Here is a 57671-nt window from a genome sequence, read left to right on the forward strand (position 1 = left end):
TCGAAGTTCTGGCCGCCCACCTTTTCCGGGGCGTAGACCGCCGCGGACTGGAGGGGTTCCAGCGTGGTGGTGATGCCAATCGCGTCCCAGCTTTCCTTAATCAGCGGGGTCACCTTGGTGACCCAGCCGGCGTCGGTGGAGGTCAGCGTAACGGTCATGTTTTCCATGCCGGCTTCCTTGAGCAGAGCCTTGGCCTTCTCCGGGTCATAACCGTAGACGGTGCCGGCTTCCGTGTAGGACGGGTGGCCCTTCTGGAAGTAGGAGGTTGCGGCGGCGGCGTTGCCCAGCAGCGCCTTGGAAATGATGTCCTCGGTGTTGGTGGCGTAATGCAGAGCCTGCCGCACCCGCTTGTCGGCGAACTTCTCCGAAGCACAGTTGAACATCATGAACAGCAGGCCGAAGGACTGCACGGACTCCACATCCAGCTTGGCCTTGAGCTGGTCCACATCCAGGTAGGGAATATCCTCGATGGCCTGGGTGCGGGACGGAACCGCCGCAACGCGAGCCGCCGGGTCCGCCAGCAGCAGCCAGGTCATGTCGGTGACCTTGGCCGGGTAGGAGCCGTTGTACTCCTCGAACTTCTTGAAGACAATCCGGTCTTCCTTGACCGCTGAGACAAACTTGTACGGTCCGCTGCCCAACGGCGCCAGGTCAAAGGCTGCCTTGTCCTGGGCCAGGGCCTTGGGAACGATCTTGACCACGGAAATGCGCGGGCCGAACTCGGCGAAGGGGTACTTCAGCTCGAACTTCACGGCGTCGCCGTCGGCGGTGACCGAGGCGATGAAGGGGATGAAACCGGCAAACAGGGAGGCGTTCGCCGGATCGAGCACGCGTTCAAAGGAGTAGACGACGTCGTCGACGGTGACGGGCTCGCCGTTGTGGAACGTTGCGCCCTCACGGAGCGTGACGCGGTACGTGGTGTCGTTGACCTTTTCGGGTTCGGCCGCGGCCAGGGCCAGGTACGGCTTCCGGGTGGCCGGGTGCAGCTCCGTCAGGCCTTCGAAGATGTGGAGGTTGGCGGCCACCGGCGTTGCGCCAGTGGCGGACATCGGGTCGAAGCCGGTGGAGAGGGAATAGGAAATTCCGGCTTCAATGGAGTCTGCTGCAGCGGCGCCGGTGCCGCTGGCGGCAGGTGCACCGCCCGGGCTGCACGCAGCCAGGGAGCCGGCAAAGGCTGACGCGGTGCCCAGGACACCGGCAATGCGCAGGAAATCGCGCCGGCTGGCGTTCCGGAGAAAGCCGGTGCTCTCGGAAGTTGTACTCATCAAGGTGCCTCACCATTCGGGTGTGATGTGGATATCGGACGTAGGACATCCCATGCGGGTTGAATAGACTGTAAGCTGAATCACAAGACGCGGTCAAGCACGTCATTACTGTGACCACGTGGAACCCCGCCCGCACCGGGTCCGGGACGACGCACAGCGGGACGTGCGCCCTGCTCTTGCCCGAGTTGGACCCCGGCCCATTGCCCGAACTGATGCCCGAACCGTGAAGATTTGCTTAACGACCTTTTCCAAGGAGTGCCGATTTTGGTGAAAAACACCACGCAGCCGCTTTCCGACGCAGACGCTCCCCCGTCTGCGTATCCGGTCCGCGCTCCGGCCCGGCCGCCCCGCTTCAGCGCCCAGGCCAGACTGGCCGCCCTGCAAAGCGACATCATGGACCTGATCCTCGACAGCAAGCTGCAGGCCGGAAGTCCGCTGCCCACCGAGGCCGAACTGTGCTCGGCGCTGGGCGTGGGCCGCAACACCCTGCGGGAATCCCTCAAGGTGCTGCAGGCGCTGGGCGTGGTGGAGATCCGGCACGGCTACGGCATGTTTGTTGCGCCCACCAATTTTGATGCCCTGACCGCCGGGCTCAGCTTCCGGGGCCGGCTGTCGCTGCGGCAGCAGGGCAAGGAGGCACTGGAGCTGGTGGATGTTCGGCAGACCCTGGAATCAGGACTGATTGGCCAGGCCATGACCCTGATGACGCCGGAACATCTGGCCCGCATCGAGGCCACTGTCCAGGAGATGGAATCCCTGGCCGATCAGGGGCAGGCGCTGGCCGCCGTGGACTCGGAGTTTCACCGGCAGCTTTTTGAGCCGCTGGGCAATGAACTGCTGACCCACCTGATGTCGGTCTTTTGGGACGTCTACAGCCGGATCCATGCAGAAGCAGGCATGAAGACCGCCAGCCTGCATGCCACCGCGCACATGCACCGGGAGATTTTCGAAGCCGTGCGCTCCGGCGACAAAGCGCTGGCATCGGAGCGGATCAACAGTCATTTTGACGGCATCCGCGAAGCCATTGCCGAACTGGTGCGCCGATGACCGCGCTCCACGCACGAACTGACCTAAAGGAACAGCACATCATGAAGGTTTTAACCCTGGACAGCCGGGAAGCAGCCGGCGCCGCCGGGGCCGCCGTCGTCCGCGACTGCGTACAGGCCAAGCCCGACGCGGTGCTGGGTTTTGCCACCGGTTCCTCCCCCCTGCCGCTGTATGACGCGCTGGCGGATTACGGTCTGGACTTCACCGGTGTCCGTGGCTTTGCCCTGGACGAGTACATCGGGCTACCGCCCGGAGATCCCCGCAGCTACGGTGCCGTGATCGACAGCGAAGTGGTCCAGCGGCTGGGCATGCGGCCCGGATCCGTGCGCGTTCCCGACGTTGCAGCCGCGGACCTGGACGCCGCCGCTCGGGACTATGAACAGGCCATCCGTGAAGCCGGCGGCGTGGATCTGCAAATCCTCGGCATCGGTCATAACGGCCACCTTGCGTTCAACGAACCCGGTGCCGCCCTTGACTCCCGTACCCGGGTTGAGCAGCTTGCCGAACGGACCCGGCGTGCCAATTCCCGTTTTTTCGATTCCCCCGACCAGGTGCCCACCCGCTGCATGACCCAGGGCATTGGCACCATCCTTGACGCCCGCCATCTGCTCCTGATTGCGCACGGGTCCGACAAGGCCGATATCATTGCCCGGGCGCTGCAGGGACCCGTCAGTCCGGATTGCCCGGCCTCGGCACTGCAGCTGCACCCCCGTGTCACCGTCCTGCTGGACCGGCCCGCCGCCGCCCGGCTGAACCTAGGAGAAGACCGTCAATGAGCCCGGCCAACCGCCAGCCCGTCACCGTTCTCCGCGGCCGGGTGCTGCTGGGATCCCGCATTGAGGAGACCGGCGCCGTAGCTGTTGCCGGAACCGTGATCCTGTACGCGGGGCCCGAGTCCGGGCTGAATGCGGCACTGGCTGCCGCGGACATCTCGGCTGACCATGATGTAAACGAAATCCGTCTGACCCCGGGCCAGCTGGCCGTTCCCGGGCTGGTGGACCTGCACTGCCACGGCGGCTACGGCGTCGATTTCCCGTCTGCGGATGCCTCCGCCGCCCGTGCGGCGCTGCATCGGATGCACGCTGCCGGGACCACCACCGTGCTGGCCAGCCTGGTGACCGCTGCGCCCGCGGATCTGCTGTCCGGCCTGGAAATGTTTACCGGGCTTGCTGCCGCCGGCGATATTGCCGGCATCCACTTGGAAGGGCCGTTCCTTGCGGCCGCGCGCTGCGGCGCCCAGGATCCGCGCTGGCTGCGTGCCCCCGACCTGGACTTTGCCGCCGAATTGATCGCCGCCGGCGGAGGACATCTGCGCACCATGACGTATGCGCCGGAACTTCCCGGCGCGGATGCCCTGGTGGATCTGCTGGCCGAACATTCAGTGGTCCCCTCGCTGGGGCACACTGCTGCATCCGCGGACGACGCCGGTGCCTCGCTTGCGCGGGCCGCCGCTGCACTCGCGGGCCAGTCGGTCTCAGCAGGCCAGACGGTCAGCGTCCCTACCGTGACGCATCTATTCAACGGCATGGACCCCATCCACCACCGTGCTCCGGGTGCAGTGACCGCTGCGCTGCGTGCGGCACGGACCGGGGCCGCCGTCGTCGAGCTGATCGCTGACAACACCCACCTGGATCCTTTTGTGGTGGCTGCGATGTTTGAGCTTTTGGGTGCTGACAACATCGTCCTTGTCACGGATGCCATGGCTGCGGCAGGGCTCGCCGACGGCTCCTACCGTTTGGGTCCGGCCGAGGTGCAGGTCCGCAACGGCGTGGCCCGGCTGGAGTCCGGCGCCATTGCCGGCGGCACCGCCAGCATGCTGGACCTGGTGCGGAACGCGGTGGCCGCTGGGGTCCCGCTGGAATCCGCCCTGCGGTCTGCCTCCGAGATTCCCGCCCGGGTGCTGGGAAAGGCCGGACAGATCGGGTCCCTCACCGCGGGCGCACAGGCCGATATGCTGCTTCTGGACGCCAACCTCCGCCCGGCCGGCGTGATGCACCGGGGAACGTGGATTTCTGCGGCGTAGCACCCACTTCCCAAAGGAGCCTGAACGATGACCAGACCCAGCGCACTGCTGCTGACAGGAACCGGACGTTACGCCGATCCCTGGCACCCGTTCACCGAGACATCCCACGCACTCGCGGGGATCTTGGATGAGTCGGGGTTCGACGTCATTGTGGCCGCGGATGCGGAGGCAGCATTGGAATGGTTGACCAGTTCCTGGAACTGGCCCGATCTGCTGGCCGTCAATGTCGGCCTGCCCCGCGACGGGGCGCCATCCCCTGGCCGAGCTGCCGCCGCCGGCTTGAGCGCCTGGCTGGCCGGCCGCCGTCCACTGCTGGCCTGCCACTCGAGCTCCACCAGTTTTACGGATCTGCCGGAGTGGAAGCAGGCACTGGGAGGCAGCTGGACACGGGGCACCTCCATGCATCCGGACCACGGTCCTGCCGACATCCTGGTGGACCGGAACTCGGGTTCCGTGGCCGCCAGCATCCCGGACTTCCAGCTCACCGATGAACGGTACAGCTGGCTGGACACTCATCCGGACATCACGGTCCACGCCCGCCACCTCCATGAGAACGTGGCTCATCCGCTGATCTGGTCCTACGAGCGCGACGGCGGCGGCCGCACCTTCTACGATGCACTGGGCCACGACGCCGCATCCTACGAGTCTCCTGAGCACCGGGAACTCCTGCGCCGGGGAATTGAGTGGCTGGCTGAGTCGGTGCCGCTGCGTCCCGGAACACCTCCGGAGACAGCTGACCCGTCAACAGCCCAGCTGCCCAACAGCTGACACCTGCACTCCAACTCCGCGAGATGGCGGTAAGTGCTCTTCCCAGCCCCGGGAAGAGCACTTACTGCCATCTCGCGGAAAAGAAAGTGGTAGTCAAACAAACGCGGGTTAAACAAGTAAGGCCCGCACCATCACTGGTACGGGCCTTACTCTCTCAACCGAAATATTGTCCGGCGGTGACCTACTCTCCCACATCCTCCCGGATGCAGTACCATCGGCGCTGTGGGTCTTAGCTTCCGGGTTCGGAATGGGACCGGGCGTTTCCCCCACGCTATGACCGCCGTAACCCTTCCACCCACACCACCCCAACAAACAAACCTCAGGGTGAGGGGAAAACAATGGTCACAACAAAACACACAAAACCAATAACAACATTGAGTGTTTCAAAGCGAAGTTATAACTGTAATTATACGGCACACCAGAACCCGCAAGGGTGTGGTGGTGCCGGTTCCAGGAGTGACAAACCACACGGGTTTGTTATCCGGGAACCACATAGTGGACGCAAGCAGCACATGATCTAACACAACCCTTATTTGGCGGGAACGTTTGAAGTCGTTTCCTGCCCAGATTGTGGTGTGGTGTAAGTTATCGGCCTATTAGTACCGGTCAGCTTCACGGGTCTTTAGTCCCCGCTTCCACATCCGGCCTATCAACCCAGTGGTCTGGCTGGGGGCCTCTCACACACAAGGTGTATGGAAATCTCATCTCGAAGCGGGCTTCCCGCTTAGATGCTTTCAGCGGTTATCCCATCCGAACGTAGCTAATCAGCGGTGCACTTGGCAGTACAACTGACACACCAGAGGTTCGTCCGTCCCGGTCCTCTCGTACTAAGGACAGCCCTTCTCAAATTTCCTGCGCGCGCAGCGGATAGGGACCGAACTGTCTCACGACGTTCTAAACCCAGCTCGCGTACCGCTTTAATGGGCGAACAGCCCAACCCTTGGGACCTACTCCAGCCCCAGGATGCGACGAGCCGACATCGAGGTGCCAAACCATGCCGTCGATATGGACTCTTGGGCAAGATCAGCCTGTTATCCCCGAGGTACCTTTTATCCGTTGAGCGACGGCCATTCCACAATGTACCGCCGGATCACTAGTCCCGACTTTCGTCCCTGCTCGAGATGTCTCTCTCACAGTCAAGCTCCCTTGTGCACTTACACTCGCCACCTGATTGCCAACCAGGCTGAGGGAACCTTTGGGCGCCTCCGTTACTCTTTAGGAGGCAACCGCCCCAGTTAAACTACCCATCAGGCACTGTCCCTGACCCGGATTACGGGCCGAAGTTAGATATCCAGTATGACCAGAGTGGTATTTCAACGATGACTCCACCCGAACTGGCGTCCGGGTCTCACAGTCTCCCACCTATCCTACACAAGCCACACCGAATATCAATACCAAACTATAGTAAAGGTCTCGGGGTCTTTCCGTCCTGCTGCGCGTAACGAGCATCTTTACTCGTACTGCAATTTCGCCGAGTTTATGGTTGAGACAGCGGGGAAGTCGTTACTCCATTCGTGCAGGTCGGAACTTACCCGACAAGGAATTTCGCTACCTTAGGATGGTTATAGTTACCACCGCCGTTTACTGGGGCTTAAATTCCCAGCTTCGCCCCAAAGGGCTAACCGGTCCTCTTAACCTTCCAGCACCGGGCAGGAGTCAGTCCGTATACATCGTCTTGCGACTTCGCACGGACCTGTGTTTTTAGTAAACAGTCGCTTCCCCCTGGTCTCTGCGGCCCCGATCCCCTCCGGACAGCTTGTGTCCATCAAGGTTGGGGCCCCCCTTCTCCCGAAGTTACGGGGGCATTTTGCCGAGTTCCTTAACCATAATTCTCTCGATCGCCTTAGTATTCTCTACCTGATCACCTGTGTCGGTTTGGGGTACGGGCGGCTAAAACCTCGCGCCGATGCTTTTCTAGGCAGCATAGGATCACCGGATTCCCACCAAAGTGGGTCCCGTCAGATCTCAGGATCGTCATCAAAGACACAGCAACGGATTTACCTATCGCTGACCCTACATCCTTAGACCAGGACAACCATCGCCCGGCCCGGCTACCTTCCTGCGTCACACCTGTTAATACGCTTACCTCCCGGGATCAGGTCCCGCGCTCCACCAAAAACCGGGTCACCACAAGGGCGGCCGGTCAGGTATTGGGCGGTTAGTGTCCCCCGATCAGTATTGGCGGTTTTTCGCCGGTACGGGAATATCAACCCGTTGTCCATCGACTACGCCTGTCGGCCTCGCCTTAGGTCCCGACTTACCCAGGGCAGATTAGCTTGACCCTGGAACCCTTGATCATTCGGCGGACGGGTTTCTCACCCGTCTTTCGCTACTCATGCCTGCATTCTCACTCGTGTAGGCTCCACCGCTGGTTTACACCGCGACTTCACTGCCCACACGACGCTCCCCTACCCATCCAAACGCTTGAACGAAAATGGATAAACCATCCGCTTGGCTAATATTTGAATGCCACAACTTCGGCGGTGTACTTGAGCCCCGCTACATTGTCGGCGCGGAATCACTTGACCAGTGAGCTATTACGCACTCTTTCAAGGATGGCTGCTTCTAAGCCAACCTCCTGGTTGTCTTCGCAACTCCACATCCTTTCCCACTTAGCACACGCTTAGGGGCCTTAGTTGGTGGTCTGGGCTGTTTCCCTCTCGACTATGAAGCTTATCCCCCACAGTCTCACTGCTGCGCTCTCACTTACCGGCATTCGGAGTTTGGCTGACGTCAGTAACCTTGTAGGGCCCATTAGCCATCCAGTAGCTCTACCTCCGGTAAGAAACACGCAACGCTGCACCTAAATGCATTTCGGGGAGAACCAGCTATCACGGAGTTTGATTGGCCTTTCACCCCTACCCACAGCTCATCCCCTCCATTTTCAACTGAAGTGGGTTCGGTCCTCCACGCGCTCTTACACGCGCTTCAACCTGGCCATGGGTAGATCACTCCGCTTCGGGTCTAGATCACGCCACTGCATCGCCCTGTTCAGACTCGCTTTCGCTACGGCTTCCCCTCACGGGTTAACCTCGCGACGTAACACTAACTCGCAGGCTCATTCTTCAAAAGGCACGCTGTCACAAGCACAACACCACAAGTGGCATCGCCCTGCTCCAACGGATTGTAGGCACACGGTTTCAGGTACTGTTTCACTCCCCTCCCGGGGTACTTTTCACCTTTCCCTCACGGTACTTGTCCGCTATCGGTCATCAGGGAGTATTTAGGCTTACCAGGTGGTCCTGGCAGATTCGCACGGGATTTCTCGGGCCCCGTGCTACTTGGGATCCTCTCCAAGCGGCAGCATACATTCCGGTTACGGGGCTAACACCCTCTACGGCCCGGCTTTCAAACCGGTTCACCTATGCACCTGCACTCACTTCACCAATCCGGCAGAACTGGTACGGAAAGTCCCGCAACCCCAGTGATGCAACGCCCGCCGGCTATCACACACCACTGGTTTAGCCTCTTCCGCGTTCGCTCGCCACTACTAACGGAATCACTGTTGTTTTCTCTTCCTGTGGGTACTGAGATGTTTCACTTCCCCACGTTCCCTCCACGCACCCTATGTGTTCAGATGCGGGTCACCCGGTCACTCGCGCGCCGGGCGGGGTTTCCCCATTCGGACATCCTGGGATCAACGCTCGGTTATCAACTCCCCCAGGCTTATCGCAGATTCCTACGTCCTTCTTCGGCTCCTGATGCCAAGGCATCCACCGTGTGCCCTTAAAAACTTGACCACAAAGATCAATAAATATTATCGCTATCGAGAAAACCATGACAACACCGGAAACACACCCATCAAGGGCACATCCCCGGATCACCAGGTTTATCTGAAATTGCACTTAATAATTTTAAGATGCTCGCGTCCACTATGTAGTTCTCAAACAACAACCCCGTCACACCCCGCCACCACCACGTATTCACCGTGGAAGTCTTAGGTCTGCGCAGGAACAATCAGAAACAACACGGTACCCGTGCCACCTCCAACCAAACGGCTGTCAGTTCATACGGTCCTGTTGTCTCAGGACCCAACAGTGTGCCAAACGGTAAAACCCGGTACTCGAGGCACCGGCAGCTCTTTCCAACCACAACCATCCCCACAAGTGGGAACGTACACGGCGTACTCATGCTGCCAGGCTCAACGCCGGGCACCTGCTCATTGATATTCCACCCTTGAGCACCCACCGAAGAACAAATGTCTTACGATATGGGCATCTCCTGCAAAGACCGCATCCAACACTGTGGAAGGACACAAAATCCTTGAGGTGCTCCTTAGAAAGGAGGTGATCCAGCCGCACCTTCCGGTACGGCTACCTTGTTACGACTTAGTCCCAATCGCCGGTCCCACCTTCGACGGCTCCCTCCCACAAGGGGTTAGGCCACCGGCTTCGGGTGTTACCAACTTTCGTGACTTGACGGGCGGTGTGTACAAGGCCCGGGAACGTATTCACCGCAGCGTTGCTGATCTGCGATTACTAGCGACTCCAACTTCATGAGGTCGAGTTGCAGACCTCAATCCGAACTGAGACCGGCTTTTTGGGATTAGCTCCACCTCACAGTATCGCAACCCTTTGTACCGGCCATTGTAGCATGCGTGAAGCCCAAGACATAAGGGGCATGATGATTTGACGTCGTCCCCACCTTCCTCCGAGTTGACCCCGGCAGTCTCCTATGAGTCCCCGCCATCACGCGCTGGCAACATAGAACGAGGGTTGCGCTCGTTGCGGGACTTAACCCAACATCTCACGACACGAGCTGACGACAACCATGCACCACCTGTAAACCGGCCACAAGTGGGGGACCTGTTTCCAGGCCTTTCCGGTTCATGTCAAGCCTTGGTAAGGTTCTTCGCGTTGCATCGAATTAATCCGCATGCTCCGCCGCTTGTGCGGGCCCCCGTCAATTCCTTTGAGTTTTAGCCTTGCGGCCGTACTCCCCAGGCGGGGCACTTAATGCGTTAGCTACGGCGCGGAAAACGTGGAATGTCCCCCACACCTAGTGCCCAACGTTTACGGCATGGACTACCAGGGTATCTAATCCTGTTCGCTCCCCATGCTTTCGCTCCTCAGCGTCAGTTACAGCCCAGAGACCTGCCTTCGCCATCGGTGTTCCTCCTGATATCTGCGCATTTCACCGCTACACCAGGAATTCCAGTCTCCCCTACTGCACTCTAGTCTGCCCGTACCCACTGCAGACCCGGGGTTGAGCCCCGGGCTTTCACAGCAGACGCGACAAACCGCCTACGAGCTCTTTACGCCCAATAATTCCGGATAACGCTTGCGCCCTACGTATTACCGCGGCTGCTGGCACGTAGTTAGCCGGCGCTTCTTCTGCAGGTACCGTCACTTTCGCTTCTTCCCTGCTGAAAGAGGTTTACAACCCGAAGGCCTTCGTCCCTCACGCGGCGTCGCTGCATCAGGCTTTCGCCCATTGTGCAATATTCCCCACTGCTGCCTCCCGTAGGAGTCTGGGCCGTGTCTCAGTCCCAGTGTGGCCGGTCACCCTCTCAGGCCGGCTACCCGTCGTCGCCTTGGTGGGCCATTACCCCAACCAACTAGCTGATAGGCCGCGAGTCCATCCAAAACCGCATCAAGCTTTCCACGGACCGCCATGCGGTGGTCCGTCGTATCCGGTATTAGACCCGGTTTCCCAGGCTTATCCCGAAGTTAAGGGCAGGTTACTCACGTGTTACTCACCCGTTCGCCACTAATCATTTTGTGCAAGCACAAAAGTCATCGTTCGACTTGCATGTGTTAAGCACGCCGCCAGCGTTCATCCTGAGCCAGGATCAAACTCTCCGTAAATGTGTTACAGACACAAGACCGGAGCCAAGGAAAATTGGCTGCACGGTCCTGCACTAAATTCGAAACCAGCTAAAAAAGCCGTCCCATACCCACGGGGTGGGCGGTAACAGCCAGTTCAACCAATTAAAATAATTGGTATCAATAAACTTGGCACACTATTGAGTTCTCAAACAACAGATGCATCCGAAATACTCGGAAAAACAATGTAATGTTTTTCTTTTCTCTTCGCTGCAGTGTTTCTTTATTCTATTTCATCCGGCCGGTTTTAGCAATTCGGGATAACTCCCGGTTAGTGCTTGATTCCGCTGGATGCACCCGCGCAAAAGCCCTGGTTTTCCGTGTCCCGGGCGGTGAGGCGCAGGATGGATCACCAGGATGTTTTTGGTGGGGTCTGGCCGCCCTGCCGGGGATGTTTTTCAACTCCCTGCCGCGGCGACTTAGAAGACTTTACACAGGTTTGCACCCCGCCGCAAATCGGCCTCCAGGACCCGCTGGCAGGCCTCCGGAAACAGCCCTCAGCCCCAGCCCTAAGCCTTCAGCCCCAGCCCTAAGCCCTCAGCCCTCAGCCCCAAGCCCCCAGCCGCCAGCCTCCAGCCTCCAGCCTCCAGCCTCCAGCCTCAGCCCACGCAGCGGCGGCCGGCAGCTGCTGCTGCCGACCGCCGTTGTGATCCCGTAAATGTCGTGATCCCGAATATCGTGATCCCGAATATGCTCTCGGCCCGTCCTTACCAGCCGGATGAGCAGCCCCGGCTAGTTGCCGCCCTCGGCCAGGGTCACCTCGATCGGCTCGTAGTCCGCACCCTTGGTGTCCACCCCTTCTTCTTCCAGCTCTGCCAGCGCCTTCTCCACATACTCGTTGGTGTAGGCGGTCTCCGGCGGTTCCGTGGTCAGGATGGTGGTTCCCGTTTCGTTCTCTGTTCCCATGGCGATGTCCACGGTCTGCTTCCAAGCCGCCTCGTCGATCATCCCGACGCCGTTGGTGGAGGGGAAAATCAGCTTGTTGGTTTCATTGGTCATCCACAGCTGGTGGCTCTGGCCCAGGGTTGACCCGGAGTCGGTGACAATTGTGGCCGCTTCCTCCGGATTGTCCTTGGCGTAGATCCAGCCCTTGATGGCCGCCTTGACGAACGCCGTGGTGGTGTCCTGATACTCGGTGTCCTCTGCCAGCCGCGCGGCGTCCGCCCAAATGGCGTCCTGCAGCATGGCGGAGCCTTCTTCGTTCCAGTCGATAACCGTCAGGTCCTCGGGCTGGTACAGCTCCCCCGTCTCAGGGTTCACCGTCTCCAGCACCTGCGCGTACTCGTTGTAGGTCATGGCCTGGGCCGCATCGATGTCCCCGGACAGGAAACCGTTCATATCGAAGGCCTGCTGAATCAGCTCAATGTCCCCCGCTTCCACCCCTGCGTTCTTTAGGCCGGCGAAGAGCTCCCATTCATTGCCGTACCCCCAGGAACCCACCTTTTTACCCGCGAGATCCTCCGGGCCGTCGATGCCGGAATCCGCCATCGCCACCTGCAGCGTTGCGCTGCGCTCAAAGATCTGCGCCACGTTGGTGATGTTGGCGCCCTGTTCAATGGAACCCAGCACCTTCGGCACCCAGGAAATGGCGTAGTCCACATCGCCGGAGGCCAGCACGTCCTGCGGGACGATGTCCGCGCCGCCCTCAACAATTTCCACGTCCAGGCCCTCGTCCTCAAAATATCCCTGGTCCAGCGCCGCGTAGTAGCCGGCAAACTGGGCCTGCGAAAACCACTGCAGCTGGAGTTTCACCGGAGTCAGTCCCTCTGCGGATTCTGTCTCGTCCGCGCCGCTGCCCGAGGCACAGCCGGCCAAAACCAGGACTGCGGCGGTTCCTGCCGCTGCGGCGGTGCGGATGCGTTTTCCACTTGCCATTTTGTTGCCTCCATTTGGGTGAGAGCGGATAGCTGTGAGCGGGACCGTCCGGACGGGACGGGTGAAAAACCGGCGGTGTCAGTGCCGGGAGCTGTATTTCTCCAGTGCGGCGGTGGCACAGAAGAACACCAGGCCGACGACGACGGCACCCAGCACGTAGGCCCACGCCAGTGTGTAGTTGCTTCCGGCGGCTGCCGAGGTGATGGACTTGCCGAGTCCGCCCACCGGACCGCCAAAGTACTCGGCAATCAGCGCGGAAATCACGGCCAGTGATGACGCGATCCGCAGCCCGGTGAACATGTAGGGCACGGCGCTGGGCAGCGTGACGCTGCGGGTGACCTGCCAGCGGCCGGCCGCGTAGGAGCGCATGAGGTCCCGGTGCACCGGAAGGACCTGCCGGAACCCGCGCAGCGAATTCACGTACACCGGAACAAAAACGGCAATTCCCGCCACGATCTGCCGCGGTGCCTCTTCGCCGGCGCCGAACATCGTGTAGAGCACCGGGGCCACGGCCACGATTGGCACCACCGACAGTGCCGCCACCAACGGTCCGGCGAGGCGGTCAAAGACCGGCAGGAACGCGGCAACGACGGCGGCGAGGACGCCCAGCAGGCCGCCTGCCACCAGTCCCACCGCGGCATTGCCTCCGGTCACAAGTGATGCCGAGACGATGTTGCCCAGGTTCGCGAAGAACGCCGCGGCGATATCGAACGGTCCGGGGAGCACAAACGGGGGAACCGCCAGCACGCTTACCGCGGCCTGCCACAGCAGCACCACCGCAACTCCCAGCAGCAGCGGAAGCAATGCCTGCCGGCCGCCGCCAACTGCCCGCACCAGCAGCGCCGGAGACGTGGCCGCCACCGCGGCGGGGGTGGTTTTAAGCCCGGAGCTCTCCAGCGCCGTCACCGCGTTTCCACTCCACGGAGGGCGGTCACTGCGGTGCCGTGCAGGGACTCGCGGACTGCGGTGATGGCGGCGTAGAACGCCGTGTCCTCCCGCAGGTTCTCGCCGCGCTCCCCCGCCGCTCCGAGCCGCATGGACAGCACATCCTTGATCCGTCCCGGCCGGGCCGACATCACGAACACGCGGTCGGAGAGAAATACCGCTTCCGGAATGGAGTGGGTGACAAAGACGACGGCGGCACCGGTTTCCGCGCAGATGCGGACCAGTTCGTTCTGCATCCGCTCACGCGTCATCTCGTCGAGGGCACCAAACGGCTCGTCCATCAGCAGCAGCCGGGGGCTTTCCGCCAGCGACCGGGCGATGGCCACGCGCTGCTGCATGCCTCCGGACAGCTGGTCCGGAAAGGAATCGGCAAATTCGGTGAGTCCGACCATCCCCAGGAGTTCCTCGGCCCGGCTCTTCCGGGTCTTCGCCGGGACACCGTGCAGCTGCAGCGGCAGTTCGATGTTCGCGCGCACCGTGCGCCAGGGCAAAAGTCCGGCCTGCTGAAAGGCGATGCCGTATGCCTGTTCCTTCCGGGCCTGCCGTGCGGTCCGGCCGAAAACGCTGATGGTTCCACTCGTCGGTTCATCAAGATCCGCGATCAGGCGCAGCAGCGTGCTCTTGCCGCAGCCCGATGGTCCGATGAGTGACACAAATTCGCCCGGCGCCACCGTCAGGTTGGCCGCCTCGAGTGCCGTGACGGAGCCCTTGCCGGTGGTGAAAACCCGGTGGACGTCCCGGACGTCCACCGCCGGTTGCTGTGCATCCGGTGCTGCCGCTTCTGTTGATGCGTTCATGCTGCTTGCTCTCCTCGGCGGTAGCGGTGCAGGAAAAGTCCCAGGACAGTGGTGGCGGAGACTGCGGCCAGGCCCAGCAGGACAGCCCCGAAGATGGGTGCCCAGGGTTTGCCCGGGTCACCGCCGGCCGCGGCGGCGTATTCCACGATCATTCGGCCAATCCCACCCTTGAGGCCGATCGACACTTCGGCCACGACGGCGCCGATCACGGCGTTGGCGGCGGCCAGGCGAAGCGCCGGCAGCAAGTAGGGGATGCTGGCGGGCAGCCGCAGGAACAGGAAGCTGCGCCACCATCCCACCGAGTAGCTGTGCATCAGGTCCAGATGGCTGACCTGCGGAGACGCGAATCCGCGCAGGGCGCCGATCGCCACCGGGAAGAAAGCCAGATATGAGGCGATGACGGCCACCGACATCCAGTTTTCCCAGCTGAAGGAGCCGATCTCCAGCTGGGATCCCCAGCGGCGCACCAGCGGGGCGATGGCGATGAGGGGAACGGTTTGGCTCAGGATGATCCAGGGCAGCAGGGCGGACCCGGCCGCCCGGAACCGCTGCATGACCATGGCCAGGCCCAGCCCCACCAGGACTCCGATGAACCAGCCCACGGCCGCGATCCCCAGGGTAAAGGCCGCCGCCGCCAGGACAGCCAGCCACAGGGGCTGCGCCCCCGCGGCCGAGGTGACCGGTTCCGCCAGTCTTGCGAGCATGGTCCAGACGTGGGGCATGGCAAGGTCGGTGGTGCGCGGCAGGAGCGGCATGCTCCCCACGCTGACGCCGTCGTCGGGCCCGGCAAACTTGTACGCTTCCCACAGCAGAACCGGAACCAGGACGCCGGCGGCGGCCCAGCCGATCCGAGCCGCCGGCGGTGTCCTGGTTCCGGCCCGGGTCATGCCGTTGCGCTCACGGTCTCGCGCAGTGCCGGGATGACGCTCTCGCCGTAGACCCGCAGGGTTTCCTCCTTGTTGTCGTGCTGGAGATACCCGGCGAACTGGGTTACGCCCAGCGCCTTGAGCTTTTCGAGCTTTTCAATGTGCTGCTCCGCCGTGCCCATCAGGCAGAAACGGTCCACAATCTCGTCCGGCACAAAGGCGGCATGAGTGTTGCCCGCCCGGCCGTGCTCGTTGTAGTCGTAGCCTTCCCTGCCGGCGATGTAGTCGGTGAGCGCCTGGGGCACGCTGGAGTCCGCGCCGTACTTGGCCACGATGTCGGCAATGTGGTTGCCCACCATGCCGCCGAACCAGCGGCACTGCTCCCGCATGTGCTCCCAGTCATCCCCTATATACATGGGCGCCGCTACACAGAACTTGATGGCCATGGGGTCACGCCCGGCGGCTGCCGCGGCGGACCGCACGGCGGCGATCATCCATTCGGCGATGTCCACGTCCGCCAGCTGCAGGATGAAGCCGTCACCCACCTCGCCGGTCAGCTTCAGCGCGAGCGGGCCGTAGGCGGCCACCCACATTTCCAGTTCCGAGCCCTTGCTCCACGGGAACTGGATGGTTGCTCCGTTGTATTCCACCGAGCGGGAGTTTGCCAGCTCACGGATGACGTGAATTGATTCCCGCAGGGTCTTCAGGGTGGTGGGCTTGCCGTTGCTGACGCGCAGCGCCGAGTCGCCCCGGCCGATCCCGCACACGGTCCGGTTGCCGTACATCGAGTTCAGGGTGGCGTAGGTGGAGGCGGTGACGGTCCAGTCCCGGGTGGCCGGGTTGGTGACCATGGGACCCACCTTGATGTTCTGGGTCTCGGCCAGGATCTGGCTGTAGATGACGTACGGTTCCTGCCACAGGATGTGGGAGTCAAAGGTCCAGACGTAGTCGAACCCATACTCCTCGGCCCTTTTGGCGAGCGCCACCGTTCGTGCGGCGGGCGGATTGCACTGCAGTACTGCTCCGAAATCCATGCTTTCCGCTCCTAGATCAGGTACTGGCTCGGGGCACGGCGGATGTAGCGGCCGTGGCTCTTGGTCCCGAGATATTCGTTGTCATTGATGAGGATGCGGCCGCGGGACAGCACGGTGTCAACGTGCCCGTCGATCTCGTAGCCCTCCCATGCGGAGTAGTCCATGTTCATGTGGTGGGTCTTCTCCAGCCCAATCGACGTGTGCCCCGCCGGGTCATAGATCACGACGTCGGCGTCAGCTCCCGGCGCGATCACGCCCTTGGTGCCGTACATGCCGAACATGCGGGCCGGCGTCGTGCTGGTGATCTCCACCCAGCGCTCGAGCGTGATCTTGCCGTCCACCACACCCTGGTACATCAGGTCCAGGCGGTGCTCCACCGATCCGATGCCGTTGGGGATCTTGGAGAAATCCCCCACCCCCATGTCCTTCTGTCCCTTCATGCAGAACGGGCAGTGGTCGGTGGCCACCATCTGGATGTCGTTGGTGCGAAGCGACTGCCACATGTGGTCCTGGTGGTGTTCATGCTTGGACCGCAGCGGCGTGGAGCAGACGTACTTGGCGCCCTCAAAACCCTCGGCGCCGAGCTGGTCCTCCAGGCTCATGTACAGGTACTGCGGGCATGTTTCACCGAAGACGTTCTGGCCGTTGTCCCGGGCGGCGGCCAGCTGCTCAACGGCCTGTTTCGCGGAAACGTGCACCACGTACAGGGGCGCCCCGGTGAGGTTTGCCAGCATGATGGCCCGGTGGGTGGCTTCCTCCTCCATTTGCCAGGCCCGTGCCACCCCGTGGTAATAGGGATCGGTTTTGCCCTGTGCCAGCAGTTCGCTGACCATGGCGTCGATGGCCGGGCCGTTCTCGGCGTGCATCATGGTCATCAGCCCGGTTTCGGCACCGACCCGCATGGCCTTGTAGATCTGGGCGTCATCGCTGTAAAAAACGCCCGGGTAGGCCATGAACAGTTTGTAGCTGGAGACCCCTTCATCGATGAGCCCGGCCATGGCCTTCAGGGAGTCGTCATTGACGTCCCCCACAATCTGGTGGAAACCGTAATCGATGGCGCATTCCCCGGCGGCCTTCTCGTGCCATGCGGCCAGCCCGTCCATCACGCGCTCGCCGTAGCGCTGGATCGCGAAGTCGACGATCGTCGTCGTGCCTCCCCAGGCGGCGGCACGGGTTCCGGTTTCAAACGTATCGGAGGCCTCGGTGCCGCCGAACGGCATCTGCATGTGGGTATGGGCATCGATCCCGCCGGGAATTACATACTTGCCCGTGGCGTCCAGGACTGTGTCCACGGAGCGGGCGAGGTCATGTCCCAGCAGTGTTGACCCCGGTGCAAGCACCGCGGCAATCGTTTCGCCGTCAATGAGAACGTCCGCTTCGCTGCGGCCGGTGGAGGTGACAACTGTTCCTCCGGTGATCAGTGTTGTACTCAAAACGACATCCTTGTCTGTCAAAAGGCTCGGCCTGTCAAAGCGCCTCTGGCACGCGTCTGCGGGTAAGCCGCCGGAACGCTACGGAGCCGTAATCGGCGCGTAGGCGTCCGGGCGGCGGTCGCGGTAGAACTGCCAGTTGTTGCGGGCGGTGCGCACCAGGTCCATGTCCAGGTCCCGGATCATCAGTTCATCGCCGTCGCGGGAGCCGATGTCGCCCACGTAGTTGCCCTGCGGGTCCACCATGTACGACGTTCCATAGAAGTCCACGGCTTCATCGCCGAACTCGTTCGTTTCCGCGCCCACCCGGTTGGGGACCACCACGTAGTATCCGTTGGCGGCAGCAGCCGTGGGCTGTTCCAGTTCCCACAGCCGGTTGGACAGGCCCGGCTTGGACGCATTCGGGTTGAAGACAATCTGGGCGCCGTTCAGGCCCAGGACACGCCAGCCCTCGGGGAAGTGGCGGTCGTAGCATATGGTCAGGCCCACGGTTCCGACGGCGGTTTCAAACACCGGCCAGCCCATGTTTCCGGGCCGGAAGTAGAACTTCTCCCAGAACTTCTCGACGTGCGGAATGTGGTTCTTGCGGTACTTGCCCAGGTACGTTCCGTCGGAGTCGATAACCGCTGCCGTGTTGTACAGGACGCCGGGCTGGTCCTCTTCATAGATCGGCAGGATGATCACCATGTTGTGCTCGGCGGCAAGCTTGGAAAAACGTTCGGTGAGGGGTCCCGGAACCTTCTGCGCGTAGTCGTAGTACTTGTTGTCCTGCACGATCCCGAAGTACGGTCCGTGGAACAATTCCTGGAAACAAATGATCTGCGCACCCTCGGCAGCTGCCTTGCGGACAAACTCCTCGTGCTTGGCAACCATGGACTCTTCATCGCCGGTCCAGGTTGTTTGGGTCAAGGCTGTGCGGATAATCGTCATTGTGCCTCCTATTAGCGGCAAACGTGCCGCGGTCTTGATCGGCCTGTTGAAGGGCCGTTATCAGTCTTAGTGCTGAACATTTCCCCAACATTTCCGCCGCGTTAAAAAGCTGAACTGCGTGGCCGCGGCGTCTGTTCATCCTTGACGCTAGGGCCGGAACCCGCAAGGGTTTTTAAACTGTTGCGCGCAGTCCCGGCGAGGCGGATAATGGCCGCCGCGCCACACTCCCGAAACAATGGGGTGCTAGCCTCCTCAATAGATCACCGGCCGGAAATGGCCGGTAGAACTGGTCTGGATTTGGACCATAGATCCCTCCGTTTTCCATTCCACCTGCGAGGAACTATGAACCGATCCCCTTCCCCTGCCCTTTCCATGCTCCTGGCCGCCGGAGTTGCCGCACTTGTTGGCTGCGCGGGTCCATCCACGCCCTCCGGGACCACACCGGATACCAACACCGCCGCCGCAGCCTCGGACGCGCCGCATGCATCGGCGTCGTACCCGATCACCGTGACCAACTGCGGTACCGAAGTGAGCCTTGAGTCGCCGCCCGAACGAATTGTGACGATCAAATCCACAGCGCTGGAAACACTCCTGGCCCTTGGCCTGGGCAGCAAAGTGGTTGGCTCCGCTTTCTCCGACGGCCCGGTTCCCGGGCCATTGGCCACCGACGCCGCCTCGGTGCCCGTCCTCTCCGATGCTGCGCCCACCCAAGAGGCGGTGCTGGAACTCGAACCGGACTTCATTTACGCCGGCTGGGAATCGAACCTCAGCTCAGATACCGCCGGTGAACGGGATTTCCTGGCATCGCTGGGAATCGGCACCTACGTGTCGCCCGCGGCATGCCGGGAGGAAGGCGTTCCCGGAAAGCTCGGCTTTGAGGACGTGTTCGCAAACATCACCGAGGCCGGGGCCATCTTCGGCGCCCCTGACGCCGCGGCCGCACTGATCGCCGAACAGCGGAAAGTGCTCGACGGCGTGACACCGGCCGGCGGGGGCCAAAGCGCCTTTTGGTTCTCCTCGGGACGGGACACCCCGTACGCGGGAGCCGGGCTGGGTGCCCCGCAGATGATGATGGAGGAGCTCGGCCTGGAGAACATCGCCGCGGATGTCCAGGAGCCCTGGGCGTCACTGAGCTGGGAAACGGTGGTTGCCGCCAATCCGGACGTCATCGTCCTGGTGGACGCGGACCGCAACACCGCCGAGTCCAAGAAGGAACTGCTCGCTTCCATGCCGGCCACGGCCAACATGGACGCCGTGATAAACGAACGCTACCTAGTCCTGCCCTTCGCGGCGGGAGAAGCCGGAGTGCGCAACGCCGAGGCCGTGGCGGACCTCGCCGACCAGCTGTCCGCACTGTCATGACCGCCGTGCGGACCCGGTCCCGGCCCGTCGCCGCACCAGCGGCACGGGAGGTGGGCGTCCCGGCACCCCGCCGCCGGTTCCGCACCGGACCGGCAGCTGTGCTCCTTTCTGCCGTCCTGGTCTTTTCCCTCGCGGCGGCAACGGCGGTGGGCCCGGCGGACATCAGCGTTGCGGACGCCTTCCGCTCCATTGGCGCTCATCTGGGTTTCGGCGCCAGCCCGCTGTCCGTGCTGCATGACGGCATCATCTGGGAGCTGCGGCTGCCCCGGGTGCTGACGGCGGCTGCGGTGGGTGCCGGACTGGCTGTCAGCGGTGCGGTCATGCAGGCCCTGACCCGCAATGCGTTGGCCGACCCGTATCTGCTGGGCCTGTCCTCCGGAGCTTCCCTGGGCGCCGTCTGTGTGGTGTTGCTGGGCCTGCAGCTGCTGCTGCCGCTGGCGGCCTTCATCGGCGCGCTGGCGGCCTTGGCGGCAACCCTGCTGCTGGCCCGGCTGGCTGGCGGGCTGACGCCGTCGCGCACCGTCCTGGCCGGAGTTGCGGTCTCTTCGTTGGGCAGCGCACTGACCAGCCTGGTGATTTTTTGGACGGCCACCGGCGATTCGTACCGGAACATCCTGGGCTGGCTGCTCGGTTCACTCAGCGGTGCGCAGTGGTCCAGCGCCGGGATTGCCGCTGCAGCGCTGCTGGTGGTGGGGGTGCCGCTGCTGGCCGCGTCCCGGATCCTGGATGGTTTCGCGTTTGGCGACGACGCCGCCTCGGCCCTGGGTCTCAACGTTCCGGCCGTGCGGTGGACCATGCTGGCCGGCACCGCCCTGCTGACCGGCGCCATGGTTTCCGTCAGCGGTGCGATTGGGTTCATTGGGCTGGTGTTTCCCCACGTGGTGCGGCTGATCGCCGGTCCCGGGCACCGTTCGCTGCTGCCGTTGTCCGCCCTGCTCGGGGCAATCTTCCTGATTTGGGCCGACACCGCAGCGCGGTATGCGTTTGAGCCCCGGGAACTTCCCGTGGGCGTGGTGACCGCAGTGATCGGTGCGCCGGTGTTCGCATACGTGCTTGCGCGGCGAAAGGGCGGCGCATGAACAGCCCAGCTCTGGAGGCCGCAGCCCTGGACGTGTCCCTGGGCGGAAAACTCATAGTCGACGGCGTGGACTGCACGGTTCCCGCCGGCGTCCTCTCGGCGCTGGTCGGGCCCAATGGCGCCGGTAAGTCAACACTGCTGCGCGCGCTGGCGGGCGTCGTTCCCGTGCGCCGCGGGACGGTGCTGTGGCAGGGCCGTGACATGCTGCGGCTGCCGCGCCGTGAACGTGCCCGCATTGCCGCCCTGGCGGAACAGGAATCCGGCACGGACACGCCCCTGACAGTGCGGGACGTCGTGTCGCTGGGGACCATGCCGCACCGCCCGCTGCTGGGGTTCGGCGGCAGTGAAGATGATGCCGATGTGATGAGGGCCCTGCAGTCGGCAGGCGTTCCGGAGCTTGCGGACCGGCTGTTCGGCGAGCTCTCCGGCGGGCAGCGGCAGCGGGTGCAGCTGGCCCGTGCCCTGGCCCAGAAACCACAGCTGCTGCTCCTGGATGAGCCGACAAATCATCTGGACCCGCACGCCCAGCTGACCACCCTGCATTTGATGCGGCGGCTGGCCGGTGACGGCATCGCCGTCGTCGCCGCACTGCATGACCTGACGCACGCCGCTGCGCACTGTGACCACGTCATTGTGCTGTCCGCCGGCACAGTGGTGGCCGCCGGGGACCCCCGCTCCGTCCTGACCGCCGAGCTGATTCGGACTGTGTACGGAGTGGATGCCCATGTGCTGGAACACCCGGCCACCGGCCGCCCGCTGATCGCACTGTCCCTGCCAGCGGAACCCCAAATTGCCCGAAGACCCTCGGAGGCTTCCTACTCGGGTTCCTCCGCCTGAGCCTCCCCCGGGACAGGGAGTCCGTTGTCGCGGCACGCCGCCGCGTAACCCTCACGCCAGGCCTCGTCGCTGCCCAGCCGGAACATGTCCTGCTCGGCGGGCCGGATCAGTGACCGGGCGCCGTCGTGCCGGGAGCCCTCCTCATCTCCGGAGCTCTGTCCCAGCGGACGCACCAGCTCCGGCAGACCCCGCAGCACCGCAACGGGACATTGGCTGGTCTTGCCCTTGATGAGGTCCGCCGCCGCCGCGATCTCGTCCGCGACGGCGGTCATGGTCGCCTTCATCTGCTGCCCGAAGGTGTCGGTGTTTCCGCGCAGGTCGGTGATGACGTCCAAGCCGGCAGCGCCGATCGCCGCGTCGGTCTGTCCCTCACGCCAGGCCCGGCCCATCGTGTCAGTGATGACCACTCCGACGTCGAACCCCAGGGCCCGCCGCAGCCCCGTACACAGCGCCCGGGCCGAAGCGTCCGGATCCACGGGCAGCAGCAGCACGGTTCCGGCCGGTGTGTTGCTGTTGTCCACGCCTGCCGCCGCGGCCACGATACCCAGCTTGTTCTCCACAATCCGGGTGACGCCGCCGGGATGGACCCGGCTGGCGACGAGCCGAACGGTCTCGTTGGTGATGGCCTGCTCCCGGTCCTCCGCCGGGAGCTGACGCCCCTCGGCCTTGGACACGATCTTGGAAGTGACCGCCAGGATGTCGCCGGGGCGCAGCGCAGCATCCGGATTGGATCCGGCGGCAGCCAGGATGACCGCCGTCAGATCCGTTCCCGGGGTTATCTCCCCGATGCCGGGAAGCGTGAACAGCGTGATGCTGCGCATGGGATCAGCGCTTGAGCGCGGGCAGCACGGTGCGGGAGAAGACATCGATCCACTCCCGCTGGTTCCGGCCCACATTGTGCAGGTAGATGCGGTCAAAACCCAGATCCACAAACTTCTGGATATACGCCCGGTGCACGTCGGGGTCGCTGGAGATCACCATCCGCCCCTCGAAGTCTTCGGGGCGGACCAGCTTGGCCATCTGCTCCAGTTCAAACGGTGAGCGGATGTCTCCCTTGGGGAATTTCATGCCGCCGTTGGGCCATTCCACCATGGCGTTGGTCAGCGCTTCCTCATCCGTCTCAGCCCAGCTCATATGCAGCTGAAGGACCTTGGGCATGGTGTCCGGGTCCTTGCCCGCCTCGCGTGCTCCGGCGTCGAAACGGTCAAAGAGCATGCCGATTTTTTCCAGTGGTGCCCCCACCGTAATGAGGCCGTCCGCGTGCCGGCCGGCGCGCTTTGCGGTCACCGGGCCGGCGGTGGCGACCAGGATTTCGGGGGCCACCTCCGGCATGGTCCACAGCCGGGTGGATTCCATCTTGTAGAACTCACCCTTATGCCGCACATCCTTGCCGGCAAGGGAATTGGTGAAGAGTTTCGTGATGATTTCTATGGCCTCGAACATGCGGTTGATCCGCTCGGGTGCTTCGGGCCAGTACTGGGCGGTGATGTGCTCGTTCAGTGCTTCTCCGGACCCCAGCCCCAGCCAGTGCCGGCCGGGATACATGGCGGCCAGAGTTGCCGATGCCTGCGCCACCATCGCCGGATGCCACCGGAAGGTGGGAGCGGTGACTCCGGGACCGATATCGCCTTTGGTCCGCTCGCCAAGCGCCGACAAAACGTTCCACACAAATGCTGACTGTCCCTGTGCCGGCACCCACGGCTGGAAATGGTCCGCAGCCATGACTCCGGAAAAACCCCTGCTTTCGGCATATTCAGCGAGCGCCACCGCTTCGGTGGGGTGGAACTGCTCGAGCATTGCCGCGTAACCAATTGTTAAAGAAGAAGTCATAAACACATCCTGACAGCCAAAGATTTCGAAATGGAAAACACAAGTTTCCAGTGGAATAAGGCAGTAGTGCTTCGGCTTGCCGGAACACCGTAGGCCCATCCTAGGGGCGGCGGGGACGTGGGCCTAAGAATGACTCCGGGCATGAGTCCCGGGGCGTGAGTCGCCGGGCATGAGCCCAACATGAGCCGGGCAGCAGTCCACGGCATGACCGAGGGGAGTTCTACGATGGTGGGACTGAACCTGCTTCCTGGAAGGCCACGATGAGCGAGGACTCCCCCACCCAGAACTTCTCCGATGAACGCATCGACGGATACGCGGCGCTGCGTTCCTACGCGGCGATCGGAGACGGACGCACAGTGGCCCTCGTCGCCAGGGACGGTTCCGTGGACTGGTATCCAACGCCGGACCTCGATTCCGTCCCCTCCTTCGCAGCCCTGCTGGACAACGGGAACGGCGGCCGGATTGTGTTGTGCCCGGTGGAGGATTTCTCCGTGGAACGGGCTTACGTGGACGGCACCAATGTTCTGGCCACCACTTTCACCACCACTTCGGGCAGAGTGCGGGTCACGGATTCCCTGAATACCGGTGTGGCTGGGCGGCTGCCCTGGGGCGAACTGGCCCGCCGGACCGAAGGGCTGGAAGGAACAGTGGCAATGCAGTGGGCCGTGGAGCCGGGAAATTGTTTCGGCACCGCGTCCCCGTGGATGGAAAACAGTGCACACGGTCCGGTACTCCACGCACAACACGCCACCATCGGGGTGCGCGGCTTTCATCACGGCACCGAAGAGGTTTCCGACCGCAGCATTTCCGGCACCTTCACCACATCCCCGGGGTCGCGGCATTTGGTGGCTGTCGTATCCACCCATGACGAGCCGCTGGCGCTGCCGGACCCGGAAACGGTGGATGCCGGCGTCGACCGCACCATCACCAACTGGCAGAACTGGATGAAGGAATTCTCCTATGACGGGCCGTGGTCCGACGCGGTGCAGCGCAGCGCCTTGGCGTTGAAGCTGCTGATCCACAGCCCCTCCGGTGCGGTGGCTGCGGCGGCCACGACGTCGCTGCCGGAAAGCCTGGACGGCGGCAAGAACTGGGACTACCGCTATGCCTGGGTCCGTGACACCGCTTACACGCTCAACGCCCTGATCCGATTCGGGCTGCGGGAAGAGGTGCACGCCGCGGTTGCGGGCATGCTGAAGAGCATCCGCAGCCAAGGCGCCGAGCTGCAGGTCTTCACAGCGCTCAACGGGGAGAAGGCCCAGGATGCCGAGGAGTTGGATCTGCCCGGCTGGCGCGGCATCGGTCCCGTGGTGCGCGGCAACAATGCCGCCCGGCAGCTGCAAATGGGCGTTTTTGGCGATCTGTTCAACATTGTCCAGCTTTATGTGGACGCCGGGCACGTCCTGGACACCGGTACCGGGCGGCTGTTGGCTGATCTGGCCGATTTGGCGTGCGACACATGGCAGAAGCGCGACGCCGGGATGTGGGAACTGTCCGAGGAGCGGCACTACACCACATCCAAGCTCGGCTGCTGGCATGCCCTCAGCTGCGCGTCCCACCTGGCCGATCTGGGCCAAATCCCAGGTCCGGCGGACCGGTGGCGGGCTGAAAAGGAGCGGATCGCGCACTGGGTCCGGGAAAACTGCTGGTCCCAGGAGCGCGGCAGCTATGTCTGGTATCCGGGTTCGGACAAGCTGGACGCCTCCATCCTGCTGCATGCCATCAGTGGGTTCGACCGGAGCGAGCGGATGAGTTCCACCCTTGATGCGCTGCGCGGGGAGCTGGGGCGCGGTCCTCTGCTGTACCGGTACAGCGGCGCCGAGAAGGAGGAAGGAACCTTTGTTGCCTGCGCGTTTTGGCTGGTGTCCGCGCTGGTGCACGTTGGCCGCCGGGACGAGGCGGTGGAGCTGATGGATCAGCTGGTTCCGCTGGCCAATGACGTGGGCCTGTACACCGAGATGATCGCCGAGGAGGACCACGCCTTCTTGGGAAACTTTCCACAGGGGCTCTCGCACCTGGCCCTGATCACCGCGGCGCTCACGGTGCACGACGCGCAGGAGGAGTAAGGACTGTCTCGGGCCGATTCGTTCGGCACCCGGAACTCAGTGCTAGGAGGTGCAGCCCACGCCGTCGCCGTCGCCGTCGAACTTGGGGTCCCAGCCCGCGTCGCCGGGGCGGATGGGGGCAGCGCCGGCAGCCTTGACCGCCGTGCAGTTCGCGTACACCGGTGCGCTTTCCGGCTGGGCCCGGCTGACGCCGGTGTTGCCACCGTTGCCGGCACTGCCAGCGTTGCCGGCGTTACCAGATACGCTGACCGCCGGGCCCGCAGTTGGTACGGGCTGGTCCGGGCACGTGGCGAGGACACCAGCGGCGGCGTCATGTTCCGCCTGCGTCATCCACAGCCGGTAATTCGCCTTCACGGCGATCTGGCGGGCCACGTACCCGCAGCGGAAGGCCTTGTTCGCCGGCAGCCAAGTAGCGGCGTCGGCATCGGATTTAGCGCCGTTGGCGGGTCCGTCGGCGGCCATCAGGTTCAACGGGTCATTGGCAAACTGGCGCCGCTCTTCGGCTGAGAGCTGCTGCGCACCCTTCTGCCAAGCATCGGAAAGGGCCACGATGTGGTCGATCTGGACCGCGGTGCTGGTTTCATTACCGCGCACAAAACTAATGGTGGTGCCGGTGTAGGGATCGGCAAAAGTGCCCGACGCCACTACGCATTCCTTCGTTCCGTCCTTGTAGACGACGGCGGTGAGGTCGCGGGCAAGAATGTCGTTGCGGGTATCGCAGCCATTACGGTCGACGTCGGCCCACGACGGCCCGAATTGATCCCTGTCATAGCCGGTCTTCGGTGCCCTGCCCTTGATCGGAAGGGTTTCCAGCTGCTCCGCGGCCGATCCGACTGCAGTCTCCTGGACTGTGGCGGTTCCAGCTCCGGAATCCGGGCTGCTTGCCCCGACGTCGGCGGTGCCGGCCTCCGTCAAAGGAGTGCATGCGGCGGAACTGAAGAGTATTACGGGCAGGGCGATCAGGGACAGAAATTTGGAGCGCAGAGAAGTCATCGCTATTCATTATGGACGATGGTGAGGCAGTGGTTTTCCGCTGCGTGTGGGCCCCGACAATGCGGTTGGGGAATCCATGAGGGAAACTATGGAGGAAAACTGAGGGAGAAATCGCGGATAGAGTCAGCATGCGCGGCAGAAGCCGCTCCGCACCCGTATGTCCGGCCGGCAGAACGATACTCCGGCCTTTCTCCGTTGAACAGGAATACCCTTGGCGAAGATTCTTTGTCTCCGAATCCGGTTTCGCGCCGTGGCAGCAGCAGCAGCTTTTGCTGTCGGCAGCTCCGCTCTAGCAGTGCCAGCACTCGCCGTAGCCGAGCAGGCTCCGGCCCCTGTCGCTTCCCCGGCCCAGACTCCGGGGGCGCCCGCGCCCGAGCCCAATGAAACGGCGTCGCAGGCTACCGATCGTTTTATCGTGCAATTCACGGGCAGTGCGGGCACTTCAAGCGCGGACCGGATCGAGTCCTACTCCAAGGTCACCGGTGCCCTTGGCACCGGTGTGACCGAGCTGCATGAAACGGCTGCCGGAGGGATGGTGGTGGAGATGGATAAGGATCTCACCGCTGAAGAATCAGCTGCCGCTGTTGCCGCGCTTGCTGCTGATCCCGACGTTGCCTTCGTTGAGCCGGATGTCCTGCTGTATCCGGCGGCCGCCGAGCCCAACGATCCTTTTTATGCCACGCAGTGGAACCTGCGCGCGGCGGGCGGCGGAGCAAATGTGGCCGCCGCCTGGAATCTTGGCGCCGGTGAGCGCCAAGTGGTGGCCGTCGTCGACACTGGAATTACCGCCCACACGGATTTGAACTCCAAAGTCCTCCCCGGCTATGACATGATCTCCACCGCTGGAATGGCCGGTGACGGCGACGGCCGGGACGCCGACCCCAGGGATGAGGGGGACGGGTACGTCGCCGGAGCCTGCGGCCGAACCATGGGCGCCAATTCCACCTGGCATGGCACTCACGTTTCCGGCATCGTCGCCGCCAGCACGAACAACGGCGTCGGCATCAGCGGCGTAGCCCCTGGAGCCATGATCCTTCCGGTCCGCACCATGGGGACCTGCGGCGGGTACATGTCCGACATTTCCGATGGCATCATATGGGCCGCAGGCGGACAGGTGCCCGGCTTGCCGCTGAACCCCACTCCGGCACGGGTCATCAACCTGAGCTTGGGCGGAGTAAGCACCTGCTCGTCCTCGATGCAGAAAGCAGTGGACTACGCCGTCGGCAGCGGCGCCGTCGTCGTGGCGGCAGCCGGCAACGATGCCATTTCCGCCTCATCTACCCAGCCAGCTAACTGCACCAACGTCGTTGTAGTGGGTGCCGGAGACAGGGAAGGAGCGCGAGCGCCGTATTCCAACTTCGGCTCCATAGTGGACATCATGGCTCCGGGCGGCACTACCTCCCGTGATGTCACCGGAGGCATCATGTCGACGCTTAACAGCGGTACTTCCAAACCTGCGCGCGAAAGCTACGACTATTACCAGGGAACGTCGATGGCCGCTCCGCATGTAGCCGGCACGGCGGCGCTGCTGTTGGCCGCTAATCCCGCCCTGACTCCTGCCCAAGTGGAACGTATGCTCGTCAAGACTGCCCGTCCGCTGCCAGGGAACTGCTCTCCGCATTGCGGTCCTGGCCTCTTGGACGCCGGGGCTGCCATGGTCGCCGCTGCTCCCCCGTTTAGCGATGTAACGCCAAGCGTTCAGTTCCACGATGAAATGGTGTGGATGGCAGGTAAGGGTATCTCCACCGGTTGGACCGAAACCAATGGCACCAAAACCTACAGGCCGCTCTGGGCAGTGAACCGCGACGCAATGGCCGCCTTCATGTACCGGCTGGACGGAAGTCCGGACTACACGCCGCCGAAGAAATCGCCCTTTGCGGATGTGGCCACCAGCAACCCGTTCTACAAGGAAATTGCTTGGCTCAACAGCCGGGGCATCTCCACTGGTTGGAAGGAAGCCAACGGGACCAGCACGTATCGCCCCACCACACCGGTGAACCGCGATGCCATGGCCGCCTTCATGTACCGCTTTGCCGGGTCCCCGAGCTACACGGCTCCCGGAAAGTCTGCGTTCCGCGACGTGCCCGCCAGCAGCCAGTTCTATCCGGAGATTTCGTGGCTGGCGTCCACCGGCATCTCCACGGGCTGGGACAATGGGACCTTCCGGCCCCTAACTCCGGTGGCCAGGGATGCGATGGCAGCCTTCATGAAGCGATTCGACGACAAGTTCGGGCAGTAGCGGTCCTACCCGCCCGTCCCCCAGCGCAGCCTTCCGGAGAAAGCTCTTCCCACCCTCGACGCGTGGACGTAGATTCGTAACTACCGTCCGCGCAGGGAGATGCAATGGCTACGAACAAATCCACGGATACCAAAGTCGACAAAAAACCGGTTGAACAGCAGGCCGTGCCGCAGACCAACGGAAAGGTCCAGCCATCGGACGGCAAGCAGACGGTCGCCATAACAGCGGACTATACGAACGAATTGGATGAGCTCCGCGAGCTGAAAATCAAGAGCAAAAAAATCAAGGAAAACGCCGACGACGATGCCTGGCGGCATAACTACCCGTATGACACGAAGCTGTCCCGGCGCAGCTACGAAAAGCAGAAGCGTGCCCTGCAGATCGAGCTGCTCAAGATGCAGCTCTGGGTCAAGGACACGGGGCAGAAGATGCTCATCATTTTTGAAGGCCGCGATGCCGCGGGCAAGGGCGGCGCCATTAAGCGATTCAATGAGCACCTCAACCCCCGCGGCGCGCGCATTGTCGCTCTGGAGAAGCCAACGGATGGCGAGCGGACGCAGTGGTATTTCCAGCGGTACGTGGCGAAACTTCCCAGCGGCGGCGAGATCGTCATGATGGACCGGTCCTGGTACAACAGGGCGGGTGTCGAACGCGTGATGGGATACTGCACCCCGGCCCAGTATCTGGAGTTTATGCGCGAGGTGCCGGAGCTTGAACGGATGCTCGTGAACTCGGGTGTGCTGCTCAACAAGCTGTGGTTCTCGGTGGGACGTGCGGAGCAGGTGGCCCGGTTCGCTGCCCGGGAAACGGATCCGGTGAAGCAGTGGAAGCTCTCCCCCACCGATCTGGCCAGCCTGGATAAATGGGATGACTACACCGAGGCCAAGGAAGCCATGTTCTTCTACACCGATACCGGTGACGCTCCCTGGACGGTGGTGAAGTCCAACGACAAGAAGCGCGCGAGGCTTGAAGCCATGCGCCATGTCCTGCATTCCGTGGACTATCCCAACAAGGACGCCTCGGTGGCGCATGCTCCGGATCCATTAATTGTGGGTCCTGCCGCGAGCCATTTCGAAGAGGGCGAGGAGCCCAGCGGCCAGTTCCCGGTTGTGAAGCCCAAGGGTTGAGGATATGGCGCCCGGCGCCTATCCGAGGGGGCGCTCCACTGACACATACTCAAAGATGACGCTGGTGTTGGTCCCGGCGACCTCGGGATGCACGCTCAAGTTGTTCGCCACCAGTCCTCGCAGAGCCTCGGAGTCCGCCAACGCCACGTGAATCAGGAAATCCCGGTCACCGGTGACGAAAAAGATGCTTTCCACACCCGGCAGCTGCGCCAGATACTGCTTGAACGTCGCCAGGTTGGACCGTGCGTGGGCGTGCAGGCGGATGGCGACCAGAGCCTGCAGGCCGCGTCCGACGGCGGCCGGGTCAACGTCTGCATGGAAGCCGCGGATCACGCCGCGCTCCTGCAGCGCTTTGATTCTGCCGTGGCAGGTGGAGGGTGCAATGCCGACGGCGGCGGCCACCGCGTTGTTCGGTGTCCTGGCATCCGTCTGCAAAATGTTCACGATCTTCAAGTCGACCGCGTCCAGTCCGGTGGCAGGCGTCGTCGGCCGCATCCTGTCGGGTGCCGGCGTTTTGTCACTTTCCGGGTCCCGCCGTTTCTTCGATCCGGCGCCCTGTGCAGCCCTGTTTCTCGAATCCTTGCCCATGATCGGCAGTCTACGCAGAATGATCAGCGGATCCGTTGCTTTCCCTCTTAAGGATCTTCAGGATGGCACCAAAGCTGCCCTCACGTCTGAAGGAGTCCCATGTATCCCCGAGCAACAGCACCGAGGAGCGCCGTCATCGTTGGGGCGGGAATGGTGGGGCTGGCCACCGCCTGGCATTTGCAGGAGCACGGCCTTCATGTGACGGTCCTGGACCGTTCCGGTGTTGCGGCCGGAGCATCGTGGGGTAATGCCGGCTGGTTGACGCCGGGGATGGCGATGCCCCTCTCCGATCCTTCCCTGTGGTCCTACGGTGCCAAGGCGCTGCTCGATCCCACTGCTCCCCTGCACATTCCGGCGCGGCTCGATCCCCAGCTGTGGTCTTTTCTGGCCCGTTTCGCAGCCCACGCCACGCCGAGGGCCTGGTCCAAGGCCATGGCGGCGCTGACGCCCATCGACCAGATGGCCTTGGAGGCTTTCGATGAGCTAACTGCCGCGGGAGTGGACTCCGTAACCCGCAAAGGCCCTTTCATTATTGGTTTCGAATCGGCTGCGCAAAGCGTGCCGTTCACCAAGGAAATCAACCATGTCGAGGCTGCCGGACAATCCGTACCGCTGGTGGAGATGCCCGATGCCCAAGCGAAGGTCCCGCAGTTGTCGGACAAGGTTTCCACTGTCTACGCCATGGAAGGCCAGCGGTTTATCGAACCCGGACCCTTTGTGCAGGCATTGGCGGATTCCGTACTGGCCAGGGGCGGCCGGATTGTCTCCGGGGCTGAGGTCCAGTCGCTGCGGCACGGGCCGGCCGGGATCGCCGTAGAGACGTACGCGTCGGATCCGGTGACGGCCGACGTCGTCGTGCTGGCTACCGGAGCCTGGCTGCCAAAACTCGCCAAGCCACTGGGAGTGCGCACTTTGGTGCGGGCCGGCCGCGGCTATTCCTTCAGCGTCGCGACCGACGAACCGGCCGAGTTTCCCATCTATCTTCCCGCCCGGCGTGTGGCCTGCACGCCGTACCAGGGCCGTCTGCGGATTGCGGGAACCATGGAGTTCCGGGGCCCGGACGAGCCGCTGCAAACGGGCCGGATCCAAGCCATCCTCGACTCCGTACGTCCACTCTTCACCAATATGGATCTGGAGAACCTGCAGGATATCTGGGTGGGTCCGCGGCCTGTGACACCCGATGGCCTGCCGTTAATTGGGGCCACCCGCTCTCCCGGTGTCTTCGTGGCGGGTGGGCATGGAATGTGGGGCGTTGTGCTCGGCCCGGCAACCGGCAAGTTGCTGGCGGAACAAATTGTGACGGGGACGGTGCCGGAGCAGATCCGGCCGTTTGATCCGCTTCGCTGACCGGCTTTTTTGCTGGCTAACCGGCTTTTTGCTGTCCGTCGCTGTACGCCGCCGCGCGGGCGGGCACGGAATGCGGGGCACAGATGGGTGGGCATTGGGCCCGGGTAGTTGGGTGGAAAAGTAGGGTATTTGAATCACCCGGGAAGGGCCGTTTGAGGGCCGTTTTGGCCTGTTGTGGAGCCGGAAATGTCAGTGCCGGGTGAAAGCCTGAAGACATGGATCAGAACGGATCTTTTCCCGGCAAGACTGCCGGCAGTGGACAGGACGCAGTGGGCAGTGCACAGGGCGCAGCCGCCAGGCAGACGGCACTCAGCCTGTCAATTTACGCTGCCGATCCTGTTGCTGCCCGGGCCGTTCCTTCGCCCGTTCCCGTTCCTTCCGTTCCGGGTTCCGCGGTTGATCCCGCGATTGCTGTTCCGGGGCCCGATGCTCCGGTGACCGGTACCGGTCACCGGGACGGGTTGACCGGGTCCCTGGCCCTGCAAGCTGTGGAGTCCCTGACCCAGGACCAGGCCGGCGCCGTCCTGTCCCGCCTGGATCACCTGATCCGGTGGGCGCAGGCCCAGCAGGCCAAAACCCTCTCCCGCATACAGGTCCTGTTCCGGGACGAATACCTGAAGGACACCGGCCTGCTCGATCCCGGTCTGGCGTTCAGCCTCGCCGCGGAGGAAGCCGCAGCCATCCTGCACGTACCCACGAACACCGCCATGATGCTCATGAGCGAGGCCGGAACGCTCTGCACCACCCACGCCGCCACCCTGCACACCCTGGAATCCGGGCACATCAGTTACGGGCACGTCCAGACCGTGGTGGATCAGTCCCAGAACATTCCGCCCGCGGAGCTGCCTGGTTTCGAGGCCCGGCTGCTGGGCCTGGCCCCGGAGCAAACCCACACCCAGTTCCGGGTCCGGGCCAGGCGGCTGCGGGAGACCACGTATCCGGAAACCATCGTCGTGCGTCAGCGCAGTGCTTTTGACCGGCGCCGTGTCGCGTTGCAGCCCGAGTGCGACGGCATGTCCTGGCTCTCGGCACTGCTGCCGGCCCAGAAGGCGCAGGCGTTTTTCCACCAGCTCAGCCTCGCCGCCCGCGGTGAGCAGGCCGCCGGAGACCCGCGCACCGTGGATCAGCTGCGGGCGGACATCATGGACAGCCTGCTCGAGGGCCACAACGACCCGGAGGACCAAGAGGACCGCGAAGAGGCGGACCAACATGATGAGGCGGGCGGCCGCGGGAGCCACCGGACAGGCAGCCACAGCCAGGGACGGACGCGTGCGAGGGCCCGGACAGAGATCCTGGTCCTGATTAGCGCCGAGACCCTCTTCGGCGCCGACGAACAACCCGCCGAACTGCACGGCTACGGACCGATCAGCCCGGTCACGGCACGAAAGATGGCCCGGGAAGCTGCGAAATGGACACCGGTGGAGCGGGACCCGGAAACCGGGGAGTTCCTGCGGATCGGCCGCAAACGGAAAGTACCGGATCGACTCAAGCAGGTGCTGCGGGTCCGGGACGGGACCTGCCGGTTCCCGGGCTGCCGGACCAACGCGGTCATTTCCGAAATCGACCACACCACACCCTGGGCGCAGGGCGGGGCCACCGATCATGACAATTTGGAGCATTTATGCCGGCGGCACCACATGTTCAAAACCAAAGGCTTCTGGAAAGCCTGCCAACCCAGCCCGGGAATTATTGAATGGACCTCACCGGGCGGACGAAAGTACCGCACCGAACCCCACCTCACCCTTGCCGTTCGGACTCCAGAGCCAGCAAAGCCAATGGATGGTGTCAGTGCCGACGCTGGTGCCAGCGATCCGGAAGTCTACGGAGACGACCCACCACCCTTCTAGGCCTCATACGGTAAGGGGAAACCGTAACGGAACAACGCTGTGCAGCATCTGATTCCAGATCTAAAGTTCTGTACATGCCACGCACGTGCGGCGCACCAGGACGGGCGCCCGGGTTTGGCCAACGCCGGTGCAGGAATCCGCGCACCGCAGTTTGGTCCCGGGTGCGTTCCGGCCTGGCAGCGGCAGGCATTGTCGTCTCGGCAGCTGCCTGTACAGGCGAATTCGTCACGTCGGACCCAGAAGCTGTGTCACGGGGACCGGCAACTGTCGCACAGGAGCATCCGAGGCCGTCCCCGGGACGCCAACCCCAGCCACCATCACAACCAGTACCCCGGCCATCTACATCGTTTTTGTCCTCTCCCCTGCTGCCCACTTCTCATCCGCCGTCATCCCCTTCCGACTCATCGGCTCCTTCCGGTTCGTCAGCGTCCCTCTCCGCATCACCGACAACCGCCCGTGCACCGGCAGAACCCGACATCACGGTGAGTCTCGACGAGCAAAGGCTGAATATCGGCGCGGGCATCATCAGTATTCTCGTCACCAACAACACTGGCGCTCCGATATCCATCACGGCGGCTGCACTCGCGACTCCGCGTTTTGATGGACCGAGCAGCTGGACTCCGGGCCCTGCGGGAGCGAGCACCGTTCGCTCGGGCGCAACAGTAGCCCTGCCTGCGCCTCTGGCGGCTGCACTCTGCGGCGGGAGTGCAGATTCGGGTCAGCCTCCGGACTCCGGCCGGCCGGAAACGGCCACCGTGTTGCTGACGCTCAACGGACTGCAGCACGAGTTCGAAGCAGAAGATCCTCATGACGCACTGGTTAGGCTCCAAGGACAAGACTGTCTGGAACGCGCCATGCTGGCGGTCGCATCCGTGGTCCCCATGCCAACACTCTCCGTCGCCGCGGACGGAAGCACCGCCGTCGTCCACCTGTCGGTTATTCCAACGGGAGTCAGTGCGGACCTTACGCTCACAAACTTTGGCAACACCACTTTGCTGGCGGAAGACCCCCAGCAGCCCTGGCCCCGAAGCGTCTCCATTTCCGGAACAGATCCGCCAACCATTGTTGATCTGGCCGTAAAACCGGCGAGATGCGATCCGCACGCCCTGGCGGAGGATAAGGCCGGAACCAAGCTGCCCGTGAAGGTGGCAGCCGGCCAGCGGTCCGGAGAGCTGCGGCTGGAACCAAGCGGGGATTTCACCCGGTCGGTTTACGCATTTGTAGCGAAGGCCTGCGGCAATTAGCCCGGCTGCCACAACCATCAGGGCCAAGCGGAAGGTGGGCATCATTGCGCGTGGATCAGCTTGTTTTGAGCTGCCGAAAAGGAGAGACGCAGACCACGCCATTGTGATCTGCGTTGCATAAGATGCTAGCGAGAATCGCTGCGCTTTGCAGGAACGCCCCGCGGGTGCGCGCGTCAAGCTCCTTCCGGGACCCCGTCGCGGAAGTGTCAGGAGTGCGTGAGACGATAAAAACATGCCTTCCTCACCGCCCCTGATTGATGTCACCGACATCATCCGCGTTGTCGGCGGCGCCGCATTCCAGCGCGGCCAAACCTATGCCAAAGGTGGCGCCGTGGACGCCATGGAGTGGGATCCGCAGGCAGAAGTGCTCAGGGCCAAGGTTCGCGGCCACTCCTCGGTACCGTACCGAATCATGCTGCAGCTGGGGGAAAAACGGCAGGGTGACTACCGACTGCTGGACAACCATTGCAGCTGTCCGGTGGGATTCGACTGCAAGCACGTGGCCGCCGTCGCACTCCAAAGCAACACAGATCATCTGCTGGCACGGCAGGAATTCATCCGTCCAGCCGCACCGGGAAAGCCTGCCGTACCCGCATGGCAGGACTCCCTGCAAACCCTCATCGATGCCGACCTCGATGCCCTCACCGGCAGCACCCCTGCCGCGGCCACACCGTTGGCCCTGCAGTTTGAGGTGCGGACCACCGACGCAGGCATGAGCTCCCGCTGGGGCGCGCCGGCCCCCCGCAGCGCCCACCGCGCCACATCCTTCCGCTTGGGCGTCCGCCCAGTGGTGCGCAACACAAAGGGCAACTGGGTCAAGAACAATCTGGCCTGGAGCAACATCGCATATCAGACCTACGGCATGAAACTCGATCCTGAGCAGCACCGCTGGTTTTCACAGTTCCCGGCCCTGCACCGCTCCAACGGCGTGAGCTATTTCGGGCAGAACGATTCCTGGCTCTACCTCGATGACTTCGCGAATCCGCTCCTGTGGCAGCTGCTCGAAGAGGCGCGGCGGATCGGAATCGACTTTGTCGGCACCAAAAAGGACACCAGCGTCCAGCTGGGGCAGCGTGCAGCCCTTTCACTGGACGTCCGGGCCGCTGAACCCGGCGATTCCTCCCGGCTCCAGTTGTTGCCGGTGCTGGAAATCGACGGCCAGCCGCTGCCCACCGACGCCGCAGGGCTCATCTCCGGACACGGCATCTATGTGCGCAGCCCGGAAAACGTCATCACTCTGGCGCCCACCGCCCGGCCGCTCACAGATCAGGACAAGGGCCTGCTGCTCAAGGGCGCTCCGGTGATGATCCCCGAAGAGGACGCTCCGGTGTTCCTGGAAAAGTTCTACCCAAAGCTTCGCCAGGTGCTGCCAGTGACAAGTAGCGACAACTCAGTGGAGTTCCCCGAAATTTCGCCTCCGATGCTCGTTCTCACGGCATCGTTCCAGCCGGATGATTCACTGTTCCTCGACTGGGAATGGGAATACCGGCAGGGCGAAGACATCACCCGCATTCCGCTGGGCACCAGGGCTGATCCGGCTGCCGGCTACCGCGATATCGTTGCCGAAGCTGACTTGCTGACGGCTGTCGGCAAGGTCCTCGGCGGGGTGCCCCGCAGCCGCGCCTACCAAGGCATAGACACCGCGGAATTCACCGAATATGTGCTGCCGAAAATCGAAAAAGTCGACGGCGTGAGGGTGGATGTGATCGGCGAACGCCCCGATTACCGTGAGCTGACCAGCGTTCCGGAGCTTCGAATCACCACTGTGGAGACCGAGCGCCGTGACTGGTTTGATCTTGGCATCATGATCACGGTGGATGGCCGGCTTGTTCCCTTCGCCGAGGTGTTCAAGGCGCTGTCCCAGGGCAAAACCAAGCTGCTGCTGCCCGACCGCACGTATCTGTCCCTGGACCGGCCCGAATTTGCCCAGCTCCACGCCCTGCTTGAAGAGGCCGAAGGACTGCGCGAGTGGGAAACCGGCGAAATGACCATCAGCCGGTACCAGGCCGGGCTGTGGTCCGAGCTGGAGGAGCTCGCCGAAGAAACCGAGCAGGCAGCCGCTTGGCGCGCCTCGGTAACCGGGCTGCTGGAACTGGAGTCAGTGGACCCGGTGCCGTTGCCCGCCGGCCTCAAAGCTGAACTGCGTCCCTACCAAGCTGAGGGGTTCAACTGGCTCGCCTTCCTCTGGCAGCACGGGCTCGGCGGGATCCTGGCGGATGACATGGGGCTGGGTAAGACCCTGCAAACGCTGGCGCTGGTGGCGCATGCCCGGGAAAGTGCCACAGCTCAGCCTTCGGCGGCTTCCGGCGACGGTGGCTCCCCGGCGGCGCCCGACGACGGCGGGTCCCCGGCAGCGCGCAGACCGTTCCTCGTTGTTGCTCCCACCTCCGTGGTGCCCAACTGGCTGTCGGAAGCAGCCCGCTTCACTCCCGGGCTGCGCACGGTGTCCATCCCCGACACCAGCGCCAAATCCAAGGTGCCGCTGGCCGACCTCACTGCGGATGCCGACATCGTTGTCACCTCTTATGCCGTGTTCCGGCTGGACTTTGCCGCTTACCGCTCACTCGAATGGGATGGGCTGATCCTGGATGAGGCGCAGTTCGTGAAGAACCGCACCACTCGGGCGCATCAATGCGCACGCGACCTCGTGGCCCCGTTCAAGCTGGCGATCACCGGCACCCCCATGGAAAACAACCTCCTCGAGCTGTGGAGCCTGTTTGCGATCGTGGCGCCAGGCCTGTTTCCCTCAGCCCGCAAGTTCACTGAGGAATACCAGCGCCCGATTGAACGCGGTGAAGACGCCAACTTGTTGGCCCGGATGCGCCGCCGGATCCGTCCGCTCCTCATGCGCCGCACCAAGGAAGCAGTGGCCAAGGACCTCCCGGAAAAGCAGGAACAGGTCCTTGAAGTGGATTTGAGCCCGAAGCACCGCAAAATCTACGAAATGCACCTTCAGCGTGAACGCCAAAAGCTGATGGGACTTATCAAGGACCTCGACCGAAACCGGATGATCGTGTTCCGTTCCCTGACCCTGCTCAGGATGCTGAGCCTTGACGCCTCGCTCGTGGACGATGAGTATGCCGGAGTTCCGTCGGCCAAACTCGACGCCCTGTTTGAGCAGCTCGAAGATGTCACCGCTGAAGGGCACCGGGCACTGATCTTCAGCCAGTTCACCTCTTTCCTGAAGAAGGCCGCCGAGCGCCTTGATGCTGCGGGCATCCCTTACGCCTATCTGGACGGCTCCACCCGGGACCGCGGTGCCGTCATCAACTCCTTCAAGGACGGCCAGGCGCCCGTGTTCCTGATCAGCCTCAAGGCCGGCGGATTCGGCCTGAACCTGACGGAGGCCGACTACGTGTTCCTGCTGGATCCCTGGTGGAACCCGGCGGCCGAGTCGCAGGCGGTGGACCGCACGCACCGCATCGGGCAAACCCGCAATGTCATGGTGTACCGGATGGTTGCGCGGGGGACCATCGAAGAGAAGGTTATGGCGTTGAAGGAGCAAAAGGCGAAGCTCTTCAGCTCCGTGATGGACGACGACGCCGTGTTCAGTTCAGCGCTGACCGCTGACGACATCAGGGCACTGCTGGACTGAGTGGCTTCACACTCACGATCAGCTATGAATTTCCCCACGGCTGCTGCTGCCTGGACGGCATCAAAGCGCGTCATTGCAGGCGAGTGCCGGCATTCCTGTGCACCGGGTGAGCCCGGTGCAGCTATTAATCTGGAAAAGGTCAGCACCTTGCCCTCCATCAGGGGCCGCCGTCATCGGGAAAGGACTATGTACACGCAGGATTCAACCCTCGTCCGTCCGCTGGATGTCACCGCGAAGGATGAAGACGAGCTCGTGCATGTTTTTTGCACACCCTGCAAGCGCCGGGCGATGCACCATGCACAAAGACCCACTCCGTACTGCGGAAAGATCATGCCGAACCGCCCGCTGAGGGATGACAACGGCCATCTGCCCGTTTGCACGGTGTGCGTGGATTTGGCACGTTCCGGCCCCTGCCCCCGCTGCGGCATGCAGGCCCGGTTCTAGCATTCCCTCATGCCTGATGAGCCATTTCCGTGAACCTCGTTTGGCATTCCGTGAACCTCGTTTGGTTTGTACAGTGGGGTGATGGCTACTGACGAACGCCCCATCGGATTCTGGCTGAAACTCGTGGACCAATTGGTTGATGACCAGTTCGGAGCCAGTTTCGAAGAACACGGCGTCACCCGGAGGCAATGGCAGATGATGAATCTGCTGACTGACGGTCCCGCCTCCGAGAAGCAGCTCACCGACGGGCTGAGACCCTATTTCCCTGTCGTGGAATCCGGCACCTCGGTGGAACTGATCGAGGAACTGCGTGAAAGCGGCTGGGTCGCTCTGGACGAGGGCCAGTATCAGCTCACTGATCTGGGCCGCCGCAGTTTGGAGAACCTCCGCGGCGCCGTGGAACGCATCCGGGAGCAGCTCACGGAAAATGTCTCAGAAGATGAGTACAGCGCTCTCGTGGCCGTGCTCCAGCGGATGGCCACCAATCTGGGGTGGGACGACACCCGGGACAAGCCGGTGGAACCATGACGTCTTTACTCCCAGACGCTGCGGGCTCGTTGCTGCGGGCGCATTATTAAACCGAGGTCCTTGTTAGACTGGCGCCATGTTATTCCCAAGCATCATGAGCGGCCCCAGGTCCGCCGTGGAGGGGATGGTGGGCCGGCAGGCCTGCAGAGCATCTAACCTGCCGCTGCTCGCCTAGGCTTCCCGCACCTTCCCCTCCGAGTGCATCTAAGCGCACGTGCCTTTATCCGCACACGGTTTGTGGTGCCCGCAGGCATGCGAGCGGACAGTTCCATGTCCTCATTCCTGCTCACCGAAGGCAGTACTTTTTATGCAACCCCTGACAGAATCCGCTATCCGGCGTTCCTTCATCAACGCAAGCCGCTCCGAGACGGCTGCCCTGAACCTCCCGCAGGACTTTGAAACCATCGATTGGGACCAGCTTGACCAGCTCGGCTGGCGGGATCACAAGATGCCCAAGCGCGGTTATCTGCTGGCACCGTTCGAAGGGTCGATCGTTGGCGTCCTGCTGCGGGCACCCGACACGGCAGCACCAAAAAACCGCCGGGTGATGTGTGCCCTGTGCCAGGACGTGAAGTCCAAGGACGAGGTATTCCTCTACGTGGCGCGGCGCGCAGGCGCATCCGGACGCAATGGCAATTCGGTCGGCACCCTCATACACGCCGATTTCATTTGCTCACAAAGCGTCCGCGCCGAAGTGGAGCCCACACCCATCCACCCTGATCCCGAGCTGGTCATCAAGGAACGGATTGACGGCCTGCAGTTCCGGACGGAGCAGTTTATCCGCCAGGTCCTGGCCCAGTAGGCAAGAACCGGTCTGGACCTGACCAGGCAGGTACGGGTAAGGACCTGACCCGGTAGGGAACCACCCTTTGGTCCGGCGGCTCGCAGGAGCCGCCGGACCAGATTAGCCGAAGAACACCGGATCAGTAGCCCTCGTCCACATTCACGAGCCCGTCCAGAGGCTCGCCGGCAGCAAACCTGCGAACGTTCTCACGCACGCGCCCGGCCAGCAGCGGAGCCACCATTTCCGGTGTTTCGGCAGTGTGCGGAGTAATGAGCGCCCGCGGTTCGTTCCAGAGCGGATGTCCGTCCGGCAACGGCTGCGGATCGGTAACGTCCAAAGCAGCCCCGGCCAGTTGCCCGGCGGCGAGCGCCTGCACCAGGGCATCAGTATCGACGGTGGGCCCGCGGCTGATATTGATCAGGAAGGCCTCAGGCTTCAGCAGCGCCAGCCGCCGCGCATCCATGAAGTGATCTGTTCCGGCCGTTAGTGCCGCAGCCAGGATCACGACGTCGGCGTCCGCCAGGGCCTCGTCCAAGCCTGCATCGGTCACCGTCTTTTCAGCGCCGGGAACCGGCTGGTTATGCGCACGAACCACGGTGATGTGTTCGGTGAAGGCCTGCAGCAGCCGCAAAATCTCAGACCCGACACCGCCCGCGCCAACCAGAACCACGTTTCGCCCGTGCAGTGAGGTGCCCAGCGGCGGCCCCCAGCTTCGGGCCCGGGCAAATGCCGGAACTCCGCGCATGATGGCCAGCGTCAAGGTCAGGGCGAACTCCCCCACCGGCTGGCCGAAGGCACCCTTGCCGCTGGTCCATTCCCGGGTGTGGTTGGCCCGCATGAGACCGTCATACTGATCAACCCCCGCGAGGTACAGCTGAATCCAGCGTATGCCGGGGTGCTCCGCCAGAACGCTCTCCACCGCGGAGGCGCTGATGGCATCCGAGAGCACCAGGCCTGCGGTGGCATCGGACAATGGTTCGACGACGCCGCCGCCTTCCCGAACGGCGGCAGCCAGTTCATCGGTTGGCGACGGGAGAAGGGCGATGGACGGTACGGCCGGGACAAAACCCGAGCCCGCCTGCGGATAAGGATTAAAAGGGTCAGCGTGCTTGGCCATTCGACGGCTCCTGCGGGCTGTGGGGTTCCCCGTGGGCGTCAGTCACGCACGGGCGCCGTGCGGGATGATGGCACCGGCTCCTGACGATTTTAGTTCCGTGCGGAAACCAGGGATAGGGACGACAGCTCTATCCCCGGCGTGAAGGCTATCCCCGTTGGGTTTGGGCGAGCAGCTGCTCAAACGGCAGCGACACCGCGGCCCCGGCGCGGGCTGCCGGCGCCTGGTCCCCCAACAGTGCCACGAGCTCCCCGGCGGCACGGCGGACCCGTTCATCCAGCGGGGCCGTCTGGGCTTCACCGGTGCCCCAATCCTCCGGCGCGGCGTAAACAGCGGTGGGTGTCACCCGAGCGCGGAGGTAACTGAACATGGGCCGGAGGGCGAAGTCGAGGACCATCGAGTGCCGGGAGCTGCCACCGGTCGCTCCCAGGATAACCGGCTTGCCGTCCAGCGCAGTGTTGTCGATGACATCGAAAAAGGACTTGAACAATCCGCTCATGGACGCCGTGAAGACCGGGGTTACAGCCACCAGGGCATCGGCTCCGATAACTTCATTGATTAGCGCCTCCAGTTTTGGAGCGGCAAAACCCGTCACCATGTTATTGGCGATATCCACGGCGTACTCCCGCAGCTCGAAGGTACTCACCGACGCCGAGCTGCCCGCCGCTTCAAAGGCTGCGGCTGCTTCCGCTCCAAGCTGGTCAGCCAGCATGCGGCTCGATGAGGGAACCCCCAAGCCGGCTGAGACTACTACGATTCTGCGATCCGCCATCGTGGCGACCTCCTGAAGCTTTCATGTGTTTGCATCTAGTTTTGTTCAACCCCACGCTGCACACTGTTATTCCCCGGCAGCCGCAGAATTGGTGGCTGCTCCCACTGCTAGTAATCTCGAGTCAATGGCTTCCCCCCATTCCTCCCCCGTCCTTCCACCACCTGCTCCGCGGCCAACCGTCACATCGACCATCACCCACGCTGCCCGTGGAGCCCTGATAGGACTGGTCGAACTGGTACCGGGAGTCTCCGGTGGCACGGTGGCACTCGTCCTCGGAATCTTCGATCGACTCATTGCATCTGCCAATCACTTCATCAGCGGCCTCACGCACCTTGTCTTCAGAGGGAGCAGGACCAGCGCCGCACAGCGGTTTGCACCCGTCGAATGGAGTTTGGTGTTGCCGCTGGCCGCCGGCATGTTCCTGGCCCTGGCGACGTTGTCGGGACCGCTGCACTCCTTCGTTGAGAACCAAGCGACCATCGCCAGCGCGTTGTTCTTCGGCATGGTCGCAGCCAGCCTGCTTGTACCGATCAGCATGGTGAGGCAAGTCGGACCACCAACAGCCGCCGGCACGGTGAAGGGCGTTGCCGTGGTGCTCCTCGTCGCTGCCGCAGCGTTCATGCTGCTGGGGATACCGGCCCTGCAGATTCAAGATCCGCCGTGGTGGGCCCTGACCCTCAGCGGTGCAGTTGCAGTGTGCGCCCTCGCACTGCCGGGCCTCTCCGGTTCCTTCATCCTGCTGACCTTCGGCATGTACGAGCCGACGCTCGAAGCCGTCAGTACGAGAGATTACGGCTATTTGGCACTCTTTATCACCGGCGCCATCCTGGGCTTGGCCTCTTTCGTCCGCCTGCTTGGCCACCTCCTGCGCGTACGACGCCGGGCTGTCCTCTTGGTGGCCACCGGGCTGATCCTCGGCTCACTTCGTGCACTCTGGCCCTGGCAGCAGGACACCACCCTGCTCCCACCCGATGATGCTTGGCTGTGGCCACTGGCTGCATGCCTTGCCGGCGCCTGCGTAGTCCTGCTCCTCTGGTGGCGCCAGCCGCGCACGGAGATGACCGCGGCCGTAGGCCCCCACGGAAACGTGGACCAGCATCCGTGAGCTGCACGGGTCCCCACCGCTGTTGTTCCCCGTCCCACAGGCCTGAGCGAATCTGACCACAGGGCCTACAGTCCCTGCCCCCGGGCGGTCCTGCCCTCAACGAATGAGCGAGATAGATCTGTGAGTGAAACAACCCAACGGCGCGTAAACGTGGCTGCGCTGATGACGGCGTTGCTGGCTGCCTGCACCGCGTTCCAGCTGAACGCTTCCATGCTGTCCCCCGCCCTGATCACTATTGAGGAAGAGCTCAACACCACCGCGGCGGCAGTAGCCCTGACCCAAACGGCCTTTTTCACCTCCGCAGCACTTTTCTCCCTGTTCCTTCCGCGCCTGGGCGACATCGTCGGCCGCAAAAAGGTCCTCGGCGGCATGCTCGTGGTCCTGACGCTCGGCTCTGTGCTGGCGGCCCTGGCGCCCAGCATTGAAGTGCTGTTCCTGGCGCGCCTGATTCAGGGTGTTTCCGGGCCTACGGTCGCTTTGTCCCTGATCATGCTGCGGGTGGAAATCCGCGAGCCCCGCCTGCTTGGCACGCTGATGGGTGTCATTGCTGCAGTCAACGGCGGTATTGCCGGGGTGGACGCCATTGCTGGCGGCTACCTGGCGCAGAATCACGGCTTCGCGTCCGTCTTCTGGGCCATGGCCCTCGTGGGCGCGGCCGCCTCCCTCCTGCTGATCCTCATGGCGTCCGAATCCACCGCGGAGAAGAAGGAAAAGATGGACTGGGTGGGCGTTGTTCCCCTGGTCGTCTCGGTGGGCACACTGCTGACCGCGTTCAACGAGGCAGGCAAGCTGGCCGACGCCAGTTGGCCCCTGGTTCTCGGGCTGATCCTTGCTGCCCTGGTGTCCTTCGTCATTTTCTGGAAGGTGGAGAACCGCAGCGATCATCCCCTCGTGGCCACCCATCTGCTCAAGCAGCGCTCCACTTGGGCGCTGCTCCTGACCACCGTCCTGACCATGACCGGCGTCTTTGCCGTCATGAACGGCATCCTCCCCGCGCTGGCGCAGGACGGCGCTACCGGTTTTGGCATGGGCGCCGAAGAGTCCGCCTGGTGGACCATCACCCCGTACGCCATCGCAGGTCTGATCGTCGGTCCCTTCGCCGGCCGCCTCGCGGGCACCTGGGGTTACGGCAAGGTGCTCCGCATCGGCACCATCGGTTCCGTCATCGCCCTCGCACTGATGCTCCCCGTCATTGGCAGCGACTCCCGGCTGGGCCTGCTGGCCGTTTCGGTACTGGTTGGCATCACCTATGCGGGCATTGGCAACGTCATGCTCAGCGGCCTGGGCGTCATGCTGTCCCCCAGGGAGAACCCCGGCTTCCTGCCGGGGCTCAATGCCGGCGCGTTCAATCTGGGTGCCGGCCTGAGTTTCGCTGTCATCTACGCCGCCAAGACAGCCACCACCACCGCGGACGGAAGCGGACCCGAGGGCTACTACGGCGGCATCATCGCCGGCGTGATCATTCTGGGCCTGGCACTGGCCGTGTCCTTCCTGATCCCAAAACCTGCAGAGGCTGAGACCAGCGGCCGCTCCGAGGTCCCCGCGCCGGCCGACGTCGAGCCCGCCCTTCTCTGACTCCGCAGACACCGGCTGTAACAGAGGGCATCACCAGGACCGTCGGGTGACGCTGCTGGCTTACGCTGTTCCCATGAGTGAGCAGCGTAAGCCCGCACCGCCGTCGTTCCTTGAGCCCGTGCAGCTCACCGGTGCCAGCGTCATCCTGGAACCGCTGTCACCCGCCCACGTGCCCGAACTGACACAGGCCGTGTGCGACGGCGAGCTGTGGAAGAAGTGGTACACCCGCATCCCGTCTCCCGCAGGGATGAGGGAAGATGTTGAGTCACGGCTGGCACAGCAAGCGGCCGGAGCGGTGATGCCATGGGCCATCCGCCGCCGGGACACCGGAGCCCTCTGCGGAATGACCACGTATTTGAACATCCGCGCTGATCACCGCCGGCTGGAAATCGGCTCCACCTGGCTGGCTGCCAGCGCGCAGCGCACCACGATCAATACCGAGGCGAAGCTCCTGCTGCTCACCCGGGCCTTTGAGGAACTGGACTGCATTGCAGTGGAATTCCGGACCCACTGGCACAATCATCAGTCCCGGGCCGCGATTGCCCGGCTTGGCGCCAAGCAGGACGGCGTGCTGCGCAACCATGACATCTGGCGGGACGGGACGCTGCGGGACACCGTTGTCTTCTCCATCATCAACGCCGAATGGCCAACGGTCCGGCTTGCACTGACTTCCCGGCTGGACCGTTCATAAGGGATCCTGACGGACGGATTATGCCGCCAGGGACCGGCACTCCGGCATAGCGCAGGGCATAGGTTAAGCGCCGTCCCTTCTGTACGCAAATCCGCTCAGGCTGCCATCTTCTCCAGCACCGGCAACGGGAAATGCGAGGTGGAAATCGTCGCTATCTTTAATGCAGTGCCCGCCCCTTCAGGGGAAAGTGCCGCCACTCGAACCGTCTTCCGGCCCCCGCCTGATCCCGTTCGCTGAGTGCTGCACTGCGCCCCTGGCCCGGCCCGTACCGCAGCGCTGCGGACCACGGATCGGACAGCCAAGACGGGGCACTGCACCACCGGGATCAACGATCCCTTAGCTAGAACCTCAACGAAGCGGAGATGCAATGCCCACCAAAATCATCTTGGACTGCGACCCCGGTCATGATGATGCGGTCGCCCTGCTGCTGGCACACGGCAGCCCGGAGATCGACCTCCTCGCGGTGACCACCGTCGTCGGAAACCAGACGCTGGAAAAGGTCACCCGCAACGCGCTGGCAATTGCCCGTGTCGCAAATATCACAAACGTTCCCTTCGCTGCAGGCAGTCCCCGGCCGCTGGTGCGGACCATCGAAAATGCTCCGGACATCCACGGCGAATCCGGCATGGACGGCCCCGAGCTGCCCGAACCCGCCATCGAATTGGACCCGCGTCACGCCGTGGACCTGATCATCGACACGGTGATGGCTCACGAACCCGGAACCGTCACACTGGTCCCCACCGGCGGGTTGACCAACATTGCCCTCGCCGTGCGCAAGGAACCGCGCATCGCTGAACGCGTGAAGGAAGTTGTCCTGATGGGCGGCGGCTACCACGTGGGCAACTGGTCCGCAGTGGCCGAGTTCAACATCAAGATTGACCCCGAAGCAGCCCACATCGTCTTCAACGAAAAATGGCCGCTAACCATGGTCGGACTCGACCTGACGCACCAGGCACTGGCGACTGACGAAGTTGCCGACCGCATTGCCGCCGTCGGCACCAAGCCGGCCAAATTTGTCGGCGAGCTGCTCGACTTCTTCGGCGAGGCGTATAAGGACGCGCAGGGCTTCGACTTCCCGCCCGTCCATGACCCGTGCGCCGTCGCGTACGTGATCGACCGTTCCGTCATGACCACCCGGCGGGTTCCGCTGGACGTGGAGCTGACCGGAACCCTGACCCTGGGCATGACGGTGGCGGACTTCCGCGCGCCGGCGCCCGCTGACTGCAACACCTCAGTGGCCGTCGATCTGGATCACCAGAAGTTCTGGGACCTGGTTGTGGACGCCCTGGAGCGGATTGGTGAGGTGGACCTGTGACTGAAACATCCCAGCGCCGCGTAAACGTCGCCGTCCTGATGACGGCACTGCTGGCCGCATGCGTGGCGTTCCAGCTGAACGCTTCCATGCTCTCCCCCGCCCTGGTGACCATCGAAGAGGAACTGAACACCACCTCGGCGGCGGTTGGCCTGAGCCAGACTGCGTTCTTTACGTCCGCAGCCCTCTTCTCACTGTTCCTGCCGCGGCTGGGTGACATCATCGGCCGCAAGAAGGTCCTCGCCGGCATGCTGGTGGTCCTGACTATCGGCTCCGTGGTGGCCGCGCTTGCGCCCAGCATTGAGGTGTTGTTCATCGCCCGGCTGATCCAGGGTGTCTCCGGCCCGGTGGTCCCGCTCGCACTGATCATGCTGCGTGTGGAAGTCCGCGAACCGAAGCTTTACGGCACTCTGATGGGTGTTATCACCGCAGTCAACGGAGGCATCGCCGGTGTGGACGCCATCGCCGGCGGCTATCTGGCGCAGAACCACGGCTTCGCCTCGGTCTTTTGGGCCATGGCCGTTGTGGGTGCCATTGCCTCTGCTCTGCTGATCTTCCTGGCTCCGGAGTCCACGGCCGAGAAGAAGGAAAAGATGGACTGGGTGGGCGTTGTTCCCCTGGTTATCTCGGTGGGCACCCTGCTGACAGCCTTCAATGAGGCCGGCAAGCTTGCGGCGGCGAACTGGCCCCTGGTGGCCGGACTGATCGTCATTTCCATCATTGCCTTTGCCGTCTTCTGGAAGGTCGAAAACCGCAGCGACCACCCGCTCGTCGCCACACATCTGCTCAAACAGCGCTCCACGTGGGCACTGCTGCTGACCACGCTGCTGACCATGACCGGCGTCTTTGCCGTCATGAACGGCATCATCCCCGCCCTCGCACAGGACGGTGTCATCGGCTTTGGCCTGGGCGCCGAGGAGTCCGCCTGGTGGACGCTCACCCCGTACGCCATCGCAGGCCTGCTGATCGGCCCGTTCGCCGGCCGGCTTGCCGCAACCTGGGGTTACGGCAAGGTGCTGCGGATCGGCATGATCGGGTCCGTGATCGCCCTGGCGCTGATGCTCCTGGTGGTTGGCAGCGATTCCAAGCTGGGCCTGCTCGGTGTTTCGGTCCTGGTTGGCATCACCTACGCCGGCATTGGCAACATCATGCTCAACGGCCTGGGCATCGTGCTGTCCCCCAAGGAAAATCCCGGCTTCCTGCCGGGCCTGAACGCGGGCGCCTTCAACCTCGGCGCAGGTCTGAGCTTCGCGGTGATCTACGCTGTGAAGACTGCCACCACCACAGCCGATGGTTCCGGCACCGAAGGCTACTACGGCGGTATCATTGCGGGTCTGATCATTCTTGGCCTGGCTCTTGCCGCGTCCTTCCTGATTCCCAAGCCGGTCCACGCTGAAGTCACAGCCGACGCCGGGCCCCGCTAAATCCCACCAAGGAGAATCACCGCATGACCGCCGGAAAAGTTGTAGTTGTTGGGTCGCTGAATGCGGACCTGACCGTCCGTACTGATCGTTTCCCCTCCCCGGGCGAGACCCTCAACGGTTCGGAACTGGTGATCGTCCCGGGCGGCAAAAGTGCCAACCAGGCCGCGGCCGCTGCCATCCTCGGCGCTGACGTACGCCTGTTCGGCGCTGTGGGCGCCGACGGCCACGGAGATCTCCTGCTCAAGGCGGCAACCGAAGCCGGTGTGGACGCGTCCCGCGTGCTGCGCCGGCCCGACACAGCCACCGGCACGGCCATGATCGTCGTGGACGCCGCCGGAGAGAACACCATCATCGTTTCTCCCGGCGCCAACGGCACGGTCAGCGGCGCTGACCTTCCGGCGGATTTGTTCGACGACGCCGCCGTGCTGTGCCTGAGCCTGGAGGTCCCGCTCGAAGCGGTGACCGCTGCGGCGAAGGCAGGACACGACGCCGGTGCGACGGTTCTGCTGAACCTTTCGCCGTACCGTGAGGTGCCGGCCGAGCTGCTGGCATTGACCGATGTCCTGCTGGTCAACGCCCATGAAGCGGCGCAGGTCACCGGTTTGGCGGACCCCGCCGCTGATTGGGAAGCAGTTATCGCCGCGTTTGCCCGCCTGGGCATTCACCGCGCAATCATCACCTTGGGTGGAGACGGCGCCGTCGTACTGGACGGCACGGCCACCGGTGCTGACCGGATTGCCGCTGCGGCACCCACCCGGGTGAGCGCGGTGGACACCACCGGCTGTGGTGATGCCTTTACAGCAGCCACCGCTGCCCGGCTTGCCGCCGGTGATCCGCTGCCGGCCGCCGCCGAGTTCGCTTCCCGGGCCGGCGCTTTGGCTGCAACGCTTCCGGGAGCGCAGTCTTCATACACGGCGCTTCTGGGGCTTCGGCCCTAGCGGTCTGCAGAGCTGCCCCTTTGAGGGGGTTGGATCCGGTTGCCGGTTCCAGCCCCCTTGGTGTTTTCGGGAAGAGGCGGCGTGCTCAGCCTTAAGGCGTAGTTTCCGCGCCGCCAACCATTGCCGGCCATCGAATCCCCATCCTGGGACCGATGTGGTTCCTCCCACCCGCAGCTAGGCTGGCTGGCATGCAGCATATCCGCTGCAGAATCAGCCAGCTTCGAGGGGAAAGCATGTCCGATCAAATGCCGCAGGGAAACTACAACTACAACGCCTACACCGGGGGCGGCGGGACACCTGAAATGCCCGCCGCTCCAGTACGTCCGAAGCAGGTGGAAATATCATTTTGGCTGCTGATAGTTTCCCTGCTGATTTCGGTGGTGAGCGTGCCCCTCACGATCGCTGCGTTCAACAGTCCAGAGAGCCGGGCGGCAACCGAGGCTGAGCTGCAGCGGCAGAACGTCGCCGGGCTCACCGTGGATGACGCCATCGCCGCCACTGTTGCCTTTTTGGTGGTCACGGCCGTCATCAGCGTGGCCATCACCCTTCTGGTGGCCATTTTTATCCGCAAGGGCTACAACTGGGCCCGCATTGTCCTGACGGTCTTCGCCGTCCTTTCCCTGCTGTCCCTGCTGGTGCCGTCAACGGCAACTCCACTGGGCATCGCGGGAATGGTCCTGGTCCTGGCGGCCGCCGTGCTTCTGTATGTGTCACCGGCTCCGGCCTATTTCGCGGCCATGAAGCAGTACCGTCAGGCCAAGAAGTTCGGTCAGGCGTAAGAAACTCGATCAGGCGTACTGAGCCCGTCCGGGCGGCACCCCGAGTTCCGGGCGGCACTCCGAGTTCCGGGCGGCACTGCAGGTGATGCCTAGCGGCCGGCAGCCCTCCCGGCTGACCGGCCGCTGAACAGGCAGCCGCCAAGGAACGTGCCTTCCAGGGACCGGTACCCGTGCATGCCGCCGCCGCCGAACCCAGCCGCTTCACCCGCGGCAAACAGTCCCGGTACCGGTTCGCCGTCGGCGCCCAGTACCCGGGAGTCCAGGTCGGTTTCCAACCCGCCCAGCGTTTTGCGGGTCAACACCGACAGCCGGACCGCGATCAGCGGTCCGTCCTTGGGCTCCAGGATGGGACGAGGGGACGCCGTCCGGATCAGGCGGTCGCCCCAGTAAGTGCGGGCTCCACGGATGGCCGTTACCTGGCTGTCTTTGCTGAAGGGGTTAGCGATCTCCCGGTCCCGGGCGACAAGCTCCCCCCGCACTGCCTCAGCAGCTAGCACCGGGGCCATCCCCTCCGTGGAGTCTTTAGCGAGCGCGTTCATTCCGGCAACCAGTTCCTCAAGGGAACCTGCCGAAATGAAGTCCTCGCCGTGATCCAGGAACTGCTGGACCGGCCCCGGAATGCCTGCGGTGGCCCGGCCGAGGACATCCCGCACCGACTTACCCGTGAGGTCCGGATTCTGCTCCGAGCCGGAGAGGGCGAATTCCTTGCGGATAATTGCCTTATTCAGGATGAACCAGCTGTAGTCGTAACCCGTGGCGCGCAGATGCTCCAACGTGCCCAGCGTGTCGAACCCGGGAAACAGCGGCACCGGCAGCCGGTTTCCCGCTGCATCCAGCCACAGCGAGGACGGCCCGGGCAGGATCCGGATGCCATGGTTGGACCAGACCGGATTCCAGTTCTTGATGCCCTCCACGTAATGCCACATCCGGTCCGGGTTAATCACCCGCCCGCCGGCGGCGGCACTGGCATTAATGCCACGCCCGTCCACATGCCCCGGCACTCCGCTGAGCATGATCTGCGGCGGGCTGCCCAGCCGCTCGGGCCAGGCGGCACGGACCAGGTCATGGTCGCCGCCAATTCCTCCGGTGGTCACGACGACGGCGCCGGCCGAGAACTCGAAATCCCCCACCGGGGTGCGGCTGGTCTCGGCGCCGCGTGCCGCCGTCGTCGGCTCCAGGACCGCACCCCGGATTCCGGTGACGGTGCCATTGGCCGTTGTCAGCTCCTCCATTCGGTGCCGCACAGCAAGCCGGACCAGGCCGCGGGCGACGCCGTCGCGCACTTTTGCCTCAAACGGTGCCGTAACGCCGGGCCCGGTGCCCCAGGTGATGTGGAACCTGGGCACTGAGTTCCCCGGGCCTGTGGCCCCGTAGCCGCCGCGCTCGGCCCAGCCGACAACGGGAAAGATGCGGTGCCCCATGCCGTGCAGCCAGGAGCGTTTTTCGCCGGCTGCGAAGTTCACATATGCCTCGGCCCAGCGGCGAGGCCAGTAGTCCTCCGGCCGGTCAAAACCCGCGGTGCCCAGCCAATCCTGCCAGGCCAGCTCGACGGAGTCTTTTATGCGCAGCCTTCGCTGCTCGAGAGTATCCACCAGGAACAGGCCGCCAAAGGACCACCAGGCCTGCCCGCCGATACTGGCATCGCCCTCCTGCTCCACCAAAATGACGGAGCGGCCGGCGTCGATCAGCTCAGCGGTGGCCACCAGCCCCGCCAGCCCGGCCCCTACAACAATGACGTCTGCGTCTGTGGTTGGCTGCATCCGGCTCACGCTACCGGCAGCTCCACCCTCTGGCTAGGGCAGATAAACACGGCTGCAACGAGCTTGACGGCTGTCTCTTCCTGTTCACGGGGATCACTTGGCGGTTGCCTCTTTCTGCGGAGGTTGCCGCTTCCTAGACTGGGCGTATGAGTAGTCCTCCACAGTGGGGCTGCTCCCACAGAGCTGGTGTCCGCCTCGACCTGACTGGAGAAGAACCATGACTGAGAAGGAAACGCCCGCAGCCCATGACAAGGATCGAACCCACAACGAAGCCCCGTCCGAAGGCGACACGGCAGAGTCGCCCGAGTCGGATCGCCAGCACACGCAGGATGCCGCGGAGGGGGATGACACGGAGCAGAAGAAATAGCTCGGTGCAGAACAATCCCGTCCAGAACAAGAAGGCCTTGGGTTTCCGTTGGAAACCCAAGGCCTTTTCGTTGAGTTCTGTCCTTTGCAGCGAAGCTGTCTTATTGGGTGAACTCCGACTCATTAACGAACTCTGTCTATCGGCTTAACTAACTCTGTCTATCGGCGAACTCTGGCTATTAACGAACTTTGTCTTTCAGTGAACTCTGTCTTGTGGATCCGCTAAGAGGCCCGCGCCCTTCCCCCGTTACGGCTGGCATCACCGAGCACGTCGGCATCGGAGCTTTGGTCGACCACTGGCCCCGTCCCGGCAATCTCCCGCAGCAACTCAATGCCGGCCACTGCCTCCTGCTTGGTGGGGAACATCGCTGACACTGCCATCAACGCACCGTCACCGGAAATGAGTTTGATCCGGAACGCGCCGTCATGAGCGTCGACCAGCTTGAAGTAGCCCGACATCTCTTACCTCCTTGTAAGGGGTACCACTCGTGCCCTTAATAGTAAGCCAGCTTATGGGTGTTGAAAGCCCCGGCGCTCAAATCACCTAGTTGGGTCTGCAACACCTTCGGTACCTGCCGCTGTCCTTCCCGGAAATGCCGTCAGTGCGTGCAGGATTTGTTCGGGGGTGGCGGGCTGGGACGTGAGCAGCGCCGCGAGGATGCGGGCCTGCGGCGGCTTCAGGTCACCGGAGGGAATTGCCCCTGCACGGACCAGGTCGGTCCCGCCTCCGCTTCCGTAGGTCGGAACAACGGGACCATCCGGAACCCTGGTACTCAGGACAACAAAACACCCCGAACGAACGGCATCCTGCACTGCTTCGGAAAAGCCTGGTCCGGCATTGCCCAGACCCGTGCCGGAGAGAATCACGGCATTGCTTCCGACCTGCACAGCGTGGGAAAACAGGTCGGTTCCAGCCCCCAGGGAACAGTCGATGATGTCCACCCGCACGGTGTCGAAGTCCTCGTTTGGCATGGACAGCGGAGCTGGACGAAGCGGCCGGGCGGTCACGTGAAGGGTATCGCCGATAAAGTGCGCCACTTCCGTACCGCCGGCAAAGGGATTCGTTCCCAGTGTGCTGGCGTTGCGCAGGCCGCGGGCCGAGCGGATAACGCCGGCAAAGGAAACCAGCACTCCGGCATCCCGCAGCTCAGGTGAGGCTGCGGCTTCCACGGCTTCCTCGAGGTTCTGCGGCCCGTCCGGAGCCGCGCTGTCCGCCGGCCGGGATGAGCCGGTGAACACCACCGGTTTGGGCGAGGCATGCACCAAGTCCAGCAGGAAGGACGTTTCCTCCATGGTGTCCGTACCATGCGTGATAACGACGCCGTCCACTGTGGGATCCAGCACTGCTTCGCGGGCCGCCCGGGCGATCGCCCGTAAATCAGAAAACTGCAGTTGGAAACTGCCGCTGACCATAACGTCCCGAACGCTGATCGTGTGCCGGCGGGACAGCGTGCCTATCACCTCCTCGATGCGTTCCGACGCCACCAAGCCGCCGTCCGCGGTGCTGCGGGACGAGATTGTTCCTCCGGTGCCCAGAATTCGAATGGATGCCACTGGCCAACCCTTCACGTGTTTCGCCTCTGCAAGCCAACGTAGGACGCCTGCCCCGCCGATGCCTAGGGGAAGACGCGGTACCGGCACTGGCAGGGGCCATTCCCGGCGCTCGATCTGCCTAGACTGGGATCATGGCCGACACCGTCACTGCTGAACAGCGGAGCCGGAATATGTCCCGGATCCGGAGCAAAAACACCAAGCCTGAGCTGCTTGTCCGGCGCCTGCTTCATGCCGCCGGCTACCGTTTCCGACTGCATGGCGCCGCCGGTGGGAAACTTCTGCCTGGAAAACCCGATCTGGTGTTCGCCTCACGCCGCAAGGCCGTCTTCGTCAACGGCTGTTTCTGGCACCTTCACAGTTGTCCCGCCGGGCAGCGTGCTCCCCAAAACAACAGCGAATTCTGGGCGGAAAAGCGCAGCAGGACGGCCAGCCGCGACGCCGCAGCGGTCCAGTCACTTGCCGGCGCGGGATGGGAATCCCTCACCGTGTGGGAGTGTGAGCTCAAGGACCGCAACGCATTGGAGCGGCAGCTGGTCGCCTTCCTGGGACCGAAGCAGCCGTGGGTGCCCTGACATGATGCCCTGACGGGGGCGCCCTGACGCCAGAGATCCGTTCCGCACGGGGTCCAGCCCATGCGAGATCCATTCCGTGCGAGGTCCATTCCACCCGGGTCACCGGCGCAGAGGTCCGCGGCGGGGAATAGACTCGATCAAACCGGCGCGCTTCATCACCGTCGCGGCCGGAAACTACAGGTTTACAGCACTCGTGGATGGGTGCGTTCAACGGGAGGAAGACAATATGGCTGACAGCACCGCCAAGCGTGGCGTGCTTTTCGACGTCGATGGAACCCTGGTGGATTCGAATTACCTGCACGCTGTGGCCTGGTGGCAGGCCTTCCGCCAGCAGGACCACGATGTTCCCATGTCAGCCGTGCACCGGGCGATCGGAATGGGCGGAGACAAGCTGGTGGAACATCTGCTCGGCGAAGACCGAAACGAGGACATGGACGAGCAGTTGGATGACGCTCACGGCGCCATTTTCTCCACTTGGTGGCCATCCCTGCGCTCCTTTGACGGCGCCCGCGACCTCCTGCTGGCCTGCGCAGACAAAGACCTGACGGTGGTCCTCGCTTCCTCTGCATCCGAGACGGAGCTCAAGGTGCTGCGCACCGTCATCGACGCCGATTCGGCCATTAGCGCCGCCACCAGTTCATCGGATGCCACGGAGTCAAAACCCTCACCCGAAATTCTGCAGGCGGCACTGGATTCCTCCGGACTGACCGCCCAGGACACGGTGTTCGTTGGAGATTCAGTGTGGGATGTGAAGGCAGCCGCTGCGCTGGAAATCCCCACCATCGGCTTGCTTTGCGGTGGTACGAGTGAAGCGGAACTCCGCGACGCCGGCGCCGAAGAAGTCTGGGAGAACCCACGCGAGCTGCTGGAGAGCCTGAACTCATCCATGTTGGGGAAACTGATCGCCGGCGCCTAATCAGAGCTGGGCTTACCAGAGCTGGGCCTTACCAGAGCTGGGCCTTATTCGAGCTGGTGGGCGGCCGTCGTCAAAGTCAGCACCAGCGCCAGCGCCCGCGCTAGGCAAACACCGCCTTGTGCGCCGCCTCCATGACGGAAACAGAACACTGTGAGGGCCGGGAACATTCACGTTCCCGGCCCTTCGGCGTGCACCTGACCAGGCGGAAAAGAGCATGAAACAGACGCTTCATGTGATTGACACCACATCCGATCTGTACAAGGGTAGGCGCAGCGGAAGACGCTTTCCAAGGCCCCGGGATTCCAAATTCCCGTCCGGGTTCGCGGCGACTTTCCGCTGACAGGAAGCAACGACGCCCCCTGCCTGCACGTCAACGGAGAGGTACTGCCATGCCCCGACATCCGATTCGCCCCACCGAACAGCACCGCAGCGGCAACGCGCGGCGCTTCCGCTCCCTGGCGGCTGCCGCTGCCTGCCTTGCCCTGACGCTGACCGCGTGCGGAGGCGGCTCCGGTTCCGAGTCCGCCGACGGCGGCGACGTGGAACTCACCTTCACCTGGTGGGGAGCCGATGCCCGGGCCCAGCTCACTGAACAGGTCATCGACAAATTCGAAGAGGAAAACCCCGGCATCACCATCAAGGGTGACTGGGGCGGTTGGGAAGGCTACTGGGACAAGCTGGCAACCTCCACCGCCGGCGGCGACGCCCCCGACGTCATCCAGATGGATGAAACCCGCATCGCTGCCTACGGCGAGCGTAATGCCCTGCTGGATCTCACAACCCAGGAAGACATCCTGGATCTTTCCGAGATGGAGCCGGAAGTCCTCCAGACCGGCGAAGTCAAGGGCGGCGCCCTGGCTGGAGTCCCGGTTGGTGTGGGCATCTTCTCCGTTGGCGTGAACCCCGCCATCCTGGAACAGGCCGGACTTCAAATGCCTGATGACACCACCTGGACCTGGGACGACATGTTTGACATGGCTGCCCAGGTTAGCGAAAAACTCGGCAGCGAGGGCGTGTACGGATTCGACTTCTTCGGCACCCAGGCCGCGGAGCTGGGAACCTTCGCACGCCAAAACGGCGAAGAGGTGTATCCCCGCGACGGGGAAACCCCTGTCAGCACCGAAACGGTCGAAAAATACTTTGAGACGGCCCTTGAACTCATGGAGACCGGAGCAACGCCTGCCGCTTCCACCCAGGCAGAAAGCACAGGGAACATTGAGCAGTCGCTGTTCGGTACCAACAAGAGTGCCTTCCACCTGCAGTTCCATACCCAGATCCAGGCGTTCGTGGACGCCAGCGGATCCGATCTGAAGCTCCTGCGCCTGCCCGCCCAGGAAGAGGGCGAGCCACAGAACATGGTGAACAAGGCCTCCATGTACTGGTCCATTTCCTCCCGGACCGAGCATCCGGAAGAAGCCGCCAAGTTTGTGAACTTCCTGATCAACGACGAAGACGCTGCCTCCATCCTCAAGGTCGAACGAGGAGTGCCGGCCATTCCCAGCATCCAGGAAGCCCTGAAGCCGCAGCTGACCCCCACGGGCACCATGTCGCTGGAGTTTGCAGCAACCATGCAGGAGGAGGTTGTGACACCTCCGCAGGTGACACCCGCCAACGCCTCCGACTTCAGCACCGAGTTCACCCGAATCGGCAACGAAGTCCTCTTTGGCAGCCAGAGCCCGCAGGAAGGCGCCAAGACGGTGGTGGCTTACCTGGAGGGCCTGCAATAGCTCCACCGGTTTCTGGCTCTTTCGGCCAGTCCCGTTTTCGCGATTCCTTCCCTGTTCCGGCCTTCCCACTTCTGCCTACCTTCCCACTTCCTACTTCCTTTCCCTGGAGCCTTTTCCTATGACACGTCTTTTCCGCACCGCAATTGTTGGTACCGGCGGCATCGCCCAGGCGCACGCCAAGAGCATGGCCACTCTGAGCGGCCGGGCGCAGGTGGTGGCCGCGGTTGATGTTGATCCCGGCCGGCTGGCAGCTTTCTGCGATGAATGGAACATTGAAAACCGGTATTCCTCGCTCACTGAACTGCTGGCAGCGCAGGACCTGGATTTGGTCCATTTGTGCACCCCGCCGGGT

Annotated in this window: 45 protein-coding genes and 3 rRNA genes (2 of these 48 cut by a window edge); 28 read left to right on the forward strand and 20 right to left on the reverse strand. The window is 63.3% G+C overall.

What is annotated here, in order from left to right; genetic code table 11:
* Positions 1-1265 carry the 5' portion of an ABC transporter substrate-binding protein gene (locus tag AAE021_RS12660; RefSeq protein ID WP_342022698.1) on the reverse strand. Its footprint begins 340 nt before the window's first position, so the window shows 1265 of its 1605 coding nt (coding positions 1-1265); its start codon is at positions 1263-1265; its stop codon lies beyond the left edge, outside the window.
* Between the two features lie 369 nt (positions 1266-1634).
* Between AAE021_RS12660 and AAE021_RS12665 the strand changes: the two genes are divergently transcribed.
* From AAE021_RS12665 to AAE021_RS12680, 4 genes are read left to right on the forward strand one after another with little or no spacing between them, the layout of a single operon-like run.
* Positions 1635-2312: a FadR/GntR family transcriptional regulator gene (locus AAE021_RS12665; RefSeq protein ID WP_342025406.1), complete on the forward strand. Its 678-nt coding sequence runs from the start codon at positions 1635-1637 to the stop codon at positions 2310-2312.
* Positions 2313-2353: 41 nt separating this feature from the next.
* Positions 2354-3088: a glucosamine-6-phosphate deaminase gene (locus AAE021_RS12670; RefSeq protein ID WP_342022699.1), complete on the forward strand. Its 735-nt coding sequence runs from the start codon at positions 2354-2356 to the stop codon at positions 3086-3088.
* Entirely contained in the window at positions 3085-4335 is a 1251-nt protein-coding gene (locus AAE021_RS12675; RefSeq protein ID WP_342022700.1) for an N-acetylglucosamine-6-phosphate deacetylase, read from the forward strand. Before AAE021_RS12670 ends, AAE021_RS12675 begins: the two co-directional genes overlap by 4 nt.
* 27 nt (positions 4336-4362) lie before the next feature.
* Positions 4363-5103, forward strand: a complete 741-nt coding sequence (locus tag AAE021_RS12680) for a ThuA domain-containing protein (RefSeq protein WP_342022701.1) — start codon at positions 4363-4365, stop codon at positions 5101-5103.
* Between the two features lie 168 nt (positions 5104-5271).
* On the opposite strand, the gene rrf is transcribed toward AAE021_RS12680, so the two are convergent.
* The 10 genes from rrf to AAE021_RS12730 all read right to left on the reverse strand — a co-directional run bounded on the left by rrf (position 5272) and on the right by AAE021_RS12730 (position 18805).
* Positions 5272-5388: ribosomal RNA gene (gene rrf, locus AAE021_RS12685) — 5S ribosomal RNA — on the reverse strand.
* Positions 5389-5678: 290 nt separating this feature from the next.
* A 23S ribosomal RNA gene (locus AAE021_RS12690) occupies positions 5679-8843 on the reverse strand.
* A gap of 539 nt (positions 8844-9382) precedes the next feature.
* Positions 9383-10910 (reverse strand): 16S ribosomal RNA (locus AAE021_RS12695).
* Together the 16S, 23S and 5S rRNA genes form the textbook arrangement of a ribosomal RNA operon.
* A gap of 750 nt (positions 10911-11660) precedes the next feature.
* Positions 11661-12803, reverse strand: coding sequence for an ABC transporter substrate-binding protein (locus AAE021_RS12700; protein WP_342022702.1), 1143 nt, complete (start codon positions 12801-12803; stop codon positions 11661-11663).
* 78 nt (positions 12804-12881) lie between these two features.
* Entirely contained in the window at positions 12882-13709 is an 828-nt protein-coding gene (locus AAE021_RS12705; protein WP_342022703.1) for an ABC transporter permease, read from the reverse strand.
* A complete protein-coding gene (locus AAE021_RS12710) occupies positions 13706-14545 on the reverse strand; it encodes an ABC transporter ATP-binding protein (RefSeq protein ID WP_342022704.1) in 840 nt (279 codons plus the stop codon). The genes AAE021_RS12705 and AAE021_RS12710 overlap by 4 nt, the downstream gene beginning before the upstream one ends.
* Positions 14542-15432 (reverse strand): ABC transporter permease, encoded by an 891-nt coding sequence (locus AAE021_RS12715; protein ID WP_342022705.1) that lies wholly within the window; start codon positions 15430-15432, stop codon positions 14542-14544. Before AAE021_RS12715 ends, AAE021_RS12710 begins: the two co-directional genes overlap by 4 nt.
* Positions 15429-16445: a TIGR03842 family LLM class F420-dependent oxidoreductase gene (locus AAE021_RS12720; RefSeq protein ID WP_342022706.1), complete on the reverse strand. Its 1017-nt coding sequence runs from the start codon at positions 16443-16445 to the stop codon at positions 15429-15431. The genes AAE021_RS12715 and AAE021_RS12720 overlap by 4 nt, the downstream gene beginning before the upstream one ends.
* An 11-nt stretch (positions 16446-16456) precedes the next feature.
* Positions 16457-17878 (reverse strand): dihydropyrimidinase, encoded by a 1422-nt coding sequence (gene hydA, locus AAE021_RS12725; RefSeq protein ID WP_342022707.1) that lies wholly within the window; start codon positions 17876-17878, stop codon positions 16457-16459.
* 78 nt (positions 17879-17956) lie between these two features.
* Positions 17957-18805 carry a nitrilase-related carbon-nitrogen hydrolase gene (locus tag AAE021_RS12730; protein WP_342022708.1) on the reverse strand — a complete coding sequence of 283 codons (849 nt, stop codon included), beginning with the start codon at positions 18803-18805 and terminating at the stop codon, positions 17957-17959.
* 342 nt (positions 18806-19147) lie between these two features.
* On the opposite strand from AAE021_RS12730, the gene AAE021_RS12735 reads away from it, so the two are divergent.
* From AAE021_RS12735 to AAE021_RS12745, 3 genes are read left to right on the forward strand one after another with little or no spacing between them, the layout of a single operon-like run.
* The gene (locus tag AAE021_RS12735) at positions 19148-20167 is read left to right on the forward strand and encodes a putative F420-0 ABC transporter substrate-binding protein (protein ID WP_342022709.1); all 1020 of its coding nucleotides are present in this window, start codon (positions 19148-19150) and stop codon (positions 20165-20167) included.
* On the forward strand, positions 20164-21246 hold the full coding sequence (locus tag AAE021_RS12740; protein ID WP_342022710.1) for a putative F420-0 ABC transporter permease subunit: 1083 nt from the start codon (positions 20164-20166) through the stop codon (positions 21244-21246). Before AAE021_RS12735 ends, AAE021_RS12740 begins: the two co-directional genes overlap by 4 nt.
* Positions 21243-22082: an ABC transporter ATP-binding protein gene (locus tag AAE021_RS12745; protein ID WP_342022711.1), complete on the forward strand. Its 840-nt coding sequence runs from the start codon at positions 21243-21245 to the stop codon at positions 22080-22082. Before AAE021_RS12740 ends, AAE021_RS12745 begins: the two co-directional genes overlap by 4 nt.
* On the opposite strand, the gene cofE is transcribed toward AAE021_RS12745, so the two are convergent.
* Both cofE and AAE021_RS12755 read right to left on the reverse strand, forming a co-directional pair.
* Complete coding sequence (gene cofE / locus AAE021_RS12750; protein WP_342022712.1) at positions 22061-22903, reverse strand: coenzyme F420-0:L-glutamate ligase; 843 nt, start codon at positions 22901-22903, stop codon at positions 22061-22063. The genes AAE021_RS12745 and cofE overlap by 22 nt on opposite strands.
* A 4-nt stretch (positions 22904-22907) precedes the next feature.
* Positions 22908-23912, reverse strand: coding sequence for a TIGR03557 family F420-dependent LLM class oxidoreductase (locus AAE021_RS12755; RefSeq protein ID WP_342022713.1), 1005 nt, complete (start codon positions 23910-23912; stop codon positions 22908-22910).
* A gap of 260 nt (positions 23913-24172) precedes the next feature.
* Here AAE021_RS12755 and AAE021_RS12760 point away from each other — a divergent pair, with 260 nt between their 5' ends.
* Complete coding sequence (locus AAE021_RS12760; protein WP_342022714.1) at positions 24173-25978, forward strand: glycoside hydrolase family 15 protein; 1806 nt, start codon at positions 24173-24175, stop codon at positions 25976-25978.
* A gap of 42 nt (positions 25979-26020) precedes the next feature.
* Here AAE021_RS12760 and AAE021_RS12765 read toward each other — a convergent pair whose 3' ends face one another.
* Positions 26021-26971, reverse strand: a complete 951-nt coding sequence (locus AAE021_RS12765) for a GmrSD restriction endonuclease domain-containing protein (protein WP_342022715.1) — start codon at positions 26969-26971, stop codon at positions 26021-26023.
* Between the two features lie 295 nt (positions 26972-27266).
* Between AAE021_RS12765 and AAE021_RS12770 the strand changes: the two genes are divergently transcribed.
* Both AAE021_RS12770 and ppk2 read left to right on the forward strand, forming a co-directional pair.
* Positions 27267-29210, forward strand: a complete 1944-nt coding sequence (locus AAE021_RS12770; RefSeq protein ID WP_342022716.1) for a S8 family serine peptidase — start codon at positions 27267-27269, stop codon at positions 29208-29210.
* Between the two features lie 104 nt (positions 29211-29314).
* Entirely contained in the window at positions 29315-30337 is a 1023-nt protein-coding gene (ppk2, locus tag AAE021_RS12775) for a polyphosphate kinase 2 (protein WP_342022718.1), read from the forward strand.
* An 18-nt stretch (positions 30338-30355) separates the two neighbouring features.
* Here ppk2 and AAE021_RS12780 read toward each other — a convergent pair whose 3' ends face one another.
* Positions 30356-30832: an Lrp/AsnC family transcriptional regulator gene (locus AAE021_RS12780; RefSeq protein ID WP_342025407.1), complete on the reverse strand. Its 477-nt coding sequence runs from the start codon at positions 30830-30832 to the stop codon at positions 30356-30358.
* 192 nt (positions 30833-31024) lie between these two features.
* Between AAE021_RS12780 and AAE021_RS12785 the strand changes: the two genes are divergently transcribed.
* From AAE021_RS12785 to AAE021_RS12810, 6 genes are all read left to right on the forward strand, one after another.
* Positions 31025-32272 (forward strand): FAD-dependent oxidoreductase, encoded by a 1248-nt coding sequence (locus tag AAE021_RS12785; protein ID WP_342022719.1) that lies wholly within the window; start codon positions 31025-31027, stop codon positions 32270-32272.
* 215 nt (positions 32273-32487) lie between these two features.
* Positions 32488-34119, forward strand: coding sequence for an HNH endonuclease signature motif containing protein (locus AAE021_RS12790; RefSeq protein WP_342022720.1), 1632 nt, complete (start codon positions 32488-32490; stop codon positions 34117-34119).
* Between the two features lie 854 nt (positions 34120-34973).
* The gene (locus tag AAE021_RS12795) at positions 34974-35363 is read left to right on the forward strand and encodes a hypothetical protein (protein ID WP_342022721.1); all 390 of its coding nucleotides are present in this window, start codon (positions 34974-34976) and stop codon (positions 35361-35363) included.
* Between the two features lie 232 nt (positions 35364-35595).
* Positions 35596-38958: an SNF2-related protein gene (locus AAE021_RS12800; RefSeq protein ID WP_342022722.1), complete on the forward strand. Its 3363-nt coding sequence runs from the start codon at positions 35596-35598 to the stop codon at positions 38956-38958.
* A gap of 525 nt (positions 38959-39483) precedes the next feature.
* Complete coding sequence (locus AAE021_RS12805; protein WP_342022723.1) at positions 39484-39930, forward strand: MarR family winged helix-turn-helix transcriptional regulator; 447 nt, start codon at positions 39484-39486, stop codon at positions 39928-39930.
* 307 nt (positions 39931-40237) lie between these two features.
* A complete protein-coding gene (locus AAE021_RS12810) occupies positions 40238-40732 on the forward strand; it encodes an FBP domain-containing protein (RefSeq protein WP_342022724.1) in 495 nt (164 codons plus the stop codon).
* A 121-nt stretch (positions 40733-40853) separates the two neighbouring features.
* Here the strand turns inward: AAE021_RS12810 and AAE021_RS12815 are convergent, their stop codons facing one another.
* Positions 40854-41831, reverse strand: coding sequence for an NAD(P)-dependent oxidoreductase (locus AAE021_RS12815; RefSeq protein WP_342022725.1), 978 nt, complete (start codon positions 41829-41831; stop codon positions 40854-40856).
* A gap of 145 nt (positions 41832-41976) precedes the next feature.
* Complete coding sequence (locus AAE021_RS12820; protein ID WP_342022726.1) at positions 41977-42600, reverse strand: CE1759 family FMN reductase; 624 nt, start codon at positions 42598-42600, stop codon at positions 41977-41979.
* Positions 42601-42724: 124 nt separating this feature from the next.
* Between AAE021_RS12820 and AAE021_RS12825 the strand changes: the two genes are divergently transcribed.
* The 7 genes from AAE021_RS12825 (at position 42725) to AAE021_RS12855 (ending at position 50424) form a co-directional block, all read left to right on the forward strand.
* The gene (locus AAE021_RS12825) at positions 42725-43705 is read left to right on the forward strand and encodes a DUF368 domain-containing protein (protein ID WP_342022727.1); all 981 of its coding nucleotides are present in this window, start codon (positions 42725-42727) and stop codon (positions 43703-43705) included.
* A gap of 120 nt (positions 43706-43825) precedes the next feature.
* Entirely contained in the window at positions 43826-45280 is a 1455-nt protein-coding gene (locus tag AAE021_RS12830; RefSeq protein WP_342022728.1) for an MFS transporter, read from the forward strand.
* Positions 45281-45353: 73 nt separating this feature from the next.
* The gene (locus AAE021_RS12835) at positions 45354-45971 is read left to right on the forward strand and encodes a GNAT family N-acetyltransferase (protein ID WP_342022729.1); all 618 of its coding nucleotides are present in this window, start codon (positions 45354-45356) and stop codon (positions 45969-45971) included.
* A gap of 367 nt (positions 45972-46338) precedes the next feature.
* Positions 46339-47286, forward strand: a complete 948-nt coding sequence (locus AAE021_RS12840; protein ID WP_342022730.1) for a nucleoside hydrolase — start codon at positions 46339-46341, stop codon at positions 47284-47286.
* The gene (locus AAE021_RS12845) at positions 47283-48707 is read left to right on the forward strand and encodes an MFS transporter (protein ID WP_342022731.1); all 1425 of its coding nucleotides are present in this window, start codon (positions 47283-47285) and stop codon (positions 48705-48707) included. Before AAE021_RS12840 ends, AAE021_RS12845 begins: the two co-directional genes overlap by 4 nt.
* A 23-nt stretch (positions 48708-48730) precedes the next feature.
* Positions 48731-49645, forward strand: coding sequence for a ribokinase (locus AAE021_RS12850; RefSeq protein WP_342022732.1), 915 nt, complete (start codon positions 48731-48733; stop codon positions 49643-49645).
* 233 nt (positions 49646-49878) lie between these two features.
* Complete coding sequence (locus AAE021_RS12855) at positions 49879-50424, forward strand: hypothetical protein (RefSeq protein ID WP_342022733.1); 546 nt, start codon at positions 49879-49881, stop codon at positions 50422-50424.
* 89 nt (positions 50425-50513) lie between these two features.
* Here the strand turns inward: AAE021_RS12855 and AAE021_RS12860 are convergent, their stop codons facing one another.
* The gene (locus AAE021_RS12860) at positions 50514-52184 is read right to left on the reverse strand and encodes an FAD-binding dehydrogenase (protein WP_342022734.1); all 1671 of its coding nucleotides are present in this window, start codon (positions 52182-52184) and stop codon (positions 50514-50516) included.
* A gap of 217 nt (positions 52185-52401) precedes the next feature.
* Between AAE021_RS12860 and AAE021_RS12865 the strand changes: the two genes are divergently transcribed.
* Positions 52402-52551 (forward strand): hypothetical protein, encoded by a 150-nt coding sequence (locus AAE021_RS12865; protein ID WP_342022735.1) that lies wholly within the window; start codon positions 52402-52404, stop codon positions 52549-52551.
* 221 nt (positions 52552-52772) lie between these two features.
* On the opposite strand, the gene AAE021_RS12870 is transcribed toward AAE021_RS12865, so the two are convergent.
* The gene (locus tag AAE021_RS12870; protein WP_342022736.1) at positions 52773-53009 is read right to left on the reverse strand and encodes a YegP family protein; all 237 of its coding nucleotides are present in this window, start codon (positions 53007-53009) and stop codon (positions 52773-52775) included.
* A gap of 81 nt (positions 53010-53090) precedes the next feature.
* Positions 53091-54104 (reverse strand): asparaginase, encoded by a 1014-nt coding sequence (locus AAE021_RS12875; RefSeq protein ID WP_342022737.1) that lies wholly within the window; start codon positions 54102-54104, stop codon positions 53091-53093.
* A 131-nt stretch (positions 54105-54235) separates the two neighbouring features.
* On the opposite strand from AAE021_RS12875, the gene AAE021_RS12880 reads away from it, so the two are divergent.
* From AAE021_RS12880 to AAE021_RS12895, 4 genes are all read left to right on the forward strand, one after another.
* Positions 54236-54676, forward strand: coding sequence for a very short patch repair endonuclease (locus tag AAE021_RS12880; RefSeq protein ID WP_342022738.1), 441 nt, complete (start codon positions 54236-54238; stop codon positions 54674-54676).
* 226 nt (positions 54677-54902) lie between these two features.
* Positions 54903-55592 carry an HAD family hydrolase gene (locus tag AAE021_RS12885; protein WP_342022739.1) on the forward strand — a complete coding sequence of 230 codons (690 nt, stop codon included), beginning with the start codon at positions 54903-54905 and terminating at the stop codon, positions 55590-55592.
* Positions 55593-55981: 389 nt separating this feature from the next.
* Positions 55982-57319: a sugar ABC transporter substrate-binding protein gene (locus tag AAE021_RS12890; protein WP_342022740.1), complete on the forward strand. Its 1338-nt coding sequence runs from the start codon at positions 55982-55984 to the stop codon at positions 57317-57319.
* A 118-nt stretch (positions 57320-57437) separates the two neighbouring features.
* A protein-coding gene (locus AAE021_RS12895; RefSeq protein ID WP_342022741.1) for a Gfo/Idh/MocA family oxidoreductase crosses the window boundary here: on the forward strand, positions 57438-57671 show its 5' portion. It continues 867 nt past the right edge of the window; only the first 234 of its 1101 coding nucleotides appear in the window; it begins with the start codon at positions 57438-57440; its stop codon lies off the right edge, out of view.

This window comes from Arthrobacter citreus (assembly GCF_038405225.1).
Lineage (GTDB): Bacteria > Actinomycetota > Actinomycetes > Actinomycetales > Micrococcaceae > Arthrobacter_B > Arthrobacter_B citreus_A.

Excerpts from the sequence above, each read along its gene's own strand:
- AAE021_RS12735 (WP_342022709.1), top strand. The coding sequence starts at position 19,148 with ATGAACCGATCCCCTTCCCCTGCCCTTTCCATGCTCCTGGCCGCCGGA.
- AAE021_RS12855 (WP_342022733.1), top strand. The coding sequence starts at position 49,879 with ATGTCCGATCAAATGCCGCAGGGAAACTACAACTACAACGCCTACACC.
- cofE (WP_342022712.1), bottom strand. The coding sequence starts at position 22,903 with ATGCGCAGCATCACGCTGTTCACGCTTCCCGGCATCGGGGAGATAACC.
- AAE021_RS12865 (WP_342022735.1), top strand. The coding sequence starts at position 52,402 with ATGACTGAGAAGGAAACGCCCGCAGCCCATGACAAGGATCGAACCCAC.
- AAE021_RS12860 (WP_342022734.1), bottom strand. The coding sequence starts at position 52,184 with ATGCAGCCAACCACAGACGCAGACGTCATTGTTGTAGGGGCCGGGCTG.
- AAE021_RS12715 (WP_342022705.1), bottom strand. The coding sequence starts at position 15,432 with ATGACCCGGGCCGGAACCAGGACACCGCCGGCGGCTCGGATCGGCTGG.
- AAE021_RS12800 (WP_342022722.1), top strand. The coding sequence starts at position 35,596 with ATGCCTTCCTCACCGCCCCTGATTGATGTCACCGACATCATCCGCGTT.
- AAE021_RS12815 (WP_342022725.1), bottom strand. The coding sequence starts at position 41,831 with ATGGCCAAGCACGCTGACCCTTTTAATCCTTATCCGCAGGCGGGCTCG.
- AAE021_RS12835 (WP_342022729.1), top strand. The coding sequence starts at position 45,354 with ATGAGTGAGCAGCGTAAGCCCGCACCGCCGTCGTTCCTTGAGCCCGTG.
- AAE021_RS12680 (WP_342022701.1), top strand. The coding sequence starts at position 4,363 with ATGACCAGACCCAGCGCACTGCTGCTGACAGGAACCGGACGTTACGCC.
- AAE021_RS12840 (WP_342022730.1), top strand. The coding sequence starts at position 46,339 with ATGCCCACCAAAATCATCTTGGACTGCGACCCCGGTCATGATGATGCG.
- AAE021_RS12820 (WP_342022726.1), bottom strand. The coding sequence starts at position 42,600 with ATGGCGGATCGCAGAATCGTAGTAGTCTCAGCCGGCTTGGGGGTTCCC.
- AAE021_RS12825 (WP_342022727.1), top strand. The coding sequence starts at position 42,725 with ATGGCTTCCCCCCATTCCTCCCCCGTCCTTCCACCACCTGCTCCGCGG.
- AAE021_RS12700 (WP_342022702.1), bottom strand. The coding sequence starts at position 12,803 with ATGGCAAGTGGAAAACGCATCCGCACCGCCGCAGCGGCAGGAACCGCC.
- AAE021_RS12740 (WP_342022710.1), top strand. The coding sequence starts at position 20,164 with ATGACCGCCGTGCGGACCCGGTCCCGGCCCGTCGCCGCACCAGCGGCA.
- AAE021_RS12850 (WP_342022732.1), top strand. The coding sequence starts at position 48,731 with ATGACCGCCGGAAAAGTTGTAGTTGTTGGGTCGCTGAATGCGGACCTG.
- AAE021_RS12670 (WP_342022699.1), top strand. The coding sequence starts at position 2,354 with ATGAAGGTTTTAACCCTGGACAGCCGGGAAGCAGCCGGCGCCGCCGGG.
- AAE021_RS12760 (WP_342022714.1), top strand. The coding sequence starts at position 24,173 with ATGAGCGAGGACTCCCCCACCCAGAACTTCTCCGATGAACGCATCGAC.
- AAE021_RS12720 (WP_342022706.1), bottom strand. The coding sequence starts at position 16,445 with ATGGATTTCGGAGCAGTACTGCAGTGCAATCCGCCCGCCGCACGAACG.
- AAE021_RS12890 (WP_342022740.1), top strand. The coding sequence starts at position 55,982 with ATGCCCCGACATCCGATTCGCCCCACCGAACAGCACCGCAGCGGCAAC.
- AAE021_RS12755 (WP_342022713.1), bottom strand. The coding sequence starts at position 23,912 with ATGACTTCTTCTTTAACAATTGGTTACGCGGCAATGCTCGAGCAGTTC.
- AAE021_RS12675 (WP_342022700.1), top strand. The coding sequence starts at position 3,085 with ATGAGCCCGGCCAACCGCCAGCCCGTCACCGTTCTCCGCGGCCGGGTG.
- AAE021_RS12805 (WP_342022723.1), top strand. The coding sequence starts at position 39,484 with ATGGCTACTGACGAACGCCCCATCGGATTCTGGCTGAAACTCGTGGAC.
- AAE021_RS12745 (WP_342022711.1), top strand. The coding sequence starts at position 21,243 with ATGAACAGCCCAGCTCTGGAGGCCGCAGCCCTGGACGTGTCCCTGGGC.
- AAE021_RS12780 (WP_342025407.1), bottom strand. The coding sequence starts at position 30,832 with ATGCGGCCGACGACGCCTGCCACCGGACTGGACGCGGTCGACTTGAAG.
- AAE021_RS12710 (WP_342022704.1), bottom strand. The coding sequence starts at position 14,545 with ATGAACGCATCAACAGAAGCGGCAGCACCGGATGCACAGCAACCGGCG.
- AAE021_RS12810 (WP_342022724.1), top strand. The coding sequence starts at position 40,238 with ATGCAACCCCTGACAGAATCCGCTATCCGGCGTTCCTTCATCAACGCA.
- AAE021_RS12765 (WP_342022715.1), bottom strand. The coding sequence starts at position 26,971 with ATGACTTCTCTGCGCTCCAAATTTCTGTCCCTGATCGCCCTGCCCGTA.
- AAE021_RS12885 (WP_342022739.1), top strand. The coding sequence starts at position 54,903 with ATGGCTGACAGCACCGCCAAGCGTGGCGTGCTTTTCGACGTCGATGGA.
- AAE021_RS12790 (WP_342022720.1), top strand. The coding sequence starts at position 32,488 with ATGGATCAGAACGGATCTTTTCCCGGCAAGACTGCCGGCAGTGGACAG.
- AAE021_RS12785 (WP_342022719.1), top strand. The coding sequence starts at position 31,025 with ATGTATCCCCGAGCAACAGCACCGAGGAGCGCCGTCATCGTTGGGGCG.
- AAE021_RS12880 (WP_342022738.1), top strand. The coding sequence starts at position 54,236 with ATGGCCGACACCGTCACTGCTGAACAGCGGAGCCGGAATATGTCCCGG.
- ppk2 (WP_342022718.1), top strand. The coding sequence starts at position 29,315 with ATGGCTACGAACAAATCCACGGATACCAAAGTCGACAAAAAACCGGTT.
- AAE021_RS12870 (WP_342022736.1), bottom strand. The coding sequence starts at position 53,009 with ATGTCGGGCTACTTCAAGCTGGTCGACGCTCATGACGGCGCGTTCCGG.
- AAE021_RS12795 (WP_342022721.1), top strand. The coding sequence starts at position 34,974 with ATGCTGGCGGTCGCATCCGTGGTCCCCATGCCAACACTCTCCGTCGCC.
- AAE021_RS12730 (WP_342022708.1), bottom strand. The coding sequence starts at position 18,805 with ATGACGATTATCCGCACAGCCTTGACCCAAACAACCTGGACCGGCGAT.